Source organism: Streptomyces sp. NPDC048290 (assembly GCF_040652095.1).
Taxonomy (GTDB): Bacteria; Actinomycetota; Actinomycetes; order Streptomycetales; family Streptomycetaceae; genus Streptomyces.
The window spans coordinates 1-57671 of sequence record NZ_JBEZLM010000033.1; the positions used below are offsets into that span (position 1 = coordinate 1).

Below are 57671 nucleotides of genomic sequence, written 5' to 3' on the forward strand. Positions count from 1 at the left end.
CACCGCACAACGCGGCGAAGGACGCTTCGTCGACGAGCCGGTCGGGGTTGTCACCTGCGGCGATGAGGAGTACCGCGGCGCTGTCAGGACCGACACCGACCAGGTCCAGCATCTGGGGCCGGCACGTGCGTACGGCCCTGGCGGTGCGGCGGGTGAGTTCCTTGACCTCGTCGGACAGGTGCCGGACACGGCGGGCGAGCAGGCGCATCGTGAAGACGGCCTCGCCCCGGCCATCGGTATCGAGGGCCGCGCAGGTGGCCACCAGCGCAGGGTTGCTCAGGCCGGTGAGGAGTTCGCGCAGATCCGGGTCGATGGACATGAGGACGGCCTTGAGCTGGTTCAGCGCCTGAGTGCGGGCCTTGACCGCTGATTCCTTGGCCAGCCGCAGGACCCGCATGTCCTCTACGGGCCCGTCCGCGCTCTTCGGCACGGTAGTGGCGCGTCCGGACAGCACCGCGCGGGCGGCCGCGTCCGCGTCGATGGCATCGGTCTTCCCGCGCTTGCGCCGGGTGGCGCGGTCGGGCTGGTTGACCTCGACGACATCGATGCCCTCCCGACGAAGCATCCTGGTCAGCGCGGCTCCGAAGGACCCAGTGCACTCGACACCGGCCCGGCGCAGGACACCGAACGACCCTGCCCAGTTGAGCAGTTGACGATAGCCGATGGCGGTGGCCGGGAACTCCTGCTGAGCAAGCGAGGCACCCAGGGCCGTGATGATCGCAGCAACATGGACATCCTTGTGGGTGTCCACCCCCAGGATCACGTCCTCGGCCTCCTCGGCCGGGGCGGGGACCCGCTGCGCGGGCAGTGTCGGCTGGGGCATGCTGGTGACAGTCACGAGGCTCCTTGGACTGGGTCTGGTGGCTGACACCGGTCCGGTGGGCGGTCAGAACTGTGACGGTGCTTTGTGCAGCAAAGCCCCTATCGGGACACGTTCACCGGGCCGGCGACAGTACGCACCGCAGGAGGCCGGGGCCGGCAGTTCTACTCCAAGGCACTGCGGCCAGTTGTCACACGGGTCAGGCTCCGGCCCCCCTGCGGCACACCATGATCCTCACAGTTGTCACAGACCAGATGGACATCGAGCCCGGTGGGCACGGCCTTGTCGATCCGGATCAGGAACTTCTTGAACTCGATCGCCCGGTGGCGGCGGTGCAGTGCCGATATGACGGTGCCGTCGGCGATGTTGAAGGCGGCGAACAGGCTGGTGATGCCGTGCCTGAGATAGTCGTGAGTGCGGCTTTCGGGCATGCCCGGCATCATCGGCAGCACCGGCTGGGACCGGTCCAGTGCCTGGATCTGGCTCTTCTCGTCCACGCAGAGCACTACCGCCTTCTCGGGCGGGTGGTGATACAGACCGACAACGTCGACGACCTTGGCAACGAACTGCGGATCGGTGGACAGCTTGAAGGAGTCCTGCAAGTGGGGCTTGAGGTCGAACCGCTTCCAGATCCGCCCGATCGTCGACTTCGAGAGGCCGGTGCGCTGGGCCATCGAGGCTCGTGACCAGTGCGTGTCCTGTCCTGGGACCGACTCCAGGGTGGCCACGACGACCTCTTCGACCTGGTCGAGGAGGATCGAAGGCGGTCGGCCCGAGCGCGGCTCGTCATGCAGACATCGAGGCGTTTTGCGATGAACCGGGCCCGCCAGCGGTCCACGGTCGACCTGTCGATGCCGAGGTCAGCAGCGGCCTGCTGGTTCGTCCCGCCTTCCGCGCAGCGCAGCACGATCTTGGCCCGTAACGCGAGGAATTGGGCGGTCTTGGGCTGCCGCGCCCACTGTTGCAGCTGCCCTGCTCTCAGCATCGTCGAGGATCAGGTCGGCCTTCGGTCGGCCAATCCAGCCGGCGTCCTCAAGCCCAGCCATCCGCTCTGCGGCGAATGCCCGACGCCACTTGCCGACCATCTTGGCCTAGACACCGACGAGCCGCGCGACATACGCGTTTGACATGCCCTCAGCACACGCCAGGATGATACGGGCCTTCTCAGCCGAGCGCCGGTGCGGCATTTCGTCCGGCGCACCAACTCGGCGCGCTCGGCCTCAGACAACGTGATCGCCACAGCAGAAGGCCCCGAATACGACATGACAACAGGGTACTTACTAACCTTCAGGACTTCTGGCGCATCACACTAAGGGCTGTCCCGTAACTGCGGGTCACGAGTGAGATGATCTCGCTGTGTCTGGTGTGATCACGGCGTCGGAGCCGTCCTGGATAGGCCCGTTCACCGGCTTGATCCCGCGGCAGTTCGGCAGGCTCGTGACCGCGTTGCGGCGGGAGGGTGCCGATCCAGTGCGCAAGGGCCGTCCGTGGAGCCTGCCGCTGGAAGACCGTGTGCTTCTGGTTGCCGCGTACTGGCGGACGAACCTGACCTTGCGGCAGATCGCACCTCTCTTTGGGGTCTCGAAGTCGGCGGCCGACCGCATTGTCGATCAACTCGGGCCGTCGCTAGCGCTCCAGCCCCGCAAGCGGTTCCGCAAGGGCACCGTCCTGATCGTGGACGGCACACTGGTCCCTACCCGGGACCACCAGGTGGCCGAGCAGTCGAAGAACTACCGGTACTCCACCAACCACCAGGTCGTCATCAATGCCGACACCAGGCTGGTCGTTGTGGTCGGCCGCCCGCTGCCCGGCAACCGGAACGACTGCAGGGCGTGGGAGCTGTCCCAGGCGAAGGCCGCCGTCGGCCGGACGACGGTGATCGCGGACGGCGGCTACCGGGGCACCGGCCTGGTCATCCCGCACCGCCGCGAACGCGGCCAGGACGAACTCCCCGCCTGGAAAGAGCAGCACAACACCTCCCACCGCAAGGTCCGGGCCCGCGTCGAGCATGCCTTCGCCCGCATGAAGACCTGGAAGATCCTCCGCGACTGCCGCCTCAAAGGCGACGGCGTGCACCACGCCATGCTGGGCATAGCCCGTCTGCACAACCTCACACTGACCGGGTGACACACAAACCAGCAGACCACTCGACATGGCGAGGAGTATTTACGGGACAGCCCTTAGCCGGGCGTCGTACGGTGACATGGGTTGCGCCCATGCACCAGACCTTTCGAGATCTGTCCTGTCTGCCCCAAGCGAACTGCTGTCCGTTGACAGCTGTGGGATCTCAAATTCGGTGTCGGAATCTCACGATCGGTGTCGGACGGAAGTCGGATCCAACACCATGCTGAGATTCGCAGGTCGCAGTAGGCAAGAGAGAGCGCGGTCAGTGGGTTGCTGCATTTCTACGCTGGTGCCCACGTTCACTCGTTGGGGGGCTCCGTTGCCAGCGGGATGCCGCACCGCCAGCAGTCGTTCGCGTGGTCGTCCTGGCAGACGTAGCCGATGGCACCATCCACGCACCATTCGGCAGCCTCCTCGGACAGCAGGTCGGGCCCGGCAAGGAGCAGCCGACGAAGTTCCGTGGTGTCCGCAATGTCGGCCGGGCGGTTGGTGAACCACTCGTCGAACCAAGGCTTGTCTCGGTGCACGTGCCAGTGCGCATTCTCCCGGTCGTCGACAGCCGTAGTGAACCGATCGACGATGCGCCCCCAACTCGGTGTTCCGAACCAGCCGCTGTCGGACGCGCAGAAGAATTCGATCAGGGTGCGCAGGCCAAACGTCTTCTCGCGAAGGCAGTACGCTCGCCCCCAAGCGATCGCGTCCTGTGCCATCTCCGCGAGTTCTTCGCGCGGATCAGCCTCGTGCGCCGGGTCGTCAGGATTGTGGCAGGCCAGCCCGAGCTCGAGAACAGACTGCCCGGTCGGTAGAACCCGGGACGGGTTGACGATCGCGAGACCGAGACCGATCCAGTCGACATGGTCGAACGACAGCATCGAGCGCACGAGTCGGGTGGTTGCCGTGTTGATCCGCATCATCGTGCCGTCGTGCAGCGGACTCTTCCCGGCATGCCAGTTCTCGACGGGTGTGTTGCGCCACACCGCGAGCGTGATGCGGGTGGCAGCGAGCCACAGCAGGGCGTCGTCGTCGAGGTGCCCAAACCGCTTGGCACACTCCTGGGCGCCGTAGGTGATCAACTCTTCCGGTTTCGGCCACCCGTGGCTGTCGGGCCCTTCAGGCGCGTACTCGTAGTCGTCGGCGTACTCGTCGAGGATCGCGCTCAACTCGGTTGCGCTGTAAGCCTCGCTGTACTCGGAGCCGTCCGGCCCCTCGACGGTGTACATGTCGTGGTCCCAGGAGACGTACACGTCGCCCCAGAGCACGACGTCATCGCACTCGCTGGCGTTGTCCGTCACAACCGGCCTGATGGTGATCGGGGCAGTACGCCCGTCGGTTCGCTCGCCGTCCTTCTCGGCGGCCCATGCGGTGATGACCCCGAGCGGCTTGGGAAGGAGAGGACCGACCTCGGTGATGCTGAACGGCTCGTCGTCGTCATCGGTGTCGAACCGGCTGTTGACGAACGCGACCGCCTCGGAGGGCGTGCTGACGATGGACTGGGTACCGCTCTCGTTGTCAACCACTCGCCACAACGGGCTGTTCTTCACGGTGCTCTCCGATCGCGGTGAGTGCACCCGGGGTGGGTGCGATGCGCCGGGTCGCTCGGCACTGACACCAACTTATGGGCTGATCAACCCATCCGTAGTCCCGAAGGTGCTTGTCGGCGATGACATTCGGTACGTTCGCGTGCAACCTGCTATTCGCGACCGCGGCGACACAGCACAGTCCAACAGCGGAGGAGGCGAAGATGGCGTTGAACAAGAAGGGTTCCCGGCCCATAACCGTTGACGGGATTGAGTACCGCTGGCGGATCCGCAGGAAGCCCTCCTACATGCAGGGACTCTGCTGGACACCGATGACCTATGCGGTTGAAGCGGCCAGCGGCAGCCAGCCGGGCACGACCTTCATCGTCACCAGCGGTCAGGCCCATCCCAGCAACTGGGTGGGTGCCGAGGCGGAGCCCATTCGTCCGGCCCACGTTGCTGCCAGCATTCGAGAGGCACGGGATCAAGGCTGGGATCCAACCCGGGTCGGTTCTCCTTTCCAGCTTGACCGATCCGCAGGATTCATCGCCCAGTCATGCGGTAGAGCGGAGTAGGGCGGTGCATCTGGCCCGGCATCATGGCCTGGTGACCACATGGATGCGCTGCTACTGGGACGAGGAAGACACCTGGTTCTACTTTGAGGTAGACGCCTGCGGCTGGGTGATTCGGCAAGTCGAACTCGAAGGGCCTGAGCAGCTCCCGATCGCAGCTGCCTCCCTCGCCGAGTGGCATGGGGCCCGCGATGCAGGCCGCCTCGATGAGTACGACAGCAGGTTCGGGATCACAGCCGAGCTGCCCGTCTCGGAGTGGGAAGGCCACGAGCCCGAACAACTCACCTTCGAGGAGTTCGAGGAAGTCTGGGGTCCTGCCCGTTGCCAGATTGCATCCCGGCCCGGATGACCGCTCGGCCCCGCGGAAGCTTCTTGGCATCATCGGGGCATGGCCCCGACCTTTCCCCGCACTGTCCGAGCCGTCGACACCGCACAGCTCCTGGACCTGGCCCAGGAGGCCGCCATGCATGGCTTCAGCCAGCGCGGCTCCCGGTCGACTGGCTACGAGAGCACCTCGCCGCAGAAGCGACGCACTACCTGTTCCCGACACTCGTGCAGCGGCTCACTCACCGTCCCGAGGTGCCGCTGCAGTGGAAGTGCCAGCAACTGCTGACCGTCAGCACCGGCGAGCATATTGGGGTCTCCTCGACGTCCTTCCCGACACCTTCGACAAGATCCCGGAGACCTTGGATACGGCGTCCAAGAAGGACATCGTCAACCGCATCGAGCAAGCAGTGAAGGTGCGGGAGTGGATGGAACGGACGGCCGCCGATGCAGGTTCATGAGGTCCGGCGCAGCCGGCTGGGCAGTCTGAGGAAATGACATCGATCTGAGACAGCCGCCTGCCGACACATCGTGAGACTGGAGGGGAACGTCCAGGTCATAGCGCCGGCGCCTGACATCGAAAGTGAGAACCTACAACAGCATGGGCAGTCCGCTGCCGGTCTGTGACCTTGGCGGACTAATTTGGTTGGCAAGAAGCTCCCCTGGCCGGCCTAGGTCGTCACCGACCACAGGGAGTTTGGCAGGTTCGCTGCGAACCACTCGTCAGCCAATGCCAACACCCGGTCAATATGCGCGGCATCGAAGAACTCGAAGCCCATCACCGGTCTGATGCCCTGATCTGCCAGTCCGCTCAGGACGTGCCGCTCGACGTTGAGGGCTGCGCCGATGGGCAGGTCCGTTATGAGCCTTCGGACTTGATCCAGACCGTGCTGGCTGCGGTGGGTGTCTAGCCGCCCTCGGCCGTCACCCGAGGAGATTCCGGGCTTCACCATGGCCTCGCCGACCACCACGAAGTACACAGTTGGTTCGGGGCGAATGCCCGCTCCCGCGCATCGAACACACAACAACGCGCGCTTTGATCCGTTGTTGATGCTCACCGAGGTCAGGTGCCCGGCAACGCAGCAGAGGCGCACGGTCTGGAGAACCCGGTCTGACACGGCATCCAGGATCATCGCGTTCTCTTCGCGAGCGCGACGTCTGAACTCAACGAGCTTGGGCGTCCGAGAGATGCTCGCACACGTACCGCAAGGGCCTTCCGCACCGCCGGCGCCTGGGGTGAATCCGTAGCCGCCCTTCCACAGGGGGGTCGGTGAAGCCATTGCGGTGATCGACGCGTACTCAGGCCAAAGTCGTTTCCCTGCGGAAGCGGTGAGGGTGAAGTCACGCCAGGTGTGACCGTATGCAAGCCCGTAGTCGGCTCGCGCCTAGGGGTTCGTGGATCCATCGCGGTGATGGTGAACTCGTGCCCCTGGAGACAGCAAACCTTCTTCGTCGGATACCCGTTGGAGGATGCGGCGTCGGCCAGGATTCGGAGATCAGCCTCGACGGCGTAGGCAGCGAACGATGCGCGGGCAGCTTCCTCCCACTGCTTCCGCGCGCAGTGCTCGCACTCCTCTAGCGCCATAGAGAAGGCTGCCAGCTGCGGATTTCCCGGCACTGCCATGTGCTCCATCCCCGCTTCCAGATGGAACACCTGTCCCTCAGGTGCCTGGAGAATCGTGCTGCCGAGCTTGGGATGCAGTGCGGTGATGGGTGTCACCTGAGTCGTATGCCCAGCGTCGCAGGACAGCGTCGCGTGGTCCCGGACGCCGCTCGGCTCGCTCCGTACCGCTCAGCCCAGTTCGTATGCCCGCGTGGTGAAGAGCGCCAAGACGGCCGCCTCGGCGCGAGCATGCAGCCGGCCGGAGCGCATAGCGTCCTCTGGCGAGAGCGTGGCGGTCTGTGTGTCGTCACTCATGTAGTCCCCATCTCAACAGGCGCATCGGCTGAGCGAGCGTCTCGACAGGGCGTGGGCAGCGGCCTCAGTCCAAGTTGCGCCGTCACCGGCAGCCAAGGCGACTACGACCAGACGTTCCTCAGACGTCAGGTGCTGCACGATTCGTAGGAGACGGTCATCGTGGATGGCCATGCCGAGGGAGGCGTCGGACAGGTTGGCCCGGTCGGCGACGAGGTCATAGAGGCACAGGCCGTCGCCGAGCGGTGCGTCCAGGAGTAGCAGTCGGGAACGCCGGACGCGGCGGCGCCACAAAGGGACGAGTTGGCGGTGGATCGTGTGCGCCTCGGCGCGCAGCTGGCCAAGGGCTTCTGGTGGCAGACATCCGCGCTCGTCCAGTGGCCTGGTCCAGTCACCCATCAGGGCGGTGGAGACCGCCTCGCACCAGCGTGCACTCCGGTTCACCCCAGAACGCGGGCAGCGAAGTTCTCTACCTTGTCCTGCCAATTCTGGAGCGCGTCGGCGCGTGCCTCCAGCGCCGCCATCAGGTCGGGTACGGGCCCTTCGGAGTCCTTGACCCAGTCCGTGTTGTAGCGGGCGTCCTCGCCAGCACGCAGCCGCACTGTGACGCCTGGGAGGACGATAGGTGACTCGGGTTCCAGGGCTGCCATGACGGCGTCCACCGCGGGCTCCCGGATGATGTCTCGCTGATGGCGCTGTACGAGACCGCCGTCGTCAGTCTCGTACAGGAAGGCCCCTACAGGGAGGCCCGTCTCCTTGTGATTCCGCCTGAGGTCGCGCGGACGCGAACTTCGTAGCTCTGGACGAACCACATCGCAGGGATCGGTGGGAGTACCGGCTTGTTGAGGACAGATGCGGACGACGTAGCGGTGGTGGAGAGATCGACATTGAGCACGGTGGGCTCCTGGGGTCGGTTCAGCAGCTTCACCTCTTCGGTCCCGGCAGATGCCCTGAGCGGCAATAGATTTGGGACGGATTCTGCAGACGGTCGTTGGTCCATCACACGGTAGTTGCGGGCCGAGAGAGTCGCCTGCGATTCAAGGATGTGCCCTCGCTCTCCGCGCTGCCGGGCGGAACCGCCGCCTGATGAGGCGGCGCACGCCGTTCTCCCTGCGGGACTGGGTTCTGTGTCAACCGCCTTGATTGGTTGGCGAAGGACACCTGCTGCTTCCCGCAGTCCACTTGAAGCTTCCGATGGCTACCGAGTCGTAATGCCTGGTTACAGCGTTCCGGTGGCCGACCGTGACGCGAGCAGAGCGCGTCGGTCGGTGATCATGCTGCGCCAGCGTTGGCGTACTGTCTGCTGCTCGTCGAGCCACCGTGCGCTGGAGGGTTCGTCGAGGGGGAGGTCGGCCATGAAGTGGGCGATGTCGACGTAGTAGGCGTAGTAGCCCTCACGGGTCAACTCACGGAGTCGGCTGATTCTGGAAGCGACGCCCGCCTGGTCGTCTCGGATGGCGTGGTGGAAGGCGCGTGCCAACTCGAGCTTGGCCTGGACGAAGAGCAGCCCCGAAGTACTGATCTCTGCGCTCAGCACTTGGGCCCGGTCTTCAACTCCCGTGTCCGTTCCGGCGTCGCGCAGGAATGCCGCGATCCGTACGTCCAGAGTCGCGGCGCGCAGGTCGACCTGGGCCAGGAGGTGTTCGCCGAGGCCGATCTCATCATCGATGGTGGGTTCGGTCGTGAACGCGAGGGTGAAGGCCCGCATCGCCTGCGACATGGCTGCCTCACCGCTCTTGCCATGCGCCTCGCCCTCCGCGCGGGCAGCCTCGAAAGCCTCTGCAGCCGAGGCCATGTCGCCCTGCACCCATCGCACATCGCCCACGACGCGATGGTGCCGACCCGTCCAGCCCAAGTGTTCAGCGGCCTCAAGAGTGGCTGGGAAGTCACCAGCAAGCCGGGAGAGATGGGCGAGCCCGCGGCGGGCGTTCGCTGCGAGACGTCCACCACCTGCGGCGACCAGCTGCATCCCCCGGCGGGATCCCTCTGTGTGCCCGAGGTCGCGCTGTGCCTTGGCTCGGTAGTAGATGGCCACCTCGTGCAGTTCCGCAGGCAGCAACCCAGTGTCAGCGACTGCGACCAGGCGCTGCACGGTGCGGGCGCGGTTCTCGTGCTGTCGGCGGGCGAGCGCACTGAGCAACTCCACCAGCACGTCGGCGGCTGTGGCCGTGACGCCCTCCTCTTCGGGGCTAGCGGACAGGTCGAGCGGTTCCCATACGGAGTCGCCGATGTACGTCCAGGCAGCCTCGATGAGCCAGCCGAGGTCGAGGCGGTAGTCGCGGGCAATGGCCAGTCCTTGGCGCAAGCAGCCCACGAGGAGCAGACGATCGCGGTCCGAGCCGCTACTCCACTGCTCTCCGAGGGCGGCGAAGGCCCGGACGGCGGCCTGCTGCCAGTCGGCGGGAGACCAGCGGTCGTCGGTCTGGTCGTCGGCGCCCCGGATCGTCGCGCGGATGAGGGCGTGCAAGTGGAAGGGCCACAGTCCGAAAGGCGTCTCTCGTACGAAGGGACGCTCGACGAGCCGAAGGGCTGGCGCTTCTTGAGGCAGACCAGCGGCCCGGGTCGCCAGAGCCACGTCGAAGGAGGAGAAGAGGCTGGCGGAGCGCAGGACATGGCGCTCGGGGGCAGTGAGGTCGGAGAGAGTACGGGCGATCAGCGCGGGGAAGTCATGGTCGAAGTCGGTCGGCTGTGGAGTGTTCCCATTGCGTCGGAGCTCCAGGAACCTCATCACGGAAAGGTCCAGGTACAACGGCAAGCCGTGCGAGCGCTGCCCGATCACCCTACGGATGGCATCGCCGATGAGGGGGCGGCCATTCGCGGAGAGGCGGCGGGCAAGGTAGTCGTCGCAGTCCTCCAAGGAGAAGTCGCTGATCAGCATCTGCCGTTCACGGCTACGGGCAGAGGGCTCGGTGCGCGCCTGGGGGATGTCGTGGGCAACGAGGCCGGGCCAGGCGGCGGGGCCGGTGAAATCGAGCTGCCCCTGAAGGGCTTCGTCGGCCCACTGCAGGCGGGAGCGGCCGGTAATGACGAAGAAGGCATTGGGCATCAGCCACACGAGGCGCTGCAGGAGGCGTTCGAAGTCCCGATGGGTGCGGTCCCCGATCTCCTCGAAACCATCAAGCAAGATCACCGGCGTGACCTTCTTCGCGGCGGGTATCCGGGCAAGCTCCCAAGCGAGCAGATGCGGGTAGTAGGAGAGGGAGTCCAGATCCGGTTCACCCTCCAGGAGATCGGCTAGGCGCACGCAGCCGGCGAGCGCCCGCACGGTCTGCCGACGCTCGCGCAGCGCTCCCACGAGCGCCCCGGTCACCTGCCCGATCGCAGAGCCCACCGTGCCCGGCAGCAGCAGGGCCTGGGCGACGTCAGCGAGCGCGGACTGCATCTGCTGTGGCAGCGCCTTGCCGAACCGGGCGGCCAGGCCGCCTCGGTTGAGGAAGTCCTCCAGCGGATCCCCCGGGTGCTGGTGCTCCCAGTAGCGACGTAACGCCAAGTCGAAGGCGGGCAGAGGCCGACCGATCGCGGCCAGCGCGAGGCGCACACTGAGCACGACCTTCTCGAAGTCGGGATTCGCGGAGCGCGCGAGATCAATCCGTATGGGCAGGAGCCGCGCTCCACCCCAAACGGGGGCACCCCATTGAGCGGGGCGCTGGCCCGGGTCGGCGAGGGACGCCTCGAACTTGCGCGACAGCGTGGACTTCCCGATTCCACCGATCCCGTGGAAGACGACCACATTGTCCCGAGCGGCCTCCAGGTCCTCAGGAGCAAAGGTAGAGCTGTTGACATGCCGTAGGTGCTCGGTGAGCGCAGCCACCACAAACCCCCACTGCGCCTGCCGGTTCGTGAACGCCTCCGCAGTCCCAAGCGTGCGGTCGTTCGTACTGAACAGCGCTCGCAGATCCTGACCTGCCACACCAGCCCCCACCGAAGATCACCTGGCTGCCAATTTATGCCCGCCCCAGTCCTGTTAGGGAAGCATCCCCGAAGACGGCCGCGCCCGCACTAGCGCGAACTGCTACCAGGCATGAGTGGGGCGGGGACACCGGCAGCCAGCCAGGCAAACTTGCTTGCGCAATGCAGGCCACAGCCAAGACTCCGAGGTGGGCGCCCGGCACAGCACCCCGCGCTGGGAGAAGTCTGGGAGATAATCTTCCGCCGGAGTCCAACCGAGACCCTGCCGCACCACGTCAGACCGACGCTCTGACCTGCATGTTTACGAGATCCGCAGGTGTGGATCACGGCCGAACCTCATTCGGGACGAAGAGGTCGTGGGTTCAAATCCCGCCACCCCGACAGTGAAGTACCAGGTCAGGGGCCTGATCCGCGAAAGCGGGTCGGGCCCCTGAGTGGTTTCTCGGGTCTCTTGGGAGCCATTTTGGAAGCCCACCACCTGAGTCGGCTCCCCGGAATGGCGGAGCCGAGTCCCGGTCGAATCGCGATCACCGAACCCGCGAGACGGACACCCCGCTCAGAAACCCACACTCGCTGTCAGTGGCACCGTCTAGCGTTGAACCACCACTGTCCCGAGGAGATCGGGTTGGCCGGGTTCAAGATCAACAAGCAGGCGATCGAGAAGATGCAGAAGGAGATCGCCAGAGAGTTCGAGCGGGCGAACCGCAAACATCCTGTACGCATACCTGTCGAGATCGAACCGCCGGCCATGGGAGTGCTCACCCTCTCCAGCGCGAGCGGCATCGAAAGCGATCCGCACCTTTCTCGCCTGGTGCTCTGGCTGCAGGAATCCGCCCAGCAACATCCGGGCCATTACCTGGATGTGTCCGCCTTCGTCGAGCGGGAAGCGCTGCCCGCCGAAGAAAGCGACAACATGGCGCTGCAGTTGGAGAACCTCGGGCTCGTAACGATCTCACGGAGCCTCGCCGGGGGGGGCTCTCTGAAGTCCATCCGACCGAGGACGGCCTCCTGGAGGCTCGCCGTCTGACAGCCTTGCGCGCCGATACGGTCGAGCGCTTCCGCCATGCCTGTGACGTGCTGCTGCGATGGGTCCTGCGAGTGGGTGGAAGGCAGACCACCGAACCGGTTCTGGGGTTCCTGGAGGACCCGCTGTGCAGCTTCGCCGGAGACCCCCTGTCCGAGGACGAGGTTCTCGGCGCGCTCGACTACCTGGCTGAACACGACCTCGCGATACGCACAATCGCGGACGCAGGGGTCATGGCCGCGATTACTTCGCAGGGCACCCGCTGCGTACTCTCCGGAGGCACCGTGAACGACCATCTCAACCGGCAGTCGACCGGCGGCGACACGTACAACATCAGCAATGCCCATGGCTTTGTCGCTGGCGCCCAGCAGCACGTCGTCCAGAACAACAGCTTCGGGCTGGACGCGTCCAAGCTGGCGGAGTTCGCACAGCAGGTCCGGCAGTTCGCACCAAGTCTTGGCCTCTCCGAGGAGGAACAGGGGCAGCTGATCTTGGATGCGGAGGTACTGGAGGAAGCAACGTCCACCGAGGCGCCCGAACCGGGTCGCGTACGAACAGCATTCGACAGGCTGAACACGACCCTCACCGCAATCGGCACGGCATCCCCCGGCCTGACAATGCTTGTTGGTGCAGGCCAGAGCGCCTTCCAAGCAGTATTCGGCGCCTGACCATCCGGGAGCCAGTCGCAAGACCGGCTCCCGGGGTTCGTTCACCTGCGAACAGCGGGCCGGGCACGCAGAAGGTCGTTGAGCACGCGCACAGGCGACGTCGGACACATCGCGAGTCGGGCGTCGAGCGCGGCTTCCCACTGCTCGGCGAGACCGAGCAGAAGGCGTCGGCGCATGCCCGGAGTGACGTGGGCGTAGCGTGCCGAGACGGAGCCGTCGATGTGGCCCATGCGTTCGTCCATGAGGACCTTCTCGGTGCCGAGGTCCTCCATCATTGTCCGGTGCGTGTGGCGCAGGCCGTGGGGCGTGAGGCCCTTGGCGATCGGGAGCCAGCAGGCGTCAGCCCGGTCGGTGAGATTCCCCCGAGATGCGGAGGTCGGTGACGGAGGGTCAGATGGTTCTCATGAGAGGAACATCGACCATGGCTGCCCCCAGAAAGTACTCGCTGAAGTTGCGTGAGCGTGCGGTGCGGATGTATCGCACCGCCGAGCCGAAGCCGCAGATCAAGAAGCTCACCGTCGACCTGGGCGTGCATCCCGAGGCCCTGCGCGGCTGGATCCGCCAGTCCAAGGCCGGTGCCGGCGAGCGCGACGACCGGCTCACCAGCGACGAACGCGCCGAACTCGCCGCGTTGCGCAGGGAGATCGTCCAGCTCAAGCGGGCGAACGAGGTCCTGCGGACGGCGTCGGCTTATTTCGCGGCGCAGCTCGACCCGACCCGGCCCAGGTGACCGCGCTCGTCAACGAGCACCCGCACCTGGGAGTCGAGCCTGTATTTCGGGAACTGCACATCGCCTCCTCCACCTACTACCGCTGGCGCCGCGCCGAACGCGAGCCGTGCGAGCGCAAGCGCCGCGACATCGAGCTGACCGGGCTGATCCGGCAGATCCATGCCGATTCCGGCGGGATCTACGGCTCGCCGCGCGTGCGCGCTGTCCTCAAGCGTGAAGGCACCCGTGTCGGCCGCAAGCGGGTCGAACGCCTCATGCGTGAGGCCGATCTGGCGGGCGTCAGCCCACGCAGGAGCGGCTTCACGCGCCGCGATCCCAAGGCCACGCTCTCCCCGGACCTGGTCCAGCGCGACTTCACCGCGTCCGCGCCGAACCGGTTGTGGGTCACCGACCTGACGATGATCGCCACCGGCGAGGGCCCGCTGTGGCTCTCGGCCATCCGCGACGCGTTCTCGCGGCGGGCGGTGGCCTGGGAGACCTCTGCCCGCGCGGATGCCGACCTGGTCCTCTCCAGTCTGGAGTACGCCCTCGCGTCCCGCGAGGTGGAGCCCGGCAAGCTCATTCACCACGCCGACCACGGCTGTCAGTACACAGCCATCCAGCTAACAACTCGCCTGGTGCGGGCGGGAATTGAAGCATCCATGGGGTCGGTCGGGGACAGCTACGACAATGCCCTCGCGGAGAGTTTGTGGATGCTCGTCAAGACCGAATGCGTCCGCGGTCGCGTCTTCGCGACGAGGGCTGAGGCGAACCTCGCGCTCTTCGAGTACATCGACGGTTTCTACAGCAGCCGGCGCATCCAGAAGCGGCTCGGCTACCTCAGCCCGATCGAGTTCGAGGAGAAGCACTGCGCCGAGCAGGCAACGACCGAACGAGTGAACCTGAAACCCCGTCAACCCCTCCTGACCAGCTGATCAGCACCTCTCTCGCAGCGGGGGAACCTCAGGTGACGGTGACGCCGAACGTCCCCAAGCCTGCGCGGAGACAACGTCGGTCGGCTGAGGACAGCCAAAGGCAGCGGGGCCCAAACGTGTCCCGCGCGGACCACGCACCATGGGATGCCACGGCGTCACCGCGCACCTGTGATGTAAGAAACCGGGAGAAGACCGTCCAGTCTCTCACCGAGCCGGACAGTTGCACTGCCATGGCCTGAATCGCATCCTTGTCACCGATATCGCCGATTCCTACCGTCTCATGGCATGAACCCCACAGCCTTCGACGTGATCAGGCGGCTCGGTGACCTTCTGAACGTGCAGGTGAACTCATCGCCCGAGCTCATCGCCGGGGTGGGGAGAGCGGCCGCTGCTGTCGACCGCGAGCGGGCGAAAAGAATCACGACCGAAGGCCACGGCCCCCGCAAGCCGAACCTGCGCCAACTACCCCGAGCCGAGTGTGGTCCCGTACTGATGACTCCGTGGGACCTGCTCGCGACATTCGCGCGCGCTACGACCTTGGCCCGGCAGGGCCGAGGCAGGGGGCTGGCTGAGCACTGGCAGGGGCTGAAGTACTGCCGGGCCTTCGCCGCCGACCGGCACGGAAGCCTGTGCCTCACCGATGAAGGAAAGGCTCCCGAACTGGCCTATCGGGCCATGCAGGCGAGGGAGCTGGGCCGGGCCTTCGGGCTCGCCGTCGCTGAACGCGCGCTTCGCGAGAGGTATCCGGACCACCTAATCAGCATCGTCGATGTGGAAACCGTCCTCCTTCCCGGCTTCGCGCGGACCAAGCCGGCCGGGACTCTCGGCGCGAGGCCGCGGCCGGACTTCCTGCTGGAGGCATGGCGTCCTGATGAAAGCTCCCGAATCTTCGTGGTGACCGTGAACGGCAACCACCAGGTCGTGAAGCCAAAGACCTCCGCAAGCTCTCGCACGACATACAGACAGCTGGCCCGGGGCAGTGAGCGCGTCGAGCGATTCCATCTGGGGCAGTCGAACGGGACTCCCGCGCTCACGACCGCGACCGAGTTCCTGGCCACCGCCGGCGTGACAGTGCATGTCCTGCACACAGGCGGAGGTACCGAGCTCCCGGTACGGCCGACAACCGGTACGGATTCAGCCGACGTGGCCATCGGACGCCGGGCTCTGCCGTACGTGGACTCCGTGGCCGTCCCGGCAGAACGCGGAGCAGAACGACACAATGCCTTCTTGATCCCTGAGAAGGAACTCTCGTGGTTCGGCCGAGTGGTCGCCCGGGCCCACGCCGCCGGGCAGCTCTCACTGGCCGGCGGTGGTGGGACGGTCGGCCGGTATTTGATCGATGAGCAGGGCCGCAAGCACTTCAGCGAAACCGCCTTCGCCGGGACTGCCAGTGTCCACGACGCGAAAGTCTGTTTCGCCGGGGAACGATACGTCGGCACTGACCAGGTTTTCCGTATCAACGGCACGCGTGTCGAAGCGTTTTCCGGCATGGCCGCAGGTCTCTACGATCTCCTCGCGGAAGGCAAGGTGGAGGAGTACCGCCGGCGGGCGTACAAACAGCGGGATGGCTGGCCCGAGCCGGACGACATCGACGACTGGGGTGCAAGTTCCTTCCGGCCGGACGGCACCGCACTCGCGATACGGGTGGTGCCGGAGTAGGCATCGCCCGACGACCGGCCCCGGAGCTGACCCATACGAGAGGTGTTCCCGCCGAGGAGCAGGCTCTTCACGATCCGCACCGGCTCGGGGGGAGGCTGGGAAGCAGGTCGGAGGTCCTCACCGGCACTCGGGGGTGGCCGGATGCCGTACCTCCCGGTCAGCCTCGGCTGTCCCCTTCGGAGGCCCACGTGCCAAAGTCTCCGGACGGAGCGAGCAAGCACATACGCAAACGCAAGGAGCAGCACATGCGCGACGGGGGAACGTCGTGGACACTCACCGTGCCCACAGGCGGTGACACACTCCGGCAGGAGCGTCTCACCCGGGATCTGCACGACACCCTGCACAGGACGGACGATCTCATCGTCGGCTTCCATGACGCCGACGGACCCACCGAACCGGGCCGCAAGGGTGCCGGCGTCGGTGAGGTGGCTCTCTGGGCCGCCACCACCGCCGCCGTCGCCCGTCCGGCGTCCCAGGTCCTGATCACCCTGGTCAAGGAGTGGTGCGCCAAGGAGCGCCACCGCAAGGTAGTAGTCACCGTCGGGGACGATTCCATCGAGATCACCGGACGGCCGGACGCCGCGCAGGAACGCATGGTCCGCGAATTCCAGGACCGGGTCGCCGACGGCGACGGTCCCGAACCGAATGACGGCGCGGCGTGACCCGCTTCCACAAGCGCCGGGCTCTCCTGATCGGCAACGAGCACTACGACGACGGCCGCTTCTCGCCGCTGGCTTCCGTGCGGGCGGATGTATGGGGGCTCACCCAGGTCCTGAAGCATCGCAGCATCGGCAACTTCGTCTCCGTCCAGACTGAATCCGATCTCACCGCCGACGACATGCGGGCGGCCATCGGCGAGTTCCTTCAGGAGCGCGACGAGGACGAACTCGCGCTCGTGTATGTCTCCGGGCATGGTGTGCGCACCGTACGCGACGGCGGCGAGTTCCACTTCGTTGCCAAAGACACCGACTATGACCGGGTGGCCTCGACCGGTGTCAGTGCAGGGTTCCTCAACGACGCGCTGGAAGAGTGCGTGGCCCCGCAGAAGATCGTGGTGATCGACTGCTGCCGCAGCGGCGGGTTCGCCGTGGGGCTGCGCACATCGGACCGACGTCCCGAGAGCTCTGTGTCCAAGTCCGGCGAGCCGCCCCCGCTGACCAGCAGGGGCGTGTACGTCCTGTCGTCCTCGCGGGCCGGAGAGGATTCGTATGCGGACGCGGGCGGCAGCGATGACGTGAAGCCGTCGGCGTTCACCGGCGAGATCATCGAGGCGCTGCGCACAGGGAAGGTCAGCAAGGACGGCGGCCAAGCGATAACGGTCAGCGACCTGTTCCACTACGTCAACCGGCGCATGCGCGCCCAGGACGGCGGACGTCAGGTGCCGGTGCACTCCGCGCTGGGCGTCGACGACCGCATCGTCATCGCGGACAGCCCCTTCGGCCGGGCCCCCATCCTCGACCCTCTGAGCTCTCGGCCCCGGGCTGCCGCCGGAGAAGCGGCACAACCGCACGCCACTAAATCCGCTCACGCCCAGCCCGCCTGGGCCAACCTGCTGGACTACTACCGCGAGTGCGTCCTGGCCGAGAGCGCCGAGACACCTCTGATGGAGGTGAGCCATCAGGGCACGTCGTACGTGTGCCTGGAAGGCACGGAGAGGTTCATCTCTGGCGACGTCGATGACGACGGCTGCATCGCGCTCCCCGAGGAAGCAGCCCTGCTGGTGGACTCAGCGGCAGAGGAGGATGCCGAGCTCTGGGCGGGCTACCCGGCCGTGGTCCTCACCGGGCCTCGCAGCGGACGCCCCTGGCGGCAGCCGAAGTTCGCGCCCCTGCTGGTACGCCGGGTCGAGATCATCCAGGACGAGGGCGAGCTGCGGCTGAAGCCGTACGGCCCGGTCCAGCCGCATCCTCAGCTGGCGCACGACTGGCTGGGCGAGGAGGAGGCCAACCAGCTCATCGACACGTTTCAGCCGTCCTGGCATCGAGGACAGCACGATCGTATGGCGGTGGAGGTGCGCAACCTCCTCACGCAGGAGTTCGAGCTGCCGTGCGTGCAGGAGCTCAGTCCCGACCGGCTCGCCGACCGCATCGACGTCCGCACGCCCGGCCACGGGGCCCGCAACACCGCGGTCCTGTTCGCGGCACGCCCCCAGACAGGCTTCACGAAGGGGCTTCTCAACGACTTCGCCGACATCTCCAGAAAGACGGACCGGATTGGAAGGACCGCCCTCGGAGTCCTCTCGCCCGACACCTCGCAGCGCGCCCGGTCCCTCGCCCACTCAGACCCCGAATCGGTACGCCTCGTGACGCCGCTGCCCTGCAACGAGGCCCAGACGGCGGTTCTCCGGTCCGCCATGACCCGCCGTCTCACCGTGGCCACGGGGCCGCCCGGCACCGGCAAGAGCCAGTTGGTCGCCAATCTCGTGGCCACGGCGATCGCGGCAGGTCAGACCGTACTGGTCGCATCCACCAACAACGATGCCGTGGACGAGGTCTGGCGCCGCTGCGACAAGCTGGTGCCCGGCAGTGTCGTGCGCACCGGCTCAGCACGGAAGAACGGCAAGAGCAACGCGGAGCACGAGGCCGCCGCGCTGCACGCGCTGCGTACCGGCCCGGAGCCGTCCACCACCGTGACCACGGCATCCATCGCAACCACACTGGCCACCGACCGTCTGGCAGAAGTACGGCAGCTTCTGGCCCACACCGCGGAGACCGAGCTACGGCTTCGCCAAGCAGGCGAATCCCGCGCCCACCACGCGGAAAAGCTCGGGATCACGGTCACTGAGCTCCAGGCCCTGCTCGGTGGCCCGCCCCGGCCGAAGGAACTGGAGGCCAAGGCACGTCGCCTCACCCATGCGCGTTTCCTGGGGTCGTGGCGCCGAACCCGTTTCCTGCGCAAGGCCGGTCTGGAGAGGTACGCCGGTGATCCCGCCGCGGGGTGCCTCGCGCTGGCCGGCTTCGCCGCGGCCGAGGCGGTGTGGCGTGACGGGCGCGAGCATGCAGCTACCGTTGACGACACAGCGCTCACGCGTACCCTGCGCGATGCGGAAAGCACTGTCCAGGACGCTTCACGCACGCTCCTCGCCACCACGGTCCAAGCCGTCGCCTGGGCCGGACGCCGCCGTATTCTGGATCTGTTGACGGCTCGGGACGGCAAACGCGGCGACTGGCCGCAGTTGGGAAGGGTTCTCGGCCGCCCGGGAACATCGACGGACGCGCCCGCAGTGGCCGGATGGGCAGTCACCAGCCTCTCCGCCCGGCGTTTTCCTCCGGACCCGGCCTTGTTCGATCTCGTCGTCATCGATGAGGCCAGCCAGTGCGCCATCCCACACATCCTGCCGTTGTTGTTCCGCGCGCGGCGTGCCCTGGTCATCGGCGACCCCATGCAGCTCACGCACATCACGCAGACCAGCCCGCCCCGTGAGGCTCTCATCCGGCGCGGGAACGGGCTGCGGTCCGACTGGCTGGAGAAGCACCACCTCGCCTACCGGCGCCACTCCGCCTTCCACGCGGCCGAGCAGGCCGCAGGCGGCACACTGCTTCTCGACGAGCACTTCCGCTGTCATCCGCACATCGCCGGGATCTCCAACGAATTCTTCTACGACGGTGGGCTGACCGTTCTCACCGATACCCGTGGCCGTCCCGCTCTGGCGCGCCGCCCCTCCGTCGTCTGGACGGATGTGACCGGGCGGGCCGCCCGCCCTCCGTTCGGTGGCTCCTGGGCCAACGATGACGAGATCCACAAAGTGCTCGCCAGCGTCACCTATCTGTTGGACCAGTTGCCGCCCGAGGCCACCGTCGGCGTTGTCACTCCCTTCACAGCGCAGGCTGAAGCGCTGCGCAAGCGATTGCGACCGTACGACGAGGAGCGCTTGCGCATCGGTACAGTGCATACCTTCCAGGGGGGCGAACGCGATGTCATGGTGTTCTCCCTCGTCGCTGGTGAAGGCATGCATACGGGCGCCGTCGAGTGGGTCAGCGGGCAGCTGAACCTGTGGAACGTCGCCATCACCCGAGCACGCAGTCACCTCATCGTGGTGGGGGACAAAAAACTCTGGCGCCAGCGAGGAGGCGTGGGCGCCGCGCTGCTGGAGGCTGCGGAGCGGAATGGCGTACCGCCGGGTGGCGGAGACGAGGACGTCCTGCTCAAACGCCTGTATCAGGCCCTCTCCCGCACGAAGGAAGCCACCGTCACGCTGGGCGAGACAGTCAACGGGCATCCGGCGGACGCTCTGGTGGGAGGCATCGACGCCACTGCACCTAGAGCTGTACTACTCGACAGGGGAGTCGAAGAGGGCTCCGACGCGGCCCGCCACCTTCGGCTCATGCTGCACCGGCGGAACTTGCTGGGCAGCGACCACGGAGAAATCGAAGCCATTCGATGGCCGGCTTGGAGGTTGTACGAGACAGACGAACAGCGGGGTGAGCTCTGACCCGCGCCATGATCCGGCGCGGAGCTTGCTCCCCATGCCTGCCCTCGCCAAGCCCGCCGCCTTGCCACTGGACGCGGAGAAGGGCCGCTCCAGCGCTTTGGGTCACTTGGTGAGGCAGGCCGACCTGGCCTGCCCCAGCTGGTACGCCAGTTCTTGGGAGCCATCTGGGAGCCGATCCACTCCCAAATCCCTTTCCAGGCCATCTGAGACCGCCCGACGCCAGCACCATGATCAGGTAAAACACCGAACTACCTGACCCCGACTCCACCCGAACCTCATTCGGGACGAAGAAGTCGTGGGTTCAAATCCCGCCACCCCGACAGCTGAAACACCAGGTCAGGCCCCGTGCTGAGAGATCAGCGTCGGGCCTGATCCGCGTTGCGGGTCTGTTCTGGGGGGAGCCATTTGGGGCCGGCTTCGGGGAGCGGTCGTCCGGCGGCTCCCCGGCGGCGATCGGCATGTCCCGGCGTGAGCCCACCCCCGCGGACCGGACGGCTCGCGGACGGTCGGCCGGCCGGCCCGCAGCCCCATCTCGCCCAGGCCCGTGCTTCGGCGACACGGCGGCGGCCGAGTCCGTGGTCTGGAGTCGCCTCCGCCAGGTCACCTCGATCGGCGTTGGAGGGACGAGACGCCCATCCTCGGCCGCATCGAGTTCCCACCGCGCCCGGCCCAACCCGCCTCGCAGTCACCGGCACGGAACTCGCAGGCGCCCCGCACAGCAGGTGAGGGATCACTTCAGGACAGGTCCGGCACGCGCCCCACCCCGTACGCCGCTGTCACCGGAAGCATCACCACCCCGTACCCACCCACCCCATTTTCGGCCACCCCCCACCACCCTCCGCCCACCCCGCGTAACCTCACGCTCATGCAGGCATCCCCATCCCGTGCGGCTCAGGGTGATGATGAGGAGGCGCGGCGGCGGCTGGATGTGTACAGCTGTCTCAGTGCGCCCGAGCGGCTGGAGTACGTCGCGATCATGCGGGTGTTCTGCGGGACGCTGCTCGCGGATCTCGCCGTTCCGGATCTGCTGAGGACGCTGCGCCAGGGCGGCGGTTCCGGTGCGGGGCTCGATGCCGAGACGCTCACGGTGCGGCTGGAGCAGTTGGTGCGGTGGGGGAATCTGCTGCGCAGCAGTCATACGGTGAACGCGTCGAGCATCAGTGAGTACCAGCGTTCCCGGGCGCGCTACCAGCTGTCGAAGCTGGGGGAGCGCGTCCAGCGGGACGCCGACGGGGTCCTGGCCGAGGCCGATGCCGCCCGTGAGGTGAGCAACGAGTTGCTCGCGCTGGTCGAGCGGGGGCTCAGGGAGCTGGCCGGGCTGGTGGCCGCGCCCGGCGGTGTCGAGGCGCAGGACGGGCTGGAGCGGATCAGTACGGTCTTCGTGCAGTTCGGTGAGTTCGCCGACTCCGTACGCGACTTCTACGCCTACCTCGGGCAGGTGCTGTCCCGGTACGACCTGGACGGCGCCGAGTACCAGGGGTTCAAGGAGCTGCTCCTGGACTACGTCGAGGCGATCACGGAGGATGTGGCGTTCCGCGCGCCCCGGATCGCGGCGGCGCTGGACATCCTGTGGCCGCACCTCCCCGCGCTGCTGGAGCGGGTGGACGCCCATACCCAAGGGCTCAGTGGGCTCGGTGGGCTCGGTGGGCTCTCGGCGCAGGGCGAGGTCCGGGTTCAGCGCAGTCGGGGGCGGGAGTTCGCGGACTGGGAGGGGCTGCGCGGGTGGTTCAGTGACACCGGTGGACAGGGCAGCCAGGTCGACCAGTTGCGGGACGCCACCCTGCGCGCGTTGCAGTCGCTGCTCGCCAACGCCAAGCGGATGCTGCGGTCGGCCACCGGGGAGATGTCCCGGCGCAAGGATCTGCTGCGGCTGGCCCGGTGGTTCGAACAGGCGGCGCCGCAGGACGCGCATGACATCGCCGTCGCCGCCTTCGGGCTCTACGGCGCCCGCCATCTGGGGATACCTCCGGCCACCGATGAGGTGGTGCCCGCCTACACCAGTTGGTGGACCGGTCCTGTGGTCGAGGTGCCGGTGGCATTGCGGGAGCGGGGCAGCCGCGCCCAGCGGGGGCGGGCGTCCGCGGTGGAGGACCACTCCGCGCAGAAGCGGCGGCTACGGGAGACCGCGCGTCGGCGGGCGGCGGCCCGAGCGGCGGCGGCGGACGAACTGCGCGGCGCGTCCGGCCGGTTCGCGCAGGTGCGGCTCACTTCGGCCGCACTCGGTCTGCTGCTCGAACTGCTGGCCACGGCGCTCGGACACGCCCAGCTCACCAGGCGGGCCGGTACGGACGGTTTCGAGCTGGGCTCGGCGCACAGCGAGGACGCCGAGCTGGGCATCCGGCTCACCGTGCGCCGGACCGTGGGCATCCGGACGGTGCTGTACTCGGCCGACGGCGAACTGCTGCTGGACGACCTGGAGATCGAGATCGGTCGTATCGCCAGTGCCGACACCGGCAACGCCGACACCGTCGACGGCGTGGTCGAGGCGAGCGTGTCATGAGCCTTCCCTCGACGCACGACGTGGCCCTGGCCGCCGAACGCCGTACCGCCGCCCGGCTGCTGCTCGCGCATCCGCTGATCGCGTCGGACGGCCCCCATGCCGATCTGTTCCCGCTGATCCGCAGGCACGCCGACTGGCTGGGCCGACGGTTCCAGCAGGTGCTCGGCTACCGGCTGCTGGTCGACAGCTCCTATGCCCGGCTGTTCAAGGCGGGGCTGGGGGCGGGCTCGGGGCACCGGCTGGAGCGCTCCACCGGCACGCCCTTCACCCCGCACACCTACGCCTGTCTCGCGCTGGCCCTGTCCGTGCTGGTGACCGCGCCCGAGCAGCTGCTGCTGTCGCAGTTGGTGGCCGACATCAGGGCCGCCGCGGCCGACGCGGGGATCGAGCTGGAGGAGTCGGGCCGGGCGGCGGGGAAGCGGACCCTGGTCGCGGCGCTGCGCCGGCTGGTCGACTGGGGTGTGCTCATCGAGACCGAGGGGCAGGTGGCGGCCATGGCGCAGGAGGCGGGCGGCGAAGCCCTGATCACGGTGGACCGGGAGCTGGCCCGCGTGGTGGTCGCCGGTCCGCTCGCCCAGGCACGGGACGGCGCCGACCTGGTCCGCAGGGCGGCGGACCCGGGGTTCGGCGGGCCGCGCACCTATGTGCGCCGGATGCTGGTCGAGACCCCGGTCGTCCATCTCGACGAGCTGACCGACGCCGAGCGGGACTGGCTGCGCACCCGGCAGCGCCGCGAGGCCCAGGCCTTCTCCGAACTCCTGGGCCTGGAGATGGAGATCCGGGCGGAGGGGGTGGCGCTGATCGATCCGGACGAGGAGCTGACGGATCTGCATCTGCCCGGCACCGGGACCGTCGCCCAGGCGGCGCTGCTGCTGGCGGAACGGCTGGTGGAACGGCTCCGGCCACGGGAGCCGGGGCATCCGTCGACCGGCGGGACGCTGGTCGTCGGGGTGGCGGTGCCGGACGGCCTGGTGGACGAGGTGCTGGCCGAGCTGATCGCCGCGTACGGGCAGCGCAGCAACTGGCAGCGCGGGTATGTGGAGGACCCGCCCGCGCTGCGCGAGGCCGTACTGGATCTGCTGGTCCGGATGCGGTTGGTGGCCCGCGCCGGGCCGCTGCGCGCCGAGGGGGCGGGGGTGCCCGAGGGGTACGCCGAGGAGGCGCCGGAAGGGCGCACGGTGACCGATGTCCAGGACGCGCGGCCCGGCGGCGACGGCTGGGTGCTGCTCGCCGCGGCGGCCCGTTACGCCACCCAAGTCACCGTGCGCCCGGCCACCGCCGCCGGAAGAGGTCCTGACGTCCAGGAGGAGTTGCCGCTGTGACCGCCGACGCCCATAGGCTCGTCCCGCTGCCGCGTTCCGGCCCCGCGACGACCAGCGGCCCCGCGACGCCCACCGGTCCCACGACGACCAGCAGTCCTGCGACGCCCAGCAGTCCCGCGACGCCCACTGGTCCCGCGACGCCCACCGGCCCCGCGACGCCCACCGGCGCCCGCTTCCGGCTGCACCGGGCGGGCATCCAGAACGTCTGGCAGTACGACGCCCAGGAGTTCTCCTTCGGCGACGGACGGCTGCTGCTGCGCGGCAAGAACGGCGCGGGCAAGTCCAAGGCTCTGGAGATGCTGCTGCCGTATCTGCTGGACGGCGACTCCCGGGCGCTGGACGCGACCGGTACCGGCCGCACCACGCTCGCCTGGCTGATGCTGGACGGGTACGAGCAGACCAACCGCCTCGGATATCTGTGGGTGGAGTTCCTGAGCACGGCGGACGGCGCCGAGGACCGCCGTCTGACGATCGGTGCCGCCGTCCGCGCCTCGAAGTCGACGCAGAAGGCGCTGGCGACGTTCTTCGTCACCCCGCTGCGGATCGGTGCGGAGCTGCGTCTGATCGAGGCCGGCAAGCCGCTGCCGGTCGACCGGCTCAAGGAGATCGTCGGCCCCGACAACGTGTCCGACCGCCCGGTCCAGCACCGCTCCCGGGTGGCCCGGGACCTGTTCGGCATCACCGACCCGACGCGCTACCGCAATCTCACCCAGCTCCTGCACCGGCTGCGGCGCCCGACGGTCGGCGACCGTATCGAACACGGGGGCCTGGCCGCCCTGCTCGGCGAGACCCTGCCGGGGCTCGACGAGGACGTGGTCGAGAAGGTGGCGCGCAACCTCCACGACCTCGACGCGGTACGGGACGAGCTGGGCCGGCTGGAACGGACCGACACCGCCCTGCGCACCTTCCTCACCAGCTACCGCGGCTATCTGGCCGGAGTCCTGCGCGCCGCCACCGAGGACGTGGGCCATGAGCTGGGCGTCCTCGCCCAGCGGCGCCGGGCGGCCGGGGACGCCGCGCACCGCACGGGCGACCTGCGCGCGCGGGAGGCGGAGGCGGCGGGCGGCCTGGAGACCCTCCGCGCCCAGGAGCTGGCCGCCCGGACCGACCTGGCCGCCCTGCACGCCAGTCACGCCTACCGCAGCCTGCGCGAACTGTCGGAGCGCCGCAGCACGGTGGAGGCGCTGCACACCGCCGCGGTGGCCGCGTTCACCACGCTGCGGAACGCGCACGGCGGGGAGGAGAGCGCGGCCGAGCGGCTGGCCGACGGGGTCGCCCACCTCGGAAGCCGGCTGGCCGAGCTGGGGACCGAGCACCGCGAACTGCTGGCACAGGCCGAGCGTGCCGGGCTGCCCACCGGCCATCTCGGCGCGGCGGTGGCGCTCCCGCGCACGGCTCTCGCCCCGGCCACCGAGACGGAGCTGACGACTCCGGACGGCCAGACGCACCCCGTACGGCATCGGCCGGTGGACCGGGTGGACACGGACACAGCGCGGGACGGGCTGCGGTCCTGGCAGAGCGGGCTGGAGGACGCCGAGGGGGTCGCGAGGAACCGGGCCCGGATGGTCCAGGAGGTGACCCGACTGGTCGCACGGGCGGACGAGGCCCGGGGCGGGGCGGCTCGGGCCGAGGAGGAGCGGGAACGGCTGGAGGGCGAGGCGGAGGACGCCGCCGCCCGTCTCGACGCCGACCGTGAGAAGACCGTCGAGGCGAGCCGCGCGTACGCGGACGAGGTCGCCGCGTGGGGGGCGCGCACACGGACCGCGCTGGGGCTCGACTGCCCGCCGCTGGACGCCGTCGACGCCTGCGTCGGCTGCGAGACCTCCGCCGACGCGCCGTTCGCGGACCGTACGCTGCCGCCGGACATCGACCGCGAGGCGCGGCGGACCGCGCTGGCCGCGCTGGAGCCGTACGGCGAGGAACTCACCGGACGCCGGGACGCCCTGGCGCTCGACGCGGGTCGGCTCGGCGAGGAACTCGACGGCCTGGCGGAGCGGAAGCGGGACTGGGAGCGGCGTACCGATCCTGAGCCGGTCGCCCCGCGCCATCGGGTCGCCGCGCGGGCGCCGGGCAGTGGAGCGCCCTTCTACCGGCTGGTGGACTTCGCGGACGGGCTGGCTCCGGCCGACCGGGCCGGGCTGGAAGGAGCCCTGGAGGCCAGCGGCGTCCTGGACGCGTGGGTGGGCGCGGACGGTGTCCTGCTCGACCCGGACACCAGGGACACCCTGCTCCGGCCCGCTCCCGTACCGGTGTCGGACGGACCGGATCTCGGCGCGGCGCTGCGCCCGGTCCCGGAACCGGCCTGCGGTGTCACGCCGGAGCAGGTGGGGCGGCTGCTGGCGGCCATCGCACTCGCACCGGCGCGGGACACCTCCGCGTCCAGCGCGGTCTTCCACGACGGCAGTTGGCGGCTGGGCGCGCTCAGCGGCCGTCACACCAAGGACGACGCCGAGTACGTGGGGGCCGCCGTACGCGCCGAGACGCGGCGGCGGGTCCTCGCCGAGCTGGAGGAGCGGATCACGGGGACGCGGCGGCGGCTGGCCGACGTCCGTACGGCGCTCGGCGCGGCCGACGCGCTGCGCCGGGCGCTCACCCTCGCGGAACGGGACTTCCCCGGGACACGGGATCTCGTGGACGTGTGGGGCAGGACCGGGTCGGCCGAGCGGAACCTGCGTGATGTGACCGCCAGGACGACCCGGGCGGCGCGGCTGGCCGAGGAGGCGCGCGCGCTCGCGGTGTCGGCGCGGACCGAGGCGGACGCCACCGCGACCGCCCACGACCTGCCCGGCGATCCCGCCGCCCTGGACCGTGTACGCACCGCGCTGGCCGCCCTGCTGAGCGGAATCGGGCAGTTGCGCAGGGCCGTCGCCGGCACCGGCGAGCGGCTCGGGGCGAACGAGGCCGACGCCGACCGGTACCGGCGCGCCCGGGAGGACCGGCTGACCGCCGACGAGGGCTACCGGCACCGCCTCACCGGGCTGCGCACCGCCGAGCAGGACCTGCGTATCCGCGAGGAGGCCATCGGGTCGTCCGAGGAGGAGATCCTCGCCCGCGAGCAGACGGCCAAGGAACGCATCGCGCACGCCGTCCACGCCCTCCCCGGCGCCGGGCGCGCCCGCGACGAACTGCACGACCGGCGGGTGCGCGCGGAGGAGGACGAGAAGCGGCTGCGCGGGGACCTGGCGGACCAGGAGACGGCGGTCATCGACACCGGCGGCGCGCTGCGTGCCGCGCTGGGCAGGCCGGAGGTGACGCGCGGCGCCGGGCTCGACCGGTCCGCGCTGCCCGCCGCCCTGTCGGACGATCCCGGCGCGGACGTCCGCAGCAGGCTGCGCGCCCTGCGCGCCCTCGCCGACGCCGTACGGGAAGCCCTCGGCCGCCCGAAGAGCGAGGTGTCGGACAGCGCCCTGCTCAACCGGCACACCGAGCTGCGCGACCACCTGGCCGGCGGGTTCGACGCGCAGTTGGAGGAACGCGACGGGATCAAGGTGTGCCGGCTGGTCGACGACCACGGGTCCCATGACGTGGCGGCCGTCGGCGAGCGGATCGCGGCCCAGGCCGAGCAGGCGCGGGGACGGCTCACCGAACGCGAGCGCGAGGTGTTCCAGCGGTTCCTGACCGGTGAACTCGGCGACCATCTCTCGGCCCAGGTCATCGCCGCGGCGCAGCTCGTCGCCGCCCTCAACGGCATCCTGAGGACCGTACGCACCTCGCACGGACTCGGTGTCGAGCTGCTGTGGAAGCTGGACGAGGACGTCGACGCCGATGTGCGGGCGGCCGTCGAGCTGCTGCGCGGTGCGTCGAGCCTTCGGACCCGCGAGCAGACCGAGCAGCTCCGCGAGGTGTTGCAGCGCCGGATCGAGGACGCCCGCCGGGCCGATCCGTCGGCCGGGTACGCGGCGCATCTGCGGACCGCCCTCGACTACCGCGACTGGTTCCGCTTCCACACCTTCGTGGTCGAGGACGCGGCGCCCGGCCGCCGCCGCAGGCTGACCGGCCGGACCGGTCTCAGCCAGGGCGAACAGCGGGTGCTCTCCTACCTCGTGCTCTTCGCCGCGGCAGCCGCCCACTTCACCGGTCTCGCCGAGTCGGCCCCGCACGCGCCGCGGCTGATCCTCCTGGACGACGCCTTCGCCAAGGTCGACGAGCCCACCCACAGCCGGCTGGGCCGCTTCCTCGTCGACCTCGATCTCGACTTCGTCCTCACCAGCGAGCGGCTCATGGGCAACTGGCCCGAGGTCCCGTCCCTGCACATCTACGAGTGCCTGCGCGATCCCCATGTGCGCGGGGTGGCCACCCTGCACTACACCTGGAACGGCCGGCACCGGCGCCTGGTGTCCGTATGAGCGGGCGGCTGCCGTCCGCGACCCGCGACTGGCTGACGGGCCCCGGACTCGCCCGGCTGTGGGACGGGGTACGCAGACGCCTGGAGGGCAACGGCGTCCAGGCCACGGGTTCGCTCCGGCTGACCGCGATGAACGCCCGGGAACGCACCGACCTCTCGCTCCTGCTGGGCAAGCCCCTCACCGGGACGGCCGTGACCGTACGCCTCGATCTGCTCGACGCCCGGCTGCGCGCCTCGGCCGCCGGACTCGGCCTGCGGCAGACCCTGGAGGAACTCGGCCCGCCGCTCACCGACCGCCGGGCCGCCCGCGCGGACGTGGCGGCCCGGCGGGAGCAGGTGTGGTCGTCCCTCGCCGCGTCCCTGGACGCCTCCCCGCTCGCCGACCAGGAATGGCCCCACCGGTGGTACGACCTCGCGCGCCGGGCCGGCGTCCCGCGCGGAGTGACACCCGAGACGGCGGTACGGACCTGCGGACAGGCGGTCCAGGTCCTCACCACGCTCCTGGGCCCCGAGCGGGGCGGTACCGCGGTCGGCCGCGGCGAACTCGCCGCCCTGGCGACCGGCTCCGCGCACGGCCTGGACGACGGGACCTGGCTCGCCCGGCTCGTCCAACGCGGGGTCGCCCTCGCCCACGACACCGCCTTCCCCGACGACGCGGCCGGCCGGCGCGCGCTGTGGCGGCTGGTCTCGGTCACCCCGGACGACGTCTCCAGCACGGTGCTGACCTACGGGCTGCGCCCGGACGGCGAGGGCTGGCGGGAGCGGGCCCTGCGGGACCGCGCCGACCATCACGCCGAGGCCCACCTCACCGCCCGCGACCTGCGTGATCTCCCGCTGCGGCTGCCCGCCGGGACGCTGATCCACCTCTGTGAGAATCCCCGTGTGGTGGAGGCCGCGGCGGACGCGTCCTGCGTCCGGCCCCTGGTGTGCACCTCCGGCAGCGCCGCCACGGTGGTGCTCACCCTGCTCGACGCCCTCGCCGCCACGGGGTGCCGCTTCGCGTACCACGGCGACTTCGACTGGCCGGGGATCGCCCTGGCCAACCGTGTCATCCGCCGGTACGCGGCCCTGCCGTGGCGGATGGGCACGGCGGACTACGAGCACCTCGTGGCGCGCGGCCGGACCGAGGGCGTCCCTCGGCTGGCGCTCGACGGCCCGCCGGTCGACGCGGACTGGGACGCGGATCTCGCCCCCGCGATGACCGCACTCGGCGTCGCCCTCCACGAGGAGGCGACCCTCGATGTGCTGGTGGCCGACCTGTCGCGGCGGGCGTAGGACGTCCGCCGTCCGATCCGCTCCGCGCTCCCGCCGGGCGGTGCGGAGTGTGTCGCACCGCCGGCCGCCGGGAGGTACCCCGTCGCTCGGCACCGGTCCCTCCCCACGTGGAGACCGGTGCCGAGCGACGCGTCTGAGGGGACCCCTGAAGGGAGAAGGGGGTCCGGGAGAGAGGCGGGGGGATCGGGAGGAATATGGGGGGTTGGGGTGGTGGGGGTGGATTCGCCAGGTTCTAGGGGGTCTTCGCGGGGGCCGTCGTGCGGGCTCGTGACGACGGCTGAAGTTGACCCAGAACGTGCGGCGTCATCAGGTGCCTCTCCGAGCGCTGAGCTGGTGACCTGCCCTGGCTACGCACCGTGGTGCGCCGTTGCATCGTGATCCTGCCAGCCGGGGCCGTCCGCGGAGGAGGCTCCGGGGCTTGTGGAACGGCTTCGTCGCAGGTCAGCCGTATAAGGTGAGTTTTCCGGTCCGGACGGTCCGGGAGCGGACGGGGCTGCGGAGGGGGCGGTGTGGGGGCCGATTCACAGGCGCGCACGGCCTTCGCCGAGCGGCTCGCGCTGCTCTACAAGGAGGCCGGCAATCCGCCGTTGAAGAGTGTGGCCGAGGCTGTCGTGCGGTTGCAGCGGGTCGATGAGCGCGGGCGTCCGGTCCGGGTGTCGGCGCAGCGGATCAGCGACTGGCGGCGGGCGAAGAACGTGCCCGCGCAGTTCGCCGCGCTCGCCGCCGTGCTCCAGGTGCTGATACCCGCGGCCCGGCGCGCCAGACCCGCTCCCGTCTCCGCCGGGCTCTACGACCTCGCCCAGTGGCAGCGACTCTGGGAGCTGGCTCTCGCCGATCCGATCGAGGGGCGGGACGGCGGAGAGCGGGAAGCGCCCGCCGCCGTGCCGGGTGTCGTCTGCCCCTACCGCGGGCTCGCCTCCTACCGGCAGGAGGACGCGGGCTGGTTCTTCGGGCGGCGGCGGTCCACCGACGCGCTGATCGACCGGTTGCGGGGCGCGGAGCGGGACGGCGGGATCGTGATGCTGGTCGGCGCGTCCGGCGCCGGGAAGTCCTCGCTGCTCAACGCGGGGCTGCTGCCCGCCCTGGAGAGCGGGGTCCTCGGCGGGGAGCGGGACGTGATCCGGCTGGTACCGGGGAGTGATCCGCTGGGGGAGCTGGTCCGGCAGGTGCCCGATCTCCGGCCCTTCCTCGGTGACGGCACCTTCGATCCGCCCCATGTGCCGGATATGGCTGACATACCGGAAGTCGCCCACCTGGCCGGGACCGCCGAGCCGCCGCGACTCCCCGACCTCGAGGACATAACCGGCATACCCGGCGCATCCGGCACGGCCGATGCATCCGCTGCGGCCGATACCGCTACCTCCGCCCCGTTCCCCGCTCCCCCGCCCTCCCGCGCACCCGGAACCCCGCCCGTCCTCATCGTCGATCAGTTCGAGGAACTCTTCACGCTCTGCGCGGACGACGACGTCCGCCGCGCCTTCGTCCATATGCTGCACACCGCCGCCTCCCCGCCGCCCGGGGGCGGACCGCCCGTGCTGGTGCTGCTGGGCATACGGGCCGACTTCTACGAGCGGTGTCTGCGCCATCCCGAGCTGGCGGACGCGCTCCAGCACCGGACGATGGTGCTCGGACCGCTCACCGCCGGGGAGCTGCGGGACGCGGTGACCGGGCCCGCGAAGGCGGTGGGGCTGGAGCTGGAGCCGGGGCTCGCGGAGCTGATCGTGCGGGAGGTGAGCGCCGACGGACCGCGCGGAGCGCATGACGCGGGGGTGCTGCCGCTGCTGTCGCACGCGCTGATGGCCACCTGGCAGCGGCGCAAGGGCGGGCGGCTGACGCTGGCGGGGTACCGGGCGGCGGGCGGTATCCAGGGGGCGGTGGCCGCCACCGCCGAACGGGCCTGGTCCGGGCTCGACCCGGCCGCCCGGAGCGCGGCCCGGCTGCTGCTGCTGCGGCTGGTGCGGGTCGGCGAGGACACCGCGGCCACCCGGCGGCGCGGCGCCCGGCGGCAACTGGCGGCCGAGTCCGCCGACCCGGCCAAGACGGAGGAGTCGCTGGAGGCGCTGGTCCGGGCCCGGCTGGTGACCCTGGACGCGGAGACCGTGGAGATCACCCACGAGGCTTTGCTGCACGCCTGGCCCCGGCTGCGGGAGTGGATCGACGAGGACCGCGGCGGCAATCTGCTGCGCCAGCGGCTGGAGGAGGACGGCCGGGCCTGGGAGGCGAGCGGCCGGGACACCGCGCTGCTGTACCGGGGGTCGCGGCTGGAGCAGGCGCACGGCTGGGCGGACGAGGCGGGCGGCGCCTTCCTCACCCGGGCCGCCGTGCAGTTCCTGGCCGCGTCCGTGCGGCTGCGCCGCCGTACCGTCTGGCTCGGGCGGGGCGCGGTGGCGGCGCTGATGGTGCTGGTGGTGGTGGCGGTCGGCGCCGCGGTGGTGGCCTGGCAGGAGCGGGACGACGCGGTGTTCGCGCAGGTCCTCGCCGAGGCGGACCGGGTACGGGACTCCGATCCGTCGCTGTCCGCGCAGATCGATCTGGTCGCCCACCGGCTGCGCCCGGAGGACAAGGACACCTGGAACCGGCTGATCTCGATCGTCAACGCCCCGCTCGCCACCCCGCTGGCCGGGCATGTCGGCGCGGTCTACCTCACCAGCTTCAGCCCGGACGGCCGGATCCTCGCCAGCGCCGGGTACGACCGGACCGTACGGCTGTGGGACGTGTCCGACCGGGCGCGGCCCGAGCCGCTGGGCGAGCCGCTGACCGGGCATGACAGCTGGGTGTCCACCGCCGTGTTCAGCCCGGACGGGCGGACGCTGGCCACCGCCTCGGACGACGGCTCCCTGCGGCTGTGGGACCTGACCGACCCGGCGGACCCCCGGCCGCTCGGCGCGCCCTGGACCAAGCGGGACGGCACGGTCTATCTGCTGGCGTTCAGCCCGGACGGCCGGACGCTGGCCGCCGCCACCGAGGACGGGCTCGTCCGGCTGTGGGACCTCGACCAGCCGCGGCGGCCCGTCGCGCTGGCCGCGCTCGCGGGGCACACCGCCGCCGTCCGCTCCCTCGCCTTCAGTCCCGACGGGCGCACCCTCGCCTCCGGCGGGGACGACCACGCGGTCCGGCTGTGGGACCTGGCCGACCGGCACCGGCCGGTCGCGCTCGGCAGCGCGCGCACCGCGCACCGGGCGCTGGTGCACTCCGTCGCCTTCAGCCCCGACGGCCGGACCCTGGCCAGCGGCAGCGCCGACGACACCGTGCAGCTCTGGGACGTGACGGACCCGGCCGACGCCACGCCGATCGGGATGCCGGTCGTCGGGCACACCGGGCCCATCTGGTCGGTCGCGTTCAGCCCGGACGGCTCGCTGCTGGCCGTCGCCAGCGCGGACAGCACCGCCTCGCTGTGGAACGTCAGCAATCCGGCGCACCCCTCCCAGGTCGGTGAGCCCCTCGCGGGCGGCAGCGGCGAGATGTACGCGCTGGGCTTCAGCCCGGACGGCCGTACGCTCGCCACCGGGTCCGGTGACGGTCTGGTGCGGCTGTGGTCGCTGCCCGCCGCGGACATGGTGGGCCGGGTCGGCGCGTTCCGCCCGGACGGCCGGGTGCTGGCCACCGCCGCCCGCGACGAGAGTCTGCGCCTGTGGGACGTCCGGCGCCCGGACCGGCCGGTCCGGCTGAGCGAACCGTTCCACGCGGCGGACGACGGTGAGGTGAAGTCCGTGGCCTTCGCGCCCGACGGCACCACTCTCGCCGTCCTGGCCGGACCCGCCGCGGTCCAGCTGTGGGACGTCACCGACCCGGCCCGTCCGGTCCCGCACGGCCCACCGCTCGCCCTGCACACCCGGTACGCCGGTCCGGACGCGCTCGCCTTCAGCCCCGACGGCACCACCCTCGCCACCGCCTACGACGACCGCACGATCCGGCTGTGGAACATCACCGACCCGGCCGACCCCCGGCCACTCGGCCCGCCCCTCACCGGCCACACCGGCTATGTCAACGCGCTCGCCTTCAGCCCCGACGGCACCACGCTGGCCAGCGGCAGCGCGGACACCACCATCCGGCTGTGGGACGTGTCCGACCCGTCCCGCGCGCTCGGCCACCGCACCCCGCTCACCGGGCATCTCGGCGCCATCAACGCGCTCGCCTTCCGGCCCGACGGCCGCACCCTGGCCAGCGGCAGCGACGACACCACCGTACGGCTGTGGAACACCGCCGAGCCGGGGCGGGCGGCGGCGCTGGGGGGCGGGCTGACCGGGCACACCGAGGCGATCGTGTCGCTCACCTTCAGCACGGACGGGCGCACCCTGGCCAGCGGCGGCAACGACGACACGGTCCGGCTGTGGGACGCGTCCCGGCCCGGCGCCCCCCGCTCCATCGGCCAGTCGATGAGCCCCAACGCCAAGACCGGCAACTTCCTGTCCTTCAGCCCGAACAGCCGGATGCTCGGGGTGTCCAGCGGATCGGGCACGGTCCGGCTGTGGGACCTGGACGTGGAGGCGGCCGAGCGCCGGATCTGCGCGGCCACCCGTTTCATACTGACCCGGGAGAAATGGGACGAATACCTGCCCCGACTCTCCTACGACCCTCCATGCGGGACCTAGTCCGGAGGCTCCGGCCGCCCTCCGGTACACGTGATCCCGGTCACACACCCTCGCCACTCCCGAGCAGTCGGCTCCCACGACCCCAACGGCCTTGTTAGGCTTGGCCATAGCCCGATCGCTGGTGCATCCCCCGTCGCCAGCGGTCGGGCGCTGTCTTTTCCGACGGACGCCGACAGACACCGACAGACACCGGCGCGCACCGGCAGACAGCCGTACGGCGCCCGCGCGCCGGGCTCCCCGGCAGGGACGATCGCCCGAGACGGGCAGCTCTCGACCGCCCCCGCACCCGGGGATCGCCCCCGGCACCCCCGGCCCGCACCCGGGGATCGCCCCCGGCACCCTCCCGGCCCGCGATCACCGTGCCGACACCACCGCCACCACCGCCACCGCCGACGGTGGCGAAGACGTCCGGGGCCCGGTGGACCCAGTCGCCGGAGCCGTAGCGTCCGGCCGGGGAACCCGGAGATCCCCCTACGCACATCCCCCACCGGGCGGCGGGCCGACCGCCGTCCCGTACGCGGCCCCTACTCCGTGCCCCCGTGGGCGAGCCAGCGGGCCAAGGTGCGGACCGTCGTCTCGTCCAGGGTGTCGACGATCCGCTGCACCGCCGCCTCGTCCCCGTCCGTCAGCTCGTACACGCCCGCCTTGCCCAGTCCGGCCAGCAGGACCTGCTGGCGGCGGTCGGTCATGCGCTCGGTGAGGCGGGTCGGGCCCTGGGAGCGCGGTGCCGCCGTGCTCGCCGGGCTCGCCGGGGGCGGGGTCAGCGGGGAGTCGTGGCGGCGCCAGCCGTCCGGCGCGTCCGGGCCCCACAGCGTGACGGCGACCTCCTCGCCGCGGGCGCGCAGCGTCTGGGCCATCTCCCCGATCGCGTACGCCACGGGCGCGCGGTACGGGGACTCCGCGCCGATCCGCCAGCCGCCCGTCGCGGGGTCGTGGAACTGGGCCACCCAGCGGGGCGCTCCGGGGGGCTGGGGGCCGGTGGTGTCCAGGGGACCACTGCTGTCCATGGGCTCACCTCTCGCAGGTGGGGGGCGGACCCGACCGTAGCTGACGGATCGTCAGATCGCCAGAGGCGTACCCGGCTCCTCCGCCGTCGCGGCCAGCCGCAGTGCCGCCACCATGTCCCGGTAGAGCGTGTCTCCGGCCAGGAGTTCGGTGTGCGTGCCCGTCGCGCGGACCCGGCCCTTCTCCAGGACCACGATCCGGTCCGCCTCCACCACCGTGGACAGCCGGTGGGCGATGGTGACCACCGCCGCCCGCCCGGCCCGGTCCCGGATGAAGGACTGCACGGCCGCCTCCGTCAACCCGTCCAGCTGGGCCGTCGCCTCGTCCAGCAGCAGGATCTCCGGGTCCGCGACGAACGCACGGGCCAGCGCGACCCGCTGGCGCTCACCGCCGGAGACGGTGGCCCCGGCGAGCACCGTGTCCAGCCCGTCCGGCAGCTCCTCGGCCCGCCCGGTCAGCCCGACCGCGTCCAACGCGCTCCACAGCTCGGCGTCGGTGGCGCCGGGGCGCAGATAGCGGAGGTTGTCGGCGAGGGTGCCGGGCAGCAGCGGGGTGTCCTGCTCGACATAGGCGATCCGGCGTCGGGTCTCGTACGCGGGCCACTCGTCGAGCGGGCGGCCGTCCAGGACCAGCCTGCCGGTGTCCGGGCGCAGGAACTCCAGCATCAGCGCGAAGGCGGTGGTCTTGCCCGCGCCGGACGGGCCGACGATCGCGGTGTGCCCATGGCGCGGTACGGCGAAGGAGACACCGTCGAGGACCGGGCGGCCGTCCGGCGCGTAGCGGGCGGTGACGTCGTCGAAGATGAGGACCGCGGGAGTGGCGGCTGCCGCGGGGCGGGACGGGCGCGGGACCGCGGGGCGGGTGTGGCCCTCCTCCAGCTCCAGCTTCTGGATCTCCGCTATCCGGGCCGCCGCGGCGACCCCGGACTGGAGCTGGGAGAACTCACGGGCCAGTTCCGTGGCCGGGTCGAGCAACTGGAAGGCGTACAGGAGGAAGGCGATCAGGCTGGAGACGGGCAGGGCGCCCGAGTCCACCCGGAACGCGCCCACCGCCAGGATCAGCAGGATCGCCAGCTGCACCCCGGCCATGGTGATCGCCCAGACCGCCGCGTCGATCCGCACCGCCTTGACGCTGTGCCGCGCGGAGGCGTCCGCCTCGGCCACGATCCGCTCCGACTCACGCTCCTCGGCGCGCGCCGACTTCACCGTACGGATCGCGCGCAGCGCCCCGTCGAGCGCCGCGCCCAGCCGCCCCACCGACTCCTGGGCGGCGCGCTGGGTCTTGGCGAGCCGGGGCATCAGCAGCGCGACCAGCACACCGACCACGGCGAGGCTCGCGAAGGTGACGGTGAACAGCACCAGGTCGAGGAAGGCCATCATGACCAGCGCGCCGACCAGCCCGATCGTGCCGTTGACCAGCTGGGTCAGGCTGGACGTGGCGGCCTCGCGCATCAGCACCGTGTCCGAGGTGACCCGGGTGACCAGCTCGCCGCTGGACCGGCCGCCCAGCTCGCCGATCTTCAGCCGGAGCAGCCGGCGGACCATGGAGCGGCGGGCGTCCCGCACCACGTGCTCCCCCATCCGCCCGAGCAGGATCCACTGCACCCACTGCGTCACGGAGCCGACCACGATCAGCACCGACAGCGCGATCACCGCCGGGGCGATCGAGCGGGAGTCGGCGAGTCCGTCGAGCACCCACTTGGTGGCCAGCGGGGTGGCGAGGGAGGTCGCGGTGACCGCGAGCCCCAGGAGCAGGCCGACGATCAGCGTGGCGCGGTGCGGGCGGACGAAGGACCAGAGCAGGCGCAGGTGGGGCACGGTGGGCGGCGCCTTCGGCCGCTCGGCGGCCTCCGGTCCCGTACCCGCACCCGTCCACGTTCCCGCCCCCGCCCCCGCCCCCGCCTCCGGCCCTGTTTCCAGGTTCGACACAGCAGACCCTCCGGACTCTCCCGACACGACCGCATGGGCTTGCATGTGCTTGCATGGCCGTGCATGGGATGGCAACTCTTACTTTTGGGACTCCAGTGTCCCATTTTCGAGTATGCAAGTTCCACAGTGAGGTGTCCATCGATATATTCGGCACATGAGCACGCCGTCCGCCGCAGAGTCAGGTACACGCCATCGCACCCGGCGTGCGATCCTCGACGCCGCCGCCGCGGTGCTGGCCCGGGACCGCCGGGCGACCCTCGCGGAGATCGCCAAGGCCGCCGATGTCGGCCGCAGCACCCTGCACCGCTACTTCCCGGACCGGGACCAGCTGCTCCACGCGGCGGTCCTGGACTCCCTGGAGCTGATCGACAAGGCGGTCCGGGACGCGGCGCCCGAGCAGGGGCCGCCCGCCGAGGCGATGCGCCGTCTGGTCACCTCGGTGGTCGGGGTGGGCGACCGGATGCTGTTCGCGTTCGGCGAGACCCAGCTGCTGGAGGACGCCACCAGGGACCTCGCGGAGGACGAGGGCGAGGCCACCGAGCGGCTGGTGCTGGAGCTGATCGAGCGCGGTCAGCGCGACGGGGTCTTCGACAGCGGGGTGTCGGCCGCGTGGATCATGCAGGTGATGTGGTCCCTGGTGTACGCGGGCGCGGAGTCGGCCCAGCTCGGCACGCTCCCGGCACCGGGCATCACGGCCCATGTGGTGCGGGCGCTGGAGGGCGGGGTACTGGCCCGGAACGTGTGACGCGGCACACAGCCGGGCGGCGATGACTTCTCGTACGCCCGGCCGTCTACCTTCCCGACAGACACCGCCGTACGGATGAAGGAGCCATCGTCATGGCCGACGCCGCCCCCGCCAAGGGTCCCGCCTTCTACTTCCCCGCCATCGAGAAGAAGTACGGCCGCCCCGTGGAGGAGTGGAAGCAGCTGATCCGGGCCGCGCTGCCGGCCAAGCACATGGAGCTGGTGAAGCTGCTGAAGGAGGAGCACGGGGTGGGCCACGGGCACGCCAACGCGCTCGTCGCCCACACCCTCGCGGAGACGGACTAGGACGGCACTAGGGCAGCGGGGAGCGGCTGACCCGGATCTTCGACTGGCCGTGCCTGCGGGTCTCCCAGTCCGCCATGAACCGGGCGTGCAGCCCATGGCTCCCGGCCAGCTCCAGCAGGGTCTCGGTGCGGTAGTAGAAGTCCTCCCGCAGGACCTGGTGCTCGGTGCCCTCGGTGCGGTCGAAGGTGAAGTCGAAGAACCCGGCCGGGGTCAGCACCCGCCCGACATGGGCGAGGCACTGGTCGATCAGCTCGATCGGCGAGTGCGAGAAGACGCTGTGCGCGTGGACGACGTCGAAGTGCGCGTCCGGCAGGAAGTCCAGGGTCAGATCGCCGGTGATGGTCAGATGCGGCAGCTTGTCCTGGAGCCCGCGCTCGGTCAGCGTGCGCTTCGCGGCGACCAGGATGTCCGGCGAGATGTCGATGCCGTAGTAGCCCCCGGTGTCGAGGTGGTCGATGAAGCGCCAGCCGCCGCGCAGATTGCCGCAGCCGATGTCCAGCATCCGGTGACCGGGGCGCAGTCCGTGCTCGACGAGATAGTCGAACTGCATCTGCCCCAGGGCCAGCCACCGGTCATGGGTCTTGCTGCCCACGGCGGCCTCGGGGCTGCGGCGGGTGTCGGAGGCCATCACGGCCCGGTAGTAGCCGACGTGGTCGGGGTGCTTCACCCGCAGCCAGGCGTCCCGGGTGGCCCGGCGGACATAGGGCACGACCTTGGCGGGGTGGCGCAGCGCGTACCCGGCCTTGTGGGTGAGCGAGGCGCGATTGCTGCGCAGCTTCTGCGGCGACTTGGCGTCTGCGGGCATGACTGAGTGACCTCCGTGCGATGGGGACGATGAAGAGGGAAGACGTAGGCGTCAGGATGTGCGGCGGCGCAGGAGCAGCAGTGTGGCCAGGGTGAGCAGCAGCGCGGCGACGGCCAGGACGCCCGTGTCGAGCCACTGGAACGCCCAGTAGTCGGCGGGCGGATTGGCCTCGTAGTAGCGCGAGACATACCCCTTGCCGGTCATGCACTGTCGCAGTTCGGGGCCGGACACATAAGGACAGTTCAGGACGGAGTCACGGCGGCCGTCGGCGGTGATCAGCCCATAGGTGCCGGTGGACCACTTGTCGCCCATCGGCGGCTTGGGGGCGATGCCTTCGCTGAGATACGAGCGCGGGGGGACCAGCGCCCGGGTCTTGTGGGCGAGTTCGAGCAGGATCACGGTCAGCCCGGTGGCCAGCAGGGTCAGGCCCATCGCGGCCAGCACCCGCCGGGTGAGCAGGCCGAGGAAGGTGCCCACGGCCAGTCCGAAGAGCGCGGCGGCGACGACCCGGGGCCCGGAGCCGCTGAGCGCGGTGGTCTCGTACCAGAAGAGGCCGTAGCTGCGGTCGGCGGCGGGCTCGCGCCACCAGGAGAACACCGTGGCGAGCAGCCCGGACCCGGCGACCGCGCAGACCGCGGCGAGTCCGAAGCGGGCGGCGAACCACTGGACGCGGCTGATGCCCTGGGACAGCACCATGCGGTGGGTGCCGAGTTCGAGGTCGCGGCCGAGCAGCGGGGCGCCCCAGAAGACGCCGATCAGCACCGGCAGAGCGATGTTCAGCAGCCCCAGGTACTGGAGCGGGGCGATGTCCAGCAGCAGCGGGAGTCCGTCGCCGGGGCGGGAGCAGTGCAGGGGGCCGGTGCCGCAGTGGTCGAACCGGCCGGTGGCCAGGTCGTCGAGCATCCCGGCCCGGGAGTACGCGGCGACGGCGGCGGCGACCAGCAGCACGGCGGCGCCGACGGCGACCGGGACCCGCGCCTGCCGCCAGGCCAGCCAGAGCGCGCCCCGCGCGGTGTGGCGCCGGACGGCGGCCCGGCTGGGGACGGACGTGGTGCTCACGCGGCCACCTCCGCCGGGGCGCCGGGGACCCGGCCGGGGTCGTCGCCGTGCAGATGGGCCATCAGGACGTCCTCCAGACGGGGCCGTTCAAGGTGCCAGCCGTCGAGGAGCGGGCCGCACCGCCGGATCAGCGCGGTGAGCTGCCGCCCGCTCGTCCGGCGGCGTACGACGATGTGGTCGGCGAGGTCACCGGCGCGGTCGGCGCGGCCGGTGACCTGGGCGTGCGCCTCGCGCAGCGCGTCGGCGTCCTCGCACAGGGCGGCCCGGCCGTCCTTGAGCAGCACCACCCAGTCGCAGGTCTGCTCCAGCTCGGGCAGGACATGGGAGGAGAGCACGATGCTGGTGCCGTGCTCGGCGGCCTCGGTCATCAGCGCCGCCATGATCTGGTCGCGCACCACCGGGTCCAGGTCGGCCAGCGGCTCGTCCAGGAGGAGCAGTTCGGGGCGCTTGCCGAGCGCGAGGGCGAGGGCGACCCGGGTACGGCGGCCGGGCGACAGCTCGCCGAGCCGGGCGGTGAGCGGGATGTCCCCCTCGGCGACCAGGCGTTCGGCGGCGGCCGGGTGCCACACCGGGTTGAGCCGGGCGCCGAGGCGCAGGGTGGCGCCGACGGTGAGCCTCGGGTACAGCGGCTTGTCCTGGGTGACCAGGGCGACCCGGGTCCGGGCGGCGGTGGTGGCGGGCGCGGTGTCCAGTACCCGTATCTCCCCGGCGCCGGGGCGCAGCAGCCCGCCGGCCAGGTGCAGCAGGGTGCTCTTGCCGACGCCGTTGCGGCCGACCAGGGCGGTGATCCGGCCACGGGGGACGGTGAAGTCACAGTCCCGCAGGGTCCAGGGGGCGCGGCGGCGGTGGCGGAATCCGAGCCCTGTGGCGCGCAGCGCGGTGGGCGCTTCGGGCGCGGTCATGCGTTCTCCTGGTGTTGTGCGGGATGTTTCGGTGGGGCGGACGGGCCAGGTGACCCGGATGGGTCGGCCGGTCCGGGCGGAGCGGCGTCGTACGCGTCCAGTGCCGCCGTGACCAGGGCGAGCACATCGGCCCGCTCCAGTCCGGCGCGGCGGGCGCGGGCGGTCCAGTCGGCCAGCTCGGCGCGGAGCGGGGAGTCGTCCTCGGCGCCGGGCCGGGCGAGCGACCGCGTCACGAAGGTGCCGAGGCCGCGGCGCAGCTCCACCAGCCCGGCCGCCTCCATGTCGCGGTAGGCCCGCAGCACGGTGTTGGGGTTGACGGCGGTGGCCGCGACGACCTCCTTGGCCGTCGGCAGCTTGTCGCCGACCGTCAGTGTGCCCATGCGCAGGGCCCGTTCGGTCTGCTCGACGATCTGCACATAGGCCGGGACGCCGCTGCCACGGTCGATCCGGTACTCGACCACGTCACCTTCGCTTCTTCCATAGTTCCACTAATGAATTAGCACAAGCATGGAAGGGGGACCGGGCCGCTGTCAAACGCCGGTGCGGAGGTCCGACGGGGGCGGGGTTGCTGCCGCGCCGGGGTGCCCGCTGGAACCGGCGTTCGCCCTGCGGCAGTCTGGGACGTTGTGGCGAGCATTCCTGGACAGGGGTCGGGGTCGGGCGCGGGGACAGGAGCCGGATCGAGTACGGGGCCGGGATCGGGAGCGGGGCCGGTACCCGGGGCGCGGCCGTCGCCGGGCGCGCGGGCGTCGCCGGGGACACGGGCGGCGGCGCGGCCGGGCCCGGGACCGTCGGGCGGTCCGATGATCGTCTGCGGCGACGACGGTCTTGCGCACCGCCTGGCCGCCGAACTCCGCGGGGTCTACGGCGAACAGGTCACCCTCGTCGTACCTCCGACCGGTCCCCGGGTACGGCCGCCGGTGGTGGGCCGGGCGCGGGCGGCGTCGGCGGCGCTGCTGGACCGGGTGGGCGCGGCGGTGGGCGGCCGTTTCCCGGTGACCGCGGCGGGAGTGGTGGCCGGGGACGGCGCCGGGGAGCGGGTCGTGGAGGCGGGCGAGCCGACCGAGGCCGTGCTCGCGGAGGCGGGCGTGGACCGGGCGACGGCGCTGGCGCTGGTGTACGACGACGACGAGACCAACATCCGGGCGGCGCTGACCGCCCGCCGCCTCAACCCCCGGCTCCGGCTGGTGCTGCGGCTGTACAACCGCCGCCTCGGCCAGCACATCGAGGACCTCCTCGACCAGGCGTCGGCGCTGGCGACCGGCGCGGACGGGACGGGCGGCCCGCACGGTCCGGACGCCGGGGACGCCACGACGGTGGTCCTCTCCGACGCCGACACGGCGGCACCGGCGCTGGCCGCGACCGCGCTGACCGGCACCAGCAAGGTGGTCCAGACGGACGGGCTGCTGCTGCGCGCGGTGGAGCGGCATCCGCCCGCCCCGGGCCAGGTCGCCGACCCGGGCCTGGCGACCCTGGCGCTGCTCTCCTCGACCAGCAACGACCCGGCGGGGGCGGACAGTTCGGACGAGAGCGGGGAGCACGGGCCGCGGCTGCTGCCGGACGCGGCGGCGGTGCGGGCGGCGACCGGGCGGGCGACGATCGTGCTGGAGCAGGTGTCGTACTCGGGCCCGCAACTGCCCACCGCGCGGACCGGCGTACCGCTGGCGTCGCTCTTCTCGCGGCGGCTGCGCTGGACGCTGGCGGGTCTGGCGGCGTGTGTGGTGGCCCTGGCCGTGGCGCTGATGGTGGCGACGGACGACCATCCGCTGCACGCCACCTACATCACCCTCCTCAACCTGTTCGCGATCAACGAACCGGCCGTGCGGGCGTCGGTCGGGGAACAGGTCCTCCAGCTCCTGTCCGGACTGGTGGGCCTGCTGATGCTCCCGGTGCTGCTGGCGGCGGTGCTGGAGGGGCTCGGCACGTTCCGTACCGCGTCGGCGCTGCGGAAGCCGCCGCGCGGGCTGAGCGGGCATGTGGTGCTGCTGGGGCTGGGCAAGATCGGCACACGGGTGCTGACCCGGCTGCGCGAGCTGCACATCCCGGTGGTGTGCGTGGAGGCGGACCCGGAGGCGCGGGGCATGGCGACGGCCCGGCGGCTGCGGGTGCCGGTGGTGCTCGGCGATGTGACCCAGGAAGGCGTCCTGGAGGCGGCGAAGATCCACCGGGCGTCCGCGCTGCTGGCGCTGACCAGCGTGGACACCACCAATCTGGAGGCGGTCCTGTACGGCCGCTCGCTCCGCTCCCGGCTGCGGGTGGTGCTGCGGCTGTACGACGACGACTTCGCCACCGCCGTGTACCGCACCTTGCGGGCCGCGCACCCCGACGCCCTGACCCGCAGCCGCAGCGTCTCGCATCTGGCGGCCCCGGCCTTCGCGTCGGCGATGCTGGGCCGGCAGATCCTGGGCGCGATCCCGGTGGAGCGGCGGGTGCTGCTGTTCGCGGCGCTGGAGGTGGACGGCCAGCCGCAGTTGGAGGGCCGTACGGTCGCGGACGCGTTCCGTCCCGGGGCGTGGCGGGTGCTGGCCCTGGACACGGACGCGGCGGGCCGCCGCCGCGCCGGGGACCAGGGCCCGACGGGCGGCGGCACGGGCGGTGTCCCGTCGGGCCTGGTCTGGGATCTGCCGGACACGTATGTCCTCAAGTCCGGTGACCGGGTGATCCTGGCGGCGACCCGCCGGGGCCTGGCGGAACTGCTGGGGAGGGGCGGGTCGGCGCCGGCCCGCTGACGCCGGGCCGGAGCGGACGGGCGGTGGCGTCCGGCGCCGGAAGATGGGCACCGGAGCCGGAAGCTGGGTCTACGGCGTCGTCACCGCCCGCCGCCACCGCTGGTTGTCGCCCCCGTTGCAGGTCCACTGTTCGAGGGCGGTGCCGTCGGCCGTCGACTGGTTGACGACGTCCAGGCACTTGCCGCTGTGCCGGGCGACGAGTTCGACATGACCGGGAACGGAGGTGGAGCGGACCTGCCACTGCTGGGAGAGGGCCGCGCGGCAGGTGTTCTGCACGGCGTAGGCGCCGTCGGCGGTGGACCCTCCGGCGATGTCGAGGCACTTGCCGCTGTGCCGGGCGATGATCTGGACGTGTCCGGTGCCGAGGTCGCGGAGCCAGAAGTGCTGGTTGACGCCGGAACCGCAGCCCCACTGCACGAACTGCGCCCCGTCGGTGGTGTCGAAGCCGCCGACGTCCGCGCATCTGCCGCTGTTGCGGACGGTGAGGGTCTCCCAGGGCCCGTCCATGCCGGTGATGGTCCCGGCGGCGGTGTCGATGGTGAGGCGCGGGGAGTAACTCATGCTCATGGTGGTGCTGGTGGGGAAGGCGAGGGGCAGCCAGACGTACTGCGAGGCGTTGACGTTCGCGCCCATGGAGTTGCCCCAGCGGTCGCCCATGTAGAGGTAGCTGGTGCCCCGGGTCCCCTGCACGGGCAGGACGTACGCGGTCTGGCTGCGGTAGGTGGTGGAGTCACCGACGTCGCTCAGCCCGCTCCACGCCCCGGTGACGCTGCTGGCGGTGGCGTACTTCTGCTGGTTGGGGGCCCAGCCGGAGGCGCCGGAGGTGAGCAGGAAGTAGACGTTGCCGCGCTTGAAGAGGGCGGGGGCCTCGCGCGACTCGCCCGGCCAGAGCCGCTGGACCTGTTCCTGGACGGCGGTGTAGTCGGCGGTGAGCCGGTAGATGTGCAGGTCGGCGTTCTCGTTGGCGGCGGAGATCATGTATCCGGTGCCGTCGGTGTCGACGAAGGTCGTGATGTCCCGGGACATATGGCCGAGCGGGCGGAAGCTGCCGCGCCAGGTGTAGTCGCCGTCGACGGTGGCGGAGACGGCGACGGCGGCACGGGCCTCGCCGTAGTCGGAGCCGTTCTCCTTGTGCATCCACATCACGAACTGCCGGGTGGCGCGGTTGTAGATCACCTTGGGGCGCTCGATGTTGGCGACGGCGAGTTCGGGGTCGGTGGCCTGGGTGAGGACGTGGTTGCGGAACTCCCAGTTCTTGAGGTCGGTGGAGCGGTAGGCGGAGACGTACCGGAAGGTGTTGTCGTCGTTGCGGTTCTCGCCGAACCAGTAGTAGTACGCCCCGACTTTGATCACTCCGCCGCCGTGCGCGTGCACGGGTTCCCCGTCGAGATCGGTGAACTGGCCTCCGTTGGGGACGGGTCGGGGGGCGGACTGGGCGGGGGCGGTGACGGTGAGCAGGGCGAGGAGCGGAAGGAGGGCGAGGAGAAGGACGCGGGGTACGGGACGTATGGGTCTGGTGGGGTTGATGTGACGTACCGAGCGCATAGGGGTGTACCTCAAGGGTGTCGTGGAGCTGCGCGGGCGCGGGTGAGTACCGGTGCGGGCCGGTGCGTACCGGTGGCATGACCGGGAGGTCGGGATCACAAGGAGCCGACGACAAGAGCTGACGGCATGTCATGTTTACGTAAACATGATGTTGCGGGAAGTTTGCGAGCGTGGCGGGACACTGTCAAGGACTTGGACGAGACCGGTTGATTGCTGCACTTCAGCGACATGTTTACGTGAACATCACCGGGGGCGGTGAGCGTGGCCGACGGGGGTCAACGCAGAGTGAGCACCAGAGCGCAGAGCACCGGCGCGCCCGCGAACGGGACGCATTCGCCGACCTGCCGATAGCCCCAGCGTGCATACAGGGCACGGACCTTGGGGTGGTCGCGGTGGACGAGGAGGGTGGCGCGTTCCTCGGGGCGGCCTGTGAGGAGGGCGTCGTGGATACGGCAGGTGTCAGGTCCCGGTGTGTGATGGGCCGTGCGGAGTGCGCCGCTCGCCCTACCCTGAATCCGACGAATCCGCCAGAAGGGGCGTGCCCATGGCTCAGGACGTTACTCCGGACCCGTACGCCGACCCGCTGAGGTTCGGCCAGCGCGCGCAACTCCTGCGGGAGCGGCGCGGGATGACGCAGACGCAGGTCGCCGATCTGCTCGGGATGTCCCCGCACACCTACCGGAAGATCGAGAACGGTCAGCTGAAGGCTCCCGGGCTGGAGACGGTGATACGGATCGCGGAGGTGCTGCGGGTGCGCAACCTCGCCGAACTGACCGGCCGTCCGGAGACGGACGTCGATCTGTTCACCGGCCCGGGTCACCCCCGGCTCGCCGCCGTGAAAGCGGCCGTCGACGACTTCGCGCTCACCCGCGCCGACACGGCCGTACCCCCGTCCGCCGCCGGTCTCGACGCCCGGCTGCGGGCCGCGTGGCGGACCCGGCACGCGTCCAGGAACCACCGGGAGGCGATCGGCGCGCTGCTGCCGGAGCTGATCCGGGACGCCCAGACGGTCGTCCGGCTGGCGGACCGGGCGCCCGAACGGCGGGCCGCGCAGGCGCTGCTGGCGGAGGTCTACGCGCTGGCGCAGTTCTTCCTCGCCTACCAGCCCGACGCCTCCTTGCTGTGGCGGGTCGCCGAGCGCGCGATGATCGCCGCCCGGGAGAGCGAGGACCCGCATGCCGTCGGTGTCGCGTCCTGGCTCCTCGCACAGGCCCACCGCGACAGCGGACCGCGCCACTACGACACGGCCGACACCATCAACCGCGAGGCGGTCCGCTTCCTGGAGCCGCTGCTGCCCGATGCCCCGGTCGAGGTGCTGGCCGTCGCCGGGGCGCTGGAGTTCGAGCTGGGCTACACCGCCGCCCGCCGCCGGGAGTCCGGCACCGCGTGGCGCCACTGGGACCGGGCGAGCGGGATGGCCGCGCGGCTGCCCGCCGAGTACGCCCACCCGGTGACCAGCTTCGGCCGGGCGGTGCTCGGCGCGCACGCGGTGACGGTGGCCGTCGAACTCCACCAGGGCGGCGAGTCGGTACGGCAGGCGGCCCGCGCGGACCGGACCGCCATCAGGTCCCGGCCCCGGCGCGCCCGGCACCGGATCGAGGAGGCCCGGGGCTACCAGCTCGACAACCAGCCGGACGTGGCGGTGGCGTCCCTGGAGAAGGCGTACGAGGCCGCGCCGGAGACGATCCGCTACAACGGGTACGCCCGCGCGATCCTGCTGGAGCACCTGGAGTCGCCCCGCGCGCCGCGCCGCCGCCGTGCGGCGGAACTCGCGGGCAAGGTGGGCCTGTTGAGCGCCTGAGCGTGGCGACCGGATCCCGGTCGGCGACCGCGGGCGGGCGCCCCTACGGTCGTGGGCGTCGGACCCCGGCGAGGCGGCGAGACCTCCCGGGGTATCCCCCACGCCCCCAAGGAGCGTCGACATGACGCACGCCATGACGCCGTCCACGGCGAAGATGACGATCGAGATCTACACCGTCCGCCCCGACGGCACGGTCACCGCCCCCCGCACCACGGTGATCGTCCCCCACGAACCGGACCCCCGGCTCGTCCCCTTCACCACCCACTGGGCGCCTTGCGCCTGCCCACGGCACCGCCCGGCGGGCACGCGATGACCGTCGCCGCCCGGCGCCGCCACTGAACCCGGCTACGGCGCCACATGGCGCCACATGGCCACATGCGGCGCCACGCAGTGGCATCAGGCGCCAAATGAGGCGCATAGTCCGCTATGCCCAGCGCCCACGCACGCCACCACCCCCCTTGGCGCCACCTCGCCCGCCACAATTTTTATCGAGTTCGCGCAGCTCAGAGACCTGGGCGCCGCCCTGGCGGCATCACCGGCGCCAATCGGGGTTGCTTATGGCGCCATCGAGGTGCCATGATGACGTCATGAACCTCACCCCGTACGTCGACACCCTCCACCGCGAACTCGCGGTGGCCGCGCAGGCCGACGGGGACGATGTCCGCGAGCTGGTCGAGCGGCTCATCGCTCCTCTGGAGTCCGCGACCCGGCTGAGCATGCTCAATCTGCTCTCCGCCGCCATGGACGAGATCACCCGCGACCTGGCCCCCGGCTCCGTGGAGGTACGGCTGCGCGGGCTGGACCCCGAGTTTGTTGTGACGCCACCGGCGGGCGAGTCTGGCGCCATCGCAGAGCCACTGCCCGCGCCGGTGCTGGACGGTGACGACACCACCACCGCCCGGATCAATCTGCGGCTGCCCGGCCGGCTCAAGACACGGATCGAGGACATCGCCGGGCGCGAAGGGCTCTCGGTCAACGCCTGGCTCGTCCGGGCCGCGGCCACCGCCGTCGACGGCGGCGCGGTCGCCGGACCGCGGGCGCCGGAGCGGCCCCTCAGCATCGGACACAGCTTCAAGGGCTGGACTCTCTGACCCCGCCCGACCCCTATCCATCCATCACCACCCCACCAAGCCAAGAGGACGACACCGCCATGCCTTCTTTCGCCACTCCCGCCGCCATCTCCGTCACCGCCCACGTCGAGGCCGGTTCCGTCCGGTTCACCGCCACCGACCGCGCCGACACCGTCGTGGACGTCACGCCCCGCGACCCGAAGAAGGAACTCGACGTCCGGGTCGCCGAGCAGACCGAAGTCACCTACGCCGGAGGCGTACTGACCCTGCGCACCCCCAAGAGCGGGCTGTTCGGCCGTACCGGCGTGGTGGACGTCTCCGTGGAACTGCCCTCCGGTTCGGCCGTCGAGCTGACCGGCGCCTGGACCCAGGTCCTCGGCGAGGGGCGGCTCGGCGAGGTCCAGGTGAAGACCTCCTCCGGCGATGTCCGGCTCGACACCACCGGCCCGCTCCGGCTCACCGCCTCGCACGGCTCGATCGCCGTGGACCATGTCGAGGGCGGCGCCGAGATCGGCACCAGCTCCGGCAGTCTGCGGGTCGGCACGGTCGACGGGCCCGCCGTCCTGAGCAACTCCCACGGCACCACCACCATCGGCGCCGTCACCGGCGAACTGCGGGTCAAGGGCGCCAACGGAGACATCGACATCACCCGCGCCGCCACCTCGGTCACCGCCACCACCGCCCACGGCACCCTGCGGGTCGGCGAAGTCGCCTCCGGGACGGTGGAGTTGCAGACCCAGTACGGGGCCATCGACGTCGGGGTGCGGCACGGCACCGCCGCCTGGCTCGACATCGACGCCGGGACCGGCCAGATCCGCAACGGCCTCGCCGCGTCCGACGCCCCGCAGCAGCCCGAGCACACCGTACGGGTCCACGCCCGCACCCGGCACGGCAACATCGACGTCCGCCGCGCCCGGGTCTGACCGCGCCCTCCCCCTCCCCCTCCACACTCCGGAACGGAAACCGCCATGCCCTCCGCCGCCCGCTCCACCCCCGCCCACCCGGACTCCGGCGCCCTCGCCGTCGCCGCCACCGGGCTCCGCAAGTCCTACGGAGACAAGTCCGTCCTCGACGGGATCGACCTCACCATCCCCACCGGGTCCGTCTTCGCCCTGCTCGGGCCGAACGGGGCCGGGAAGACCACCGCCGTGAAGATCCTCTCCACCCTGATCCGCGCCGACGGCGGCGAGGCCCGGGTCGCCGGTCACGACCTGACCCGGGCACCTCAGTCCGTACGGGCCGCGATCGGCGTCACCGGACAGTTCTCCGCCGTAGACGGGCTGATCACCGGCGAGGAGAACATGCTGCTCATGGCCGATCTGCACCACCTCGGCAAGACCGAGGGACGCCAGGTGACCGCCGAACTCCTCGAACGCTTCGACCTCACCGACGCCGCCCGCAAGCCCGCCTCCACCTACTCCGGCGGGATGAAGCGCCGCCTCGACATCGCCATGACCCTCGTCGGCGACCCCCGGATCATCTTCCTGGACGAGCCGACGACCGGACTCGACCCACGCTCCCGGCACAACATGTGGCAGATCATCAGGCAGCTCGTCACCACAGGGGTCACGGTCTTCCTCACCACCCAGTACCTGGAGGAGGCGGACCAGCTCGCGGACCGGATCGCCGTGCTCAACAACGGCAAGATCGCGGCGGAGGGGACGGCGGAGCAGCTCAAGCGGCTCATCCCCGGCGGCCATATCCGGCTCCGGTTCACCGACCCCGCCGCCTACCGGGCCGCCGCGACCGCCCTGCGCGAAGTCACCCGGGACGACGAGGCACTCGCCCTGCATCTGCCCAGCGACGGCAGCCAGCGCGAGCTGCGCTCCCTGCTCGACTGGCTGGACTCGGTAGGGATCGAGGCGGACGAACTCACCGTCCACACGCCCGACCTGGACGACGTCTTCTTCGCCCTGACCAGCACCTCCCCCACCACCTCCGTCCCCGGCCAGACCCGCCCCGCCGGTCACTCCAAGGAGAACGCCCGATGAGCAGCTCCCTGTCCCTCGCCCTGCGTGACTCGTCCACGATGCTCCGCCGGAACCTGCTGCACGCCCGGCGCTACCCGTCCCTCACCCTGAACCTGCTGCTCACACCGGTGATGCTGCTACTGCTCTTCGTCTACATCTTCGGCGATGTGATGAGCGCCGGAATCGAGGGCGGCGTAGACCGCTCCGACTACCTCGCTTATGTAGTCCCCGGCATCCTGCTCCTCACCATCGGCGGCACCACGATCGGCAGCGCGGTCTCCGTCGCCACCGACATGACCGAGGGGATCATCGCCCGGTTCCGCACCATGGCGATCCACCGAGGGTCGGTCCTCATCGGGCATGTCCTCGGCAGTGTGATCCAGTGTGTGATGAGCGTGCTGCTGGTCGGCGCGGTCGCCGTCGCCATCGGCTTCCGCTCCACCGACGCCACGATCGTCGAATGGCTGCTCGCGGTGGGGCTGCTGGCCCTGGTGTCCTTCGCGCTCACCTGGATCGCGGTCGGGATGGGCCTGTCCAGCCCGAACGCGGAGGCGGCCAGCAACAGCGCGATGCCGCTGATGGTCCTGCCGCTGCTGTCCAGCGCGTTCGTGCCGGTGGACGCGATGCCGGGCTGGTTCCAGCCGATCGCCGAGTACCAGCCCTTCACCCCGGCGATCGAGACGCTGCGGGGTCTGCTGCTCGGCACGGAGATCGGCCACAACGGCTGGCTGGCGGTCGTGTGGTGCGTGGCGCTGGCGGTCCTGGGCTACTTCTGGTCCAAGTCCCTGTTCCACCGCGACCCGAGCTGATCCAGACCTTCAGTAATGCGAACGGCCTCCGTGTGAGCGGGGGCCGTTCGCCGTTCCTTCACAACTGGCCGGGGGTACCGTTCTGTTGTCGCCGCAGAACGGAGATCAGCATGACTCACGGTACTGGCTTATCGTTCGGCTCCAAGGGAATCGGCCCACGTATCAAGGCCATTCGAAAGCAGCGAGGACTCACACAATCGGGGCTCGCGCAACGCGCCCACGTTTCCTATAGCACGCTGACAAAAGTGGAGTCCGGACACCTTCCCGCTTCTCCGGCGGTGACGGCGGCCTTGGCCCGCGCGCTGCGTGTTCCGGCCACGGAATTGACGGGCCAGCCATTCATCAGACAGCTTCGAAGCGAACAACTTGAAGAGCTGATCCAGCCACTGAGGATCGCCATCGCCAATCCCTTTCATGTAGTTGACCCGGAGACTGAGCCACGCACCCTTCGCGCCCTGTCGGCAGAAGTCGCACAGCTTGAGGAACTCAGACTGTCGGGGCAAGGGGAGATCGGCTCACGCCTACCGGCCATCATCGAGGAACTGATCCACGCCGCCCATATGGCCCCGGCGGGCCGTAAACGCGAACGGGCCTATTGGCTGCTGGCTTCCGCCTACCGTCTCGCCTACACCTTCACCCAGAAACTCGGGTACACCGACCTGGGGATGACGGCCCTTGAGCGCCTGGAGGTAGCCGGTAGCCGTTCCGGTGACCCTTGCCTGGCCGGAACGGTGTCAGCCTGCCGAAGCGTCTTCTTTCTGCACAGCGGCGCGCACGACCTTGGTCTGGCGGACGTCCGCCGAGTGCAGACGCAGCTCGAAGAATCAGCGGTACGTGGAGAGCGCCGAGCCATCTACATGATGGGGCACATGCACCTCAAAGCCGCGGTGCTGCACGCGCGAAAGGGCACTGTCGGAGCTGCCGCCGCCGCTACCGGCCATGTACAGGCGGCCTGTGAGTACGCGGATCGACTGCCGCCGGGATTCGACCCCTACGGCATGATCTTCGACAGCACCAACGTCGAACTCCACAATGTGTCGATCCACGCCGACCTGGGGAATTTCGGAACCGCGGTAGAAGAAGGCGAGAAGGTTGCCTTCCCTCACGCATGGGCCAAGAATCGCGAGGCGCACCACCACATGGACATGGCCAGCAGCTACGAGCGGTTGGGAAAGAGGAAGAAGGCCCTCAGCTCACTGCTCCAGGCCCGATCGGCTGAAGCCGTCCAGACGCGCTACCACCCCACGACGAGAGAGACGGTACTGGCGCTCCTGAGAGTGCGGGGCACTCCGTCACCCGAGCTGCACAGCTACGCCAGATGGGTGGGGGCGGCGTAGCACCTCTCCACGCCTTCCGCCCCGGACACCTCGCGGCTGACGATCGGGACGTACCGGGTCCGCCTGGACCGCAGTTGGTCTACCGGCCCGCGGACTCCGCTGTCTGGTCGGTGCGCCTGTTCCAGCGCAATCCCAGACGCAACCCCAGATGATCCCGGCGCCCGTGATCGCGCGCCGCAGCACGACGGGACCCGCGGATGCGGGGACCGATCGCCGTTCCCCCGCAATGGGCGAGGGGTACCGTTCTGGTGTCGCCGCAGAACGGAGATCAGCATGTCTGACCCCACCGACAGTGCGTCATCACTCACCTTTGGGCAACGCGTGCGCCGGGCGCGGATACGCGCGGGAAAGAGTCGGCCGATCATCGCCGACCGCATGGGCCAGTCCACGGAATGGGTAAAGGCGATCGAGACAGGCCGTATCGGTATGCCGCGCCTTCCCAAACTGCTTCGCCTCGCTCAAGCGCTCGGCGTCGAAGACATCACCGAACTCACCGGTGACGACCGGATAACCGCAGTCACCTATGCGAAAGCCGAACACACGACGCTGCCTCTTGTGAAGCAGGCACTGACCAACTTCCCTCTGAAGCCCGCCGACCGGCAGCCCGAGCCCGCCGCCGTGCTGGTCGCCCACGTACGCGAGGCATGGAAACTCTGGCACTCGACCGACCGCCGCTCCGGCCCCCGGGACCGTATCGAGGGCAACCGCACCCGGCTGGGAAACCTGCTGCCGTCGCTGCTCGCCGACACCCGGCACAGCGCACGCGTCCTTGAAGGGGCCGACCGTCGGCGCGCGCTGGTAGCCCTGACCGAGACATACCACCTCGCCCAGCTCTTCCTTTCCTTTCAACCGGCAGCGGATTTGATCACGCTCACCAGTGATCGGGCCATGACCGCCGCGATGGACGCCGATAGTCCGCGAGCAATTGCCGGAGCGGCCTGGTACGTCAACCATGTTCACCGGGATGCCGGGGAAGTCGCGGAAGCCCGGGTGGATATGGCCGAACAGGCGGTTTCCCTTCTGCCGGACGGTGAAGATCCGGAGCATCTCGCCCGCCGGGGAGTCCTTTATCTGGCGGTCGCCTTGTCGTATGCGAAGACAGGGCAGGCCGGGGACGCGTGGCGTTACTGGGACAAGGCCGATTCCGTCGCGCGGACGTTGGGTGACAGCTACTCGCATCCCTGGCTGATCTTCGGGCGTGGCATCGTCGATGCCTACGCGATCACCATGCACAACGACTTGATACAGCCTCACCGGGCTCTCGAAGTCGCGGATGCCCTGGATCTCAACGGCATTCCATCGGCCACCCGCCGGGCGTATCACCTCATCGAGACGGCTCGCGCCTACGGCATGTCGGGCGAACGACTGGCCGCGGTCTCCCTGCTGAAGAAGGCGTACGAGACATCGCAGGAGACGATCAAGTACAACCTGCATGCCCGTGCGGTGCTCCCGGACCTCGCGAAGTCCGGCCCCCGTCTCGTCCGCGACGACGCGCAGACCCTCGCACGGGACTTGTGCGTGCCCGTGTGATCGCGCGAGAGGGGTAGGAACCGTACCCCTCCGGGAGGGGGTAGAGGCTCTACCCCCTCCCGGTCTCCCGCGCTCCTAGCGTCAGTGGCTCAGACAAGACCCCGGCGGCCTGCACAGGGCCCCGGGGCGTGGTCGGACGCTGCGAAGGAGCGCCAACATGCACGACACTACCCGCCGGGCCGCCAGGTGGTTCGGGTGGCTGTTACGGGTGTTACCGCGCCCCTCAGGGCGACACCGTGCCGATCGGTCACGACCGGCTGGCCGACACCGCGCGACCGCGTCGGCTTGCGCGCCGTCCTCCTCGGCGAGTACCTCGGCCGTGTCGGCGAGGTCGTTCAGGGTTCCAGAAGACGTCTCCCTCGATGCCCGTACGGCAGTACTCGTGCGGCCCTACTTCCCGGCCGGTGACGCGGACCGTGCACGGGAGCGGGAACGGGTCCGTGACTGGGAGGACCGGGAACGGGAACTGTGGCGCAGGCGCGCCCTCGCCTTCACGCTGCGGCAGACGGCCGTGTGCGCGGACGCGTCCACCCCGCAGACCAGGAAGGTGGCGTGGTGAACGCCGGTACTCCGCCCGCCCCAGGCGCCTCGCAGCTGACCATCGAGACCTACCGCGTCCGCGCCGACGGCGAACGCGTCGACCGTACCCCCCAGCTCGTCTACCGGCCTGGTCAGCCACCTCTCGGCATCGGCACCCTGCGCTGGCCCCCCTGCCGCTGCCCGCGCTGCCGGGCCGGTGACGGTCCGCGCGGGGGCTGGTAGCCCACAGCCCGGCCCGTACCCCCGTTCGACCACATCCCGCAAACCCCTCCCCCGGCGGACTCCCCGGGCGCACACTGGCCCCATGGAGTTCGCCATATTCGTCACGCTTCCCGGGCTGGTCATCCTGCTCACGGTCATCGCCTTCGTGGACCAGCTGCTGCTCAGAATGGGGCGGGCCGGACTGCTGCCCTGGCGGAACGGCGCCCGTGCCGGGCAGGTCTCCGCCACCGGGTTCGAGCAGCTGCACGGGGCGCTGTCCGCGGGCAAGGCGCATGAGCTGAAGGAACGCCAGTCCTCGCTGCTGATGCGGGACGACGAGGAGGACGGCGCTCCCCCGCACCGCACCCAGGTCGATCTGGAGGGCGGTGTGGCGGTGGTCCGGCTGCCACCGCCCGCCGCCGGGTCGGGGAGCTGACCGGTCTCAGCCGACCGGCACCGCGCCCGACCCCGTGTCCGCGCCCTGTACGCCCTCCAGGTGGCGCCGCGCGAAGTCCAGCTCCAGCCGGACCTGCTTGATCCGCTCGTCGACGACCAGCGAGCCGTGCCCGGCGTCGTAGCGGTACACCTCGTGCACCGCGCCCCTGGCCTCCAGGCGCTTGACGTAGTTGTCGATCTGGCGGATCGGGCAGCGCGGGTCGTTGACCCCCGCCGAGATGTAGACCGGGGTCCGGACGTCGTCGACGTAGGTCAGGGGTGAGGACGCCTCGAAGCGGGCCGGGACCTCCTCCGGCGTACCGCCCAGCAGGGTGCGGTCCATGGCCTTGAGGGCTTCCATCTCGTCGTAGTACGCCGTGACGTAGTCCGCGACCGGGACCGCCGCGATGCCCACCGTCCAGGACCGGGGCTCGACGCCCAGGCCCAGCAGGGTGAGGTAGCCGCCCCAGGAGCCGCCGGTGAGGATCAGCCGGGCCGGGTCGGCGAGACCCGAGGTCACCGCCCACTCCCGGACCGCCGCGATGTCCTCCAGCTCGATCAGGCCCACCCGGTGCTTGAGGGCATCCGTCCAGGCCCGGCCGTAGCCGGTGGAGCCCCGGTAGTTGACCCGGATCACCGCGTAGCCGTGGTCCACCCACGCCGCCGGGCCCGCGGCGAAGGCGTCGCTGTCGTGCCAGGTCGGGCCGCCGTGGATCTCGAACACCGTGGGCAGCGGACCGCTCGCCCCGGCGGGCTTCTGCACCAGCGCGTGGATACGGCCGCCCGGACCCTCCACCCACACGTCCTCCACCGGCACCGACCCGGGGGACTTCATCCCGGGCGGGTCGAGCACCACCGAACCGTCCGTGGACCGCACCGCCGGCGGCTCGGCCGCCGACGACCACAGGTACTCCACCGAGCCGTCCGGCCGGGCCGTCGCCCCCGACACCATGCCCGGCGGGGTCGCCACGCGCTCCAGCGCGGCGCTCGCCAGGTCGTACCGGAAGAGTTCGCTGCGGGCCTCGAAGCTGTGCACGATCAGCAGCCCCGTGCCGTCCGGGTACCACTCCGCGCTGACATCGCCGGGCAGGTCGAGCGACAGGTCCGTCTCCGTGCCCGCCGTGATGTCCCAGACCAGGGGCTCCCAGCGGCCCCGCCGCTGGTGGCCGATCAGCAGCCGGGTGTCGCCCTCCACCGGGGCGAAGCCCAGCACCTCAAGGCCCAGCTCCTCGGTGCCGCCCTTCGTGTCGTCCAGCTCGGCGACCGTGGCGCCGTCGGGGCGGACCACCCGCAGCGCGGAGTGCATCGCGTCCCCGTGCTCGGTGTGCTCGATGGCGATCAGCGCCCCGTCGTGCGACAGGTCGCCGACGCCCGCCGACTCCCGGTGGCGGTAGATCAGCACCGGCTCCGCCCCGGAGCGGGCCAGATGGATCGTCGTCCCCTCCTCGTCCGTGGAACGGCCCACCACCGCCGTCCGCCCGTCCCGGCCCAGGGCCAGGCCCGCCGGGTAGGACGGGTCGAGGCCAGGAGTGGCGGGCTCGTCGGCGCCGCCGTCGAAGGGCTGGCGGCGCCATACCCCGAACTCGTCGCCGTCCTTGTCGTCGAACCACCAGATGAAGGCGCCGTCCGGGGAGAGCACACCGTCCGTCGTACCGTTCGGCCGGTCGGTCACCTGGCGCTGGGCGCCGGTCGACCGGTCCCACGCGTACAGCTCGTACGTCCCTGTCGCATTGGAGACGAACAGGGAGCGGTCAGGCGCGTCCTCCGCCCAGTCGGGCAGTGACACCCGCGGCGCCCTGAAGCGCTTCTCCCAGTCCGGCATGGCCGCACGCTGCTGCTGATCCGGCGAGACGGACCCGTTGCTCTCAGTCATGGCCCCATACTGCCTGTCCGGACGGGCATCGCGCTCCCGAGCCTGCCAGCCTGTGGATAACTTTGCCCAACCACTCACCGACCTCACACCGAAATCGGCCGCACGGCCCCACCGGCACCCGCCCCGCCAGCACCGACAGCCCCACACGTCCCCCGGACGGCGACCCTCCGGGCAAGGGCAGGCCCGCTGCCAGGCCCCTGCCAGCCGACCGCCAGGACACCACCAGGACACCGCCAGCGGACCGCCGGCCCGCTGACAGCCGGTGAACGGCTCCCCCACGGCCCTCCCCACGACCGCGCCCCACGACCGCGCCCCACGACCGCGCCCCGCGCCGCGCGGCCCGAATCGACCCCCCGCGCCCCGGCCCCGTACCCCCGCCCCGTACCGTGGGTGGCGTGTACCGGTTTCTGCTGACCTCCCGTTGGTGGGGGATCAACGTC

General features: G+C 70.6%; 44 protein-coding genes and 3 pseudogenes (1 of these 47 running past the window's edge). 31 read left to right on the forward strand and 16 right to left on the reverse strand.

Features of this window, described 5'->3' with window-relative positions; translation table 11 throughout:
* From AB0D49_RS37130 to AB0D49_RS37140, 3 genes and pseudogenes are all read right to left on the reverse strand, one after another.
* A partial coding sequence (locus tag AB0D49_RS37130; RefSeq protein WP_362767030.1) for a transposase occupies positions 1 to 838 on the reverse strand: 838 nt, incomplete at its 3' end.
* A gap of 146 nt (positions 839 to 984) precedes the next feature.
* Positions 985 to 1650 carry an IS630 family transposase gene (locus tag AB0D49_RS37135; protein ID WP_362767208.1) on the reverse strand — a complete coding sequence of 222 codons (666 nt, stop codon included), beginning with the start codon at positions 1648 to 1650 and terminating at the stop codon, positions 985 to 987.
* Positions 1635 to 1805, reverse strand: a pseudogene (locus AB0D49_RS37140) (helix-turn-helix domain-containing protein); the annotation flags it as partial. The gene AB0D49_RS37135 and the pseudogene AB0D49_RS37140, both read right to left, overlap by 16 nt.
* A 371-nt stretch (positions 1806 to 2176) precedes the next feature.
* Between AB0D49_RS37140 and AB0D49_RS37145 the strand changes: the two are divergent.
* Positions 2177 to 2947 carry a transposase gene (locus AB0D49_RS37145; protein ID WP_362767033.1) on the forward strand — a complete coding sequence of 257 codons (771 nt, stop codon included), beginning with the start codon at positions 2177 to 2179 and terminating at the stop codon, positions 2945 to 2947.
* Between the two features lie 296 nt (positions 2948 to 3243).
* Here the strand turns inward: AB0D49_RS37145 and AB0D49_RS37150 are convergent, their stop codons facing one another.
* Positions 3244 to 4485: a hypothetical protein gene (locus AB0D49_RS37150; protein WP_362767036.1), complete on the reverse strand. Its 1242-nt coding sequence runs from the start codon at positions 4483 to 4485 to the stop codon at positions 3244 to 3246.
* A 200-nt stretch (positions 4486 to 4685) separates the two neighbouring features.
* Here AB0D49_RS37150 and AB0D49_RS37155 point away from each other — a divergent pair, with 200 nt between their 5' ends.
* From AB0D49_RS37155 to AB0D49_RS37165, 3 genes and pseudogenes are all read left to right on the forward strand, one after another.
* On the forward strand, positions 4686 to 5036 hold the full coding sequence (locus AB0D49_RS37155; RefSeq protein ID WP_362767039.1) for a hypothetical protein: 351 nt from the start codon (positions 4686 to 4688) through the stop codon (positions 5034 to 5036).
* 43 nt (positions 5037 to 5079) lie between these two features.
* Positions 5080 to 5382: a hypothetical protein gene (locus AB0D49_RS37160; protein ID WP_362767211.1), complete on the forward strand. Its 303-nt coding sequence runs from the start codon at positions 5080 to 5082 to the stop codon at positions 5380 to 5382.
* A 39-nt stretch (positions 5383 to 5421) separates the two neighbouring features.
* Positions 5422 to 5818: pseudogene (locus tag AB0D49_RS37165) on the forward strand (hypothetical protein).
* Positions 5819 to 6028: 210 nt separating this feature from the next.
* Here the strand turns inward: AB0D49_RS37165 and AB0D49_RS37170 are convergent.
* The 3 genes from AB0D49_RS37170 to AB0D49_RS37180 form a co-directional block, all read right to left on the reverse strand.
* Positions 6029 to 6490, reverse strand: coding sequence for a hypothetical protein (locus tag AB0D49_RS37170; protein ID WP_362767040.1), 462 nt, complete (start codon positions 6488 to 6490; stop codon positions 6029 to 6031).
* Between the two features lie 1222 nt (positions 6491 to 7712).
* On the reverse strand, positions 7713 to 7874 hold the full coding sequence (locus AB0D49_RS37175) for a hypothetical protein (RefSeq protein ID WP_362767042.1): 162 nt from the start codon (positions 7872 to 7874) through the stop codon (positions 7713 to 7715).
* 617 nt (positions 7875 to 8491) lie between these two features.
* On the reverse strand, positions 8492 to 11182 hold the full coding sequence (locus AB0D49_RS37180; RefSeq protein WP_362767044.1) for an ATP/GTP-binding protein: 2691 nt from the start codon (positions 11180 to 11182) through the stop codon (positions 8492 to 8494).
* Between the two features lie 624 nt (positions 11183 to 11806).
* Between AB0D49_RS37180 and AB0D49_RS37185 the strand changes: the two genes are divergently transcribed.
* On the forward strand, positions 11807 to 12208 hold the full coding sequence (locus AB0D49_RS37185) for a hypothetical protein (RefSeq protein ID WP_362767047.1): 402 nt from the start codon (positions 11807 to 11809) through the stop codon (positions 12206 to 12208).
* Positions 12209 to 12213: 5 nt separating this feature from the next.
* Positions 12214 to 12873, forward strand: coding sequence for a hypothetical protein (locus AB0D49_RS37190; RefSeq protein WP_362767050.1), 660 nt, complete (start codon positions 12214 to 12216; stop codon positions 12871 to 12873).
* A gap of 41 nt (positions 12874 to 12914) precedes the next feature.
* Here the strand turns inward: AB0D49_RS37190 and AB0D49_RS37195 are convergent.
* Positions 12915 to 13226, reverse strand: a pseudogene (locus AB0D49_RS37195) (LacI family transcriptional regulator); the annotation flags it as partial.
* A 68-nt stretch (positions 13227 to 13294) separates the two neighbouring features.
* Between AB0D49_RS37195 and AB0D49_RS37200 the strand changes: the two are divergent.
* From AB0D49_RS37200 to AB0D49_RS37245, 10 genes are all read left to right on the forward strand, one after another.
* On the forward strand, positions 13295 to 13603 hold the full coding sequence (locus AB0D49_RS37200) for a transposase (protein ID WP_362767052.1): 309 nt from the start codon (positions 13295 to 13297) through the stop codon (positions 13601 to 13603).
* Positions 13600 to 14517, forward strand: coding sequence for an IS3 family transposase (locus tag AB0D49_RS37205; protein WP_362767055.1), 918 nt, complete (start codon positions 13600 to 13602; stop codon positions 14515 to 14517). Before AB0D49_RS37200 ends, AB0D49_RS37205 begins: the two co-directional genes overlap by 4 nt.
* Before the next feature lie 285 nt (positions 14518 to 14802).
* On the forward strand, positions 14803 to 16176 hold the full coding sequence (locus AB0D49_RS37210; RefSeq protein WP_362767058.1) for a hypothetical protein: 1374 nt from the start codon (positions 14803 to 14805) through the stop codon (positions 16174 to 16176).
* 245 nt (positions 16177 to 16421) lie between these two features.
* A complete protein-coding gene (locus AB0D49_RS37215) occupies positions 16422 to 16838 on the forward strand; it encodes a hypothetical protein (protein WP_362767061.1) in 417 nt (138 codons plus the stop codon).
* Positions 16835 to 20608, forward strand: coding sequence for an AAA domain-containing protein (locus tag AB0D49_RS37220; protein ID WP_362767064.1), 3774 nt, complete (start codon positions 16835 to 16837; stop codon positions 20606 to 20608). Before AB0D49_RS37215 ends, AB0D49_RS37220 begins: the two co-directional genes overlap by 4 nt.
* 865 nt (positions 20609 to 21473) lie before the next feature.
* Positions 21474 to 23108 carry a TIGR02677 family protein gene (locus tag AB0D49_RS37225; protein ID WP_362767067.1) on the forward strand — a complete coding sequence of 545 codons (1635 nt, stop codon included), beginning with the start codon at positions 21474 to 21476 and terminating at the stop codon, positions 23106 to 23108.
* The gene (locus tag AB0D49_RS37230) at positions 23105 to 24430 is read left to right on the forward strand and encodes a TIGR02678 family protein (protein WP_362767069.1); all 1326 of its coding nucleotides are present in this window, start codon (positions 23105 to 23107) and stop codon (positions 24428 to 24430) included. The genes AB0D49_RS37225 and AB0D49_RS37230 overlap by 4 nt, the downstream gene beginning before the upstream one ends.
* Positions 24427 to 28776: a TIGR02680 family protein gene (locus AB0D49_RS37235; RefSeq protein WP_362767071.1), complete on the forward strand. Its 4350-nt coding sequence runs from the start codon at positions 24427 to 24429 to the stop codon at positions 28774 to 28776. The genes AB0D49_RS37230 and AB0D49_RS37235 overlap by 4 nt, the downstream gene beginning before the upstream one ends.
* On the forward strand, positions 28773 to 30050 hold the full coding sequence (locus AB0D49_RS37240) for a TIGR02679 family protein (protein ID WP_362767074.1): 1278 nt from the start codon (positions 28773 to 28775) through the stop codon (positions 30048 to 30050). Before AB0D49_RS37235 ends, AB0D49_RS37240 begins: the two co-directional genes overlap by 4 nt.
* Positions 30051 to 30559: 509 nt before the next feature.
* Positions 30560 to 34642: a hypothetical protein gene (locus AB0D49_RS37245; protein WP_362767076.1), complete on the forward strand. Its 4083-nt coding sequence runs from the start codon at positions 30560 to 30562 to the stop codon at positions 34640 to 34642.
* Between the two features lie 524 nt (positions 34643 to 35166).
* Here the strand turns inward: AB0D49_RS37245 and AB0D49_RS37250 are convergent.
* Positions 35167 to 35649 (reverse strand): hypothetical protein, encoded by a 483-nt coding sequence (locus AB0D49_RS37250; protein ID WP_362767079.1) that lies wholly within the window; start codon positions 35647 to 35649, stop codon positions 35167 to 35169.
* Positions 35650 to 35700: 51 nt separating this feature from the next.
* The gene (locus AB0D49_RS37255; protein WP_362767082.1) at positions 35701 to 37464 is read right to left on the reverse strand and encodes an ABC transporter ATP-binding protein; all 1764 of its coding nucleotides are present in this window, start codon (positions 37462 to 37464) and stop codon (positions 35701 to 35703) included.
* 265 nt (positions 37465 to 37729) lie between these two features.
* On the opposite strand from AB0D49_RS37255, the gene AB0D49_RS37260 reads away from it, so the two are divergent.
* Both AB0D49_RS37260 and AB0D49_RS37265 read left to right on the forward strand, forming a co-directional pair.
* Complete coding sequence (locus AB0D49_RS37260) at positions 37730 to 38320, forward strand: TetR/AcrR family transcriptional regulator (protein WP_362767084.1); 591 nt, start codon at positions 37730 to 37732, stop codon at positions 38318 to 38320.
* Positions 38321 to 38412: 92 nt separating this feature from the next.
* Positions 38413 to 38625, forward strand: a complete 213-nt coding sequence (locus tag AB0D49_RS37265; RefSeq protein ID WP_362767086.1) for a DUF4287 domain-containing protein — start codon at positions 38413 to 38415, stop codon at positions 38623 to 38625.
* A gap of 7 nt (positions 38626 to 38632) precedes the next feature.
* Here the strand turns inward: AB0D49_RS37265 and AB0D49_RS37270 are convergent, their stop codons facing one another.
* The 4 genes from AB0D49_RS37270 to AB0D49_RS37285 are packed head-to-tail and all read right to left on the reverse strand — an operon-like array spanning position 38633 to position 41852.
* Positions 38633 to 39430 carry a class I SAM-dependent methyltransferase gene (locus AB0D49_RS37270; RefSeq protein WP_362767089.1) on the reverse strand — a complete coding sequence of 266 codons (798 nt, stop codon included), beginning with the start codon at positions 39428 to 39430 and terminating at the stop codon, positions 38633 to 38635.
* Between the two features lie 51 nt (positions 39431 to 39481).
* On the reverse strand, positions 39482 to 40489 hold the full coding sequence (locus AB0D49_RS37275; RefSeq protein ID WP_362767092.1) for a transporter: 1008 nt from the start codon (positions 40487 to 40489) through the stop codon (positions 39482 to 39484).
* Positions 40486 to 41391: an ABC transporter ATP-binding protein gene (locus AB0D49_RS37280; protein WP_362767094.1), complete on the reverse strand. Its 906-nt coding sequence runs from the start codon at positions 41389 to 41391 to the stop codon at positions 40486 to 40488. The genes AB0D49_RS37275 and AB0D49_RS37280 overlap by 4 nt, the downstream gene beginning before the upstream one ends.
* Positions 41388 to 41852 (reverse strand): GntR family transcriptional regulator, encoded by a 465-nt coding sequence (locus AB0D49_RS37285; protein WP_362767097.1) that lies wholly within the window; start codon positions 41850 to 41852, stop codon positions 41388 to 41390. The genes AB0D49_RS37280 and AB0D49_RS37285 overlap by 4 nt, the downstream gene beginning before the upstream one ends.
* Positions 41853 to 42194: 342 nt before the next feature.
* On the opposite strand from AB0D49_RS37285, the gene AB0D49_RS37290 reads away from it, so the two are divergent.
* On the forward strand, positions 42195 to 44120 hold the full coding sequence (locus AB0D49_RS37290) for an NAD-binding protein (RefSeq protein ID WP_362767100.1): 1926 nt from the start codon (positions 42195 to 42197) through the stop codon (positions 44118 to 44120).
* A gap of 69 nt (positions 44121 to 44189) precedes the next feature.
* Here the strand turns inward: AB0D49_RS37290 and AB0D49_RS37295 are convergent, their stop codons facing one another.
* A complete protein-coding gene (locus AB0D49_RS37295) occupies positions 44190 to 45665 on the reverse strand; it encodes an RICIN domain-containing protein (RefSeq protein ID WP_362767103.1) in 1476 nt (491 codons plus the stop codon).
* Between the two features lie 544 nt (positions 45666 to 46209).
* Here AB0D49_RS37295 and AB0D49_RS37300 point away from each other — a divergent pair.
* From AB0D49_RS37300 to AB0D49_RS37350, 11 genes are all read left to right on the forward strand, one after another.
* On the forward strand, positions 46210 to 47466 hold the full coding sequence (locus tag AB0D49_RS37300; RefSeq protein WP_362767106.1) for a helix-turn-helix transcriptional regulator: 1257 nt from the start codon (positions 46210 to 46212) through the stop codon (positions 47464 to 47466).
* 121 nt (positions 47467 to 47587) lie between these two features.
* The gene (locus tag AB0D49_RS37305; RefSeq protein WP_362767109.1) at positions 47588 to 47779 is read left to right on the forward strand and encodes a hypothetical protein; all 192 of its coding nucleotides are present in this window, start codon (positions 47588 to 47590) and stop codon (positions 47777 to 47779) included.
* Between the two features lie 274 nt (positions 47780 to 48053).
* Positions 48054 to 48557, forward strand: a complete 504-nt coding sequence (locus AB0D49_RS37310; protein WP_362767111.1) for a hypothetical protein — start codon at positions 48054 to 48056, stop codon at positions 48555 to 48557.
* Between the two features lie 59 nt (positions 48558 to 48616).
* Positions 48617 to 49459, forward strand: coding sequence for a DUF4097 family beta strand repeat-containing protein (locus AB0D49_RS37315; RefSeq protein ID WP_362767114.1), 843 nt, complete (start codon positions 48617 to 48619; stop codon positions 49457 to 49459).
* Between the two features lie 45 nt (positions 49460 to 49504).
* On the forward strand, positions 49505 to 50527 hold the full coding sequence (locus tag AB0D49_RS37320; RefSeq protein WP_362767117.1) for an ATP-binding cassette domain-containing protein: 1023 nt from the start codon (positions 49505 to 49507) through the stop codon (positions 50525 to 50527).
* Positions 50524 to 51315, forward strand: a complete 792-nt coding sequence (locus AB0D49_RS37325; protein WP_362767120.1) for an ABC transporter permease — start codon at positions 50524 to 50526, stop codon at positions 51313 to 51315. Before AB0D49_RS37320 ends, AB0D49_RS37325 begins: the two co-directional genes overlap by 4 nt.
* Before the next feature lie 110 nt (positions 51316 to 51425).
* Complete coding sequence (locus AB0D49_RS37330) at positions 51426 to 52652, forward strand: helix-turn-helix transcriptional regulator (RefSeq protein WP_362767123.1); 1227 nt, start codon at positions 51426 to 51428, stop codon at positions 52650 to 52652.
* Between the two features lie 273 nt (positions 52653 to 52925).
* Positions 52926 to 54182: a transcriptional regulator gene (locus tag AB0D49_RS37335; protein WP_362767126.1), complete on the forward strand. Its 1257-nt coding sequence runs from the start codon at positions 52926 to 52928 to the stop codon at positions 54180 to 54182.
* A 382-nt stretch (positions 54183 to 54564) separates the two neighbouring features.
* Entirely contained in the window at positions 54565 to 54741 is a 177-nt protein-coding gene (locus AB0D49_RS37340) for a hypothetical protein (RefSeq protein ID WP_362767129.1), read from the forward strand.
* Positions 54738 to 54944 (forward strand): hypothetical protein, encoded by a 207-nt coding sequence (locus tag AB0D49_RS37345; RefSeq protein WP_362767132.1) that lies wholly within the window; start codon positions 54738 to 54740, stop codon positions 54942 to 54944. The genes AB0D49_RS37340 and AB0D49_RS37345 overlap by 4 nt, the downstream gene beginning before the upstream one ends.
* Positions 54945 to 55026: 82 nt before the next feature.
* On the forward strand, positions 55027 to 55359 hold the full coding sequence (locus AB0D49_RS37350; RefSeq protein ID WP_362767135.1) for a DUF6191 domain-containing protein: 333 nt from the start codon (positions 55027 to 55029) through the stop codon (positions 55357 to 55359).
* A gap of 6 nt (positions 55360 to 55365) precedes the next feature.
* Here AB0D49_RS37350 and AB0D49_RS37355 read toward each other — a convergent pair whose 3' ends face one another.
* Positions 55366 to 57231, reverse strand: a complete 1866-nt coding sequence (locus tag AB0D49_RS37355; protein ID WP_362767138.1) for a prolyl oligopeptidase family serine peptidase — start codon at positions 57229 to 57231, stop codon at positions 55366 to 55368.
* A 395-nt stretch (positions 57232 to 57626) separates the two neighbouring features.
* On the opposite strand from AB0D49_RS37355, the gene AB0D49_RS37360 reads away from it, so the two are divergent.
* On the forward strand, positions 57627 to 57671 hold the beginning of the coding sequence (locus tag AB0D49_RS37360) for an SURF1 family protein (protein WP_362767141.1). It continues 771 nt past the right edge of the window; 45 of the gene's 816 nt are visible here — the first part of the coding sequence; its start codon is at positions 57627 to 57629; its stop codon lies off the right edge, out of view.

Coding starts and splice junctions, on each gene's coding strand:
- AB0D49_RS37155 (WP_362767039.1), top strand. CDS start 4,686: ATGGCGTTGAACAAGAAGGGTTCCCGGCCCATAACCGTTGACGGGATT.
- AB0D49_RS37160 (WP_362767211.1), top strand. CDS start 5,080: ATGCGCTGCTACTGGGACGAGGAAGACACCTGGTTCTACTTTGAGGTA.
- AB0D49_RS37170 (WP_362767040.1), bottom strand. CDS start 6,490: ATGATCCTGGATGCCGTGTCAGACCGGGTTCTCCAGACCGTGCGCCTC.
- AB0D49_RS37200 (WP_362767052.1), top strand. CDS start 13,295: ATGGCTGCCCCCAGAAAGTACTCGCTGAAGTTGCGTGAGCGTGCGGTG.
- AB0D49_RS37210 (WP_362767058.1), top strand. CDS start 14,803: ATGAACCCCACAGCCTTCGACGTGATCAGGCGGCTCGGTGACCTTCTG.
- AB0D49_RS37215 (WP_362767061.1), top strand. CDS start 16,422: ATGCGCGACGGGGGAACGTCGTGGACACTCACCGTGCCCACAGGCGGT.
- AB0D49_RS37225 (WP_362767067.1), top strand. CDS start 21,474: ATGCAGGCATCCCCATCCCGTGCGGCTCAGGGTGATGATGAGGAGGCG.
- AB0D49_RS37230 (WP_362767069.1), top strand. CDS start 23,105: ATGAGCCTTCCCTCGACGCACGACGTGGCCCTGGCCGCCGAACGCCGT.
- AB0D49_RS37240 (WP_362767074.1), top strand. CDS start 28,773: ATGAGCGGGCGGCTGCCGTCCGCGACCCGCGACTGGCTGACGGGCCCC.
- AB0D49_RS37250 (WP_362767079.1), bottom strand. CDS start 35,649: ATGGACAGCAGTGGTCCCCTGGACACCACCGGCCCCCAGCCCCCCGGA.
- AB0D49_RS37260 (WP_362767084.1), top strand. CDS start 37,730: ATGAGCACGCCGTCCGCCGCAGAGTCAGGTACACGCCATCGCACCCGG.
- AB0D49_RS37265 (WP_362767086.1), top strand. CDS start 38,413: ATGGCCGACGCCGCCCCCGCCAAGGGTCCCGCCTTCTACTTCCCCGCC.
- AB0D49_RS37270 (WP_362767089.1), bottom strand. CDS start 39,430: ATGCCCGCAGACGCCAAGTCGCCGCAGAAGCTGCGCAGCAATCGCGCC.
- AB0D49_RS37280 (WP_362767094.1), bottom strand. CDS start 41,391: ATGACCGCGCCCGAAGCGCCCACCGCGCTGCGCGCCACAGGGCTCGGA.
- AB0D49_RS37290 (WP_362767100.1), top strand. CDS start 42,195: ATGATCGTCTGCGGCGACGACGGTCTTGCGCACCGCCTGGCCGCCGAA.
- AB0D49_RS37295 (WP_362767103.1), bottom strand. CDS start 45,665: ATGCGCTCGGTACGTCACATCAACCCCACCAGACCCATACGTCCCGTA.
- AB0D49_RS37300 (WP_362767106.1), top strand. CDS start 46,210: ATGGCTCAGGACGTTACTCCGGACCCGTACGCCGACCCGCTGAGGTTC.
- AB0D49_RS37305 (WP_362767109.1), top strand. CDS start 47,588: ATGACGCACGCCATGACGCCGTCCACGGCGAAGATGACGATCGAGATC.
- AB0D49_RS37310 (WP_362767111.1), top strand. CDS start 48,054: ATGAACCTCACCCCGTACGTCGACACCCTCCACCGCGAACTCGCGGTG.
- AB0D49_RS37315 (WP_362767114.1), top strand. CDS start 48,617: ATGCCTTCTTTCGCCACTCCCGCCGCCATCTCCGTCACCGCCCACGTC.
- AB0D49_RS37320 (WP_362767117.1), top strand. CDS start 49,505: ATGCCCTCCGCCGCCCGCTCCACCCCCGCCCACCCGGACTCCGGCGCC.
- AB0D49_RS37325 (WP_362767120.1), top strand. CDS start 50,524: ATGAGCAGCTCCCTGTCCCTCGCCCTGCGTGACTCGTCCACGATGCTC.
- AB0D49_RS37330 (WP_362767123.1), top strand. CDS start 51,426: ATGACTCACGGTACTGGCTTATCGTTCGGCTCCAAGGGAATCGGCCCA.
- AB0D49_RS37335 (WP_362767126.1), top strand. CDS start 52,926: ATGTCTGACCCCACCGACAGTGCGTCATCACTCACCTTTGGGCAACGC.
- AB0D49_RS37350 (WP_362767135.1), top strand. CDS start 55,027: ATGGAGTTCGCCATATTCGTCACGCTTCCCGGGCTGGTCATCCTGCTC.
- AB0D49_RS37355 (WP_362767138.1), bottom strand. CDS start 57,231: ATGACTGAGAGCAACGGGTCCGTCTCGCCGGATCAGCAGCAGCGTGCG.